Source organism: Melioribacter sulfuriphilus (assembly GCF_051488685.1).
Taxonomy (GTDB): domain Bacteria; phylum Bacteroidota; class Ignavibacteria; order Ignavibacteriales; family Melioribacteraceae; genus Melioribacter.
The window spans coordinates 57,672-115,342 of sequence record NZ_JBPSEH010000007.1 but is presented as its reverse complement, the minus strand read 5'-3'; the positions used below and the strand labels follow the sequence as shown (position 1 = coordinate 115,342).

The window sequence follows — 57,671 nt, the reverse complement described above, 5'->3', positions numbered from 1 at the left end:
TACACGTAAACCATGTGGATGCGAATGTCGGCTCGTTCATTGTATAAACGAAATAAGAATTTTCTAAATGCTCGAAATTGAACGACCCGAAACCTTTTTGAAGAGGTGTCCCTTTGTAATAAACTTCGAGTTTTGATGTGTCCGGTAATGTACTGTTTAATTCGATAATGATTTCGTTATTATTCCTTTCAAATTCTACTTTCTTACCGTTGAGTTTGACAAGATTAATATGCATGTTTTCATAGAAATCAAATTTTAATTCTTTGTTTTCTTTTGATTTTAAAAGAAATAAAACCCCGGCTTCGCCAATGATATATTTATCTTTTGGATGTAAACTAATTTTAATGTTATAATGGAGAACGTCGATGTCAGAAACTGGTGCTGCCTCTAAATCGTCATCAGAAAAAGAAAACGATTTGTAACTACGAACTTCTGGAAAAAAGACAAAAGCGCCAATCAGCAGTGTAAGTGCTAATAAGGCAAGGATAATCAACGGAATCAGAAATTTTTTCATTATGCGGAATAAAAAGTTAGTGTTAACACAAAATTAATTATTTCTGACGTTGCCAATCAAATATTAATTGAATATATTTTAATGCAAATAGTCGAGGATGCTATGGCATACACGGGTTCGGAAATATTAAGAAAAACATTAACCATGATTCTTGCAGGCGGTCAGGGAGAAAGATTATTTCCATTGACAAAAGACCGCACAAAGCCTTCCGTTTCTTTCGGAGGTAAATACAGAATCATTGACTTCACATTATCTAATTGCCTGAATTCAGGTTTTAGAAAAATCTACGTATTGACGCAATATAAATCCGATTCGCTTAATCGGCATTTATATGAAGCGTGGAATATTTTTAACCCTGAATTAGGAGAATTTATTTATTCAATTCCACCACAATTTAAAACAAGCAGCGATTGGTATCTCGGAACGGCAAATGCAATTTATCAAAACTTCAATTTGATTGAGGATCATCTTTACGATTGGGTATTGATTCTATCGGGCGACCATATTTACAAAATGGATTATCTAAAAATGATTCAGTATCACATTGAAAAAAAAGCCGATTTAACTTTATCAGCTATAAATATTCCGAAAGATCAAGCGAATAGATTTGGAGTAATTCAAATTTCGGAAGATTACACAGTCCAGTCGTTCATTGAAAAGCCGAAGTCCCCGCCTACAATTCCTGATAACCCAGACCAAAGTTTTGTCAATATGGGTATTTATGTGTTCAACGTAAAAGCATTAAAAGAAGTAATGTACAAAATGGAAGAAGAAAAAGTACCGAGTCTAGATTTCGGCAAACACGTAATTCCATATATGCTGAAGAAAAACTATAATTTGAAGGCTTATCGTTTCGTCGACGAAAATAAAAAACCAGAACCGTACTGGGTAGATGTTGGGACAATAGAAAGTTACTACGCAGCGAGTATGGATTTAATCAGTGTTAATCCCCATTTTAATCTATATGATACACACTGGCCTTTAAGAACTGAGCAAAGACAGTTTCCCCCTGCCAAAACAGTTTCGCACGAAGGCGAGCGAGTCGGACGTGCGATCAATTCGCTTATAACAGATGGAACAATAATCTCCGGAGGTCTCGTCGAAAGATCGATACTCGGTTTTAATGTCAGGGTTAACAGTTACACATACATTACCGATTCGATTATAATGGACAATTGTAACATCGGTAGATATTCGAGGATACGACGGGCAATTATCGATAAAAATGTACACATCCCCGAAGGCACAGAAATCGGCTTTGATCCAGAAGAAGATAAAAAGCGATTCAAAGTATCCGAAACGGGCATCGTTGTTATACCGAAGAACTACAAATTCTGAGTAACAGGGCAGGGAAACTTCCCTTCCTTGCCTTGTTATCCCCTTTAAATTATTTTTATAATATGAAAGAAAACTTACAAAATAAACTAGATAATCTTCCAAATTTACCGGGCATTTACCAATTTCTGGATAAAAACGGTAAAGTTATTTATGTCGGCAAAGCAAAGAATCTACGCAATAGGGTAAGAAGTTACTTTCATAAAAATATAGACTCACCCAAAACTGCAGCACTCGTTTCCAAAATTGAAGATATCGAATTAATTATTACTGATAATGAAATTGAAGCCCTTGTTCTTGAAAATAATCTGATAAAACAACTCAAACCTCGTTACAACGTTAATCTAAAAGACGATAAGTCTTATCCTTACATAAAAATATCGAATGAGCCGTTTCCGCAAGTTTACCCAACACGAAATGTAATTAACGACGGCTCGAAGTATTTTGGTCCTTATACAGATGTCAAAAGCATGAAGAAATCGCTCCGCCTAATTAACAAAATATTTAAGATCCGGAGCTGCAAATACCATATTACTCAAGAAACAATTGAGAAAAAAAAATACAAAGTATGTCTCGATTATCATATTAAAAAATGCGACGGACCATGTGAAGGGTTAATTTCAGAAAACGAATACGCACAGCTGGTAATGCAAGTGATAAAAGTATTGAAAGGCAAAACCGACGATCTAATTAACGAGTTGCAACAGCAAATGCAAAATGCAGTTGAGAAATTGGAATTTGAAAAAGCTGCTGAACTGCGCGACCGAATCGAACAACTGCAGGTATATTCATCCAAACAAAAGGTAGTATCCACAGAAAAAGAAGATAGAGATATTATTTCGGCTGTGTATGAGGGAAGAGATGTTGCCGCTACGGTATTGAATATCAGGTCAGGCAAATTAGTAGGTAAACGCCAATTGACATTGGCTATTTCTGATGCTATTCCGATGACTGGAGAGGCACATGATATCAAAGCACTTTATGCGTCGATTATTAAATTTTATTACAACGATTTTGTGGAAATTCCCAAAGAAATTATTCTTGAAGAAGAACCCGAAGAGAGTGAAACTTTAATAGAATGGTTAAGTAAAAAAGCAGGTTTTAAATGTCGTTTTATTGTGCCGAAGAAAATGAGCGAGGCAAAATCATTATTGATGATGTGCAAACAAAATTCAATTCTTCAACTCAAAGAGATTCAACTGCAGAGAATGAAAAAAGAAGGGAGTGTTCCATTTGTTATTGCTGCTCTGCAGAAAGAATTGGGACTAAGAAATTTACCTCGTAAAATCGAATGCTTTGACAATTCCAATCTTCAAGGTAGTGACCCTGTCGCAAGCATGGTAGTATTTATAGACGGCAAGCCAAAGAAAAGCTTATACAGAAAATTTATTATACGCAGTGTGGTCGGTCCCGATGATTTTGCCAGTATGCGTGAAGTAATCGAGAGGCGATATTCCAAAGCGATTGATGGTAGTGAGCCGATGCCCGATTTGATAATGGTCGATGGCGGCAAAGGGCAATTGTCCAGCGCTATCGAAGTTCTGAAAAAATTAGGAGCTCAAAATTACGATATCATTGGACTGGCAAAAAGGCTCGAAGAAATCTATTTACCAGGCGAAAAAGAGCCCCATATTATTCCAAAAGCTTCGCCTGTTTTGAAATTACTGCAACAGATAAGAGACGAAGCGCATCGATTCGCCATCACTTTCCATCGTGTACGTAGAAGCAAGCGAACAATAACCACTGAATTACTCAATATAAAAGGAATAGGTCAAAAATTAGCAGAAAAGTTACTGAGCGAAATGACTATTGATGAAATAAAACAGGCAGATATAGAAAAACTTTCTGGTATCATCGGGAAAGCAAAAGCTAAAATCATTTACGAGTATTATCATATAGCAGGTGGAGAAAAACAGTAATAATTATCCGTTCAATACTCTTGTAGATTCTCTAATGATAAGTTCGGTCTCGAGTACGACTTTTTCCGGGGGCAATAAAACATTCGATTCAATATTTCTAATCAGTATTTCAGCAGCTTTTCTTCCTATTTCATGTTGAGGTGCTCTTATTGTAGTCAGCGGAACCGGATAGATGCGAGCATAATAAATATCGTCGTTACCAACAATGGAAATATCTTCTGGCACTTTTATTCGTAGTTCCTTGAGTGCCATCATTACTCCTAAAGCCTGCTGGTCGTTAAAACATACAATTGCGGTGGGATAATTTTCTTTCTTACGGTTTTTAAAATATTCGATTGTTTTTCCAAAGCTTTCTTCGAATTTCGAACCGATCGAAACGATCATATCGTCTCTTAAAATCAAAGGGCTTTCGCTGAATGCCTGTTTGAATCCTTCAATTCGTTCCTGTGTATGTGAAGACTGAGGCGGCCCAGCAAAGTGGACAATTTTTTTATGTCCACAATCAATCAGATATTTAACAGCCTTTTTTATTGCATTCTGGTTATCAATGGCCACTACATTTGCCTGAATACCTCTTACATCTTCCAGGAGGACGAAAGGATAATTAATCATCTTCAATTTAAATAAATGCTCAATTTCTGAACTTCCCTCAACAATCGGAGCAATAATTGCACCCTTAATGTCTTTAGCCGAAAACATATGAGAAAATCTAATTTCGGATTCATGGTTATTTTCGGAACTTGTAACTACAACCGAATAACCTTTTGAATTTGCATATTCTTTAACCCCTGAAGCAATTGCAGTATAGAAAGGATAATTCAAGTCTTTAATTATAATTCCGATAGCCTTATCCTGATTGCCATTTTTTAAATTACGTGCAACTCCTTTGGGTCTATAGTTAAGCTCTTTCATTATCTGGAGGATATGGTCGCGTGTTTCTGGTTTTACAGTATTCTTAGCATTAATAACAGCTGATACGGTTCCTTTAGATACCCCTGCTTTTTTGGCTACATCTACGATGGTTATTTTCTTCATTTAAGATACCTGCTCTGAGCTCCCCAAATTAAAACGGTTTAATACTCTTCTAAAACATCCAAAAATACTTTTATATCCTCATAAAATCAAATCATTTTTTGATTGAAATTCTTAAAGAGGATAAAACTTTAGTCGTTATTAAATCGTATTTTCCTACCAAATTATTCATTTTATGACACTTTTTTTATCTTTGCACGAATAATTAATAAACTAATCCGGAGGTTAACCGTATGAATAATTTTGTATATCAAAATCCTACTAAAATTATCTTTGGGCGGGAAACAATTGGAAAGATAGGGAATGAAATAAAAAATTATAATATTAAATCCGTTCTTCTTTTATATGGTAAAGGCTCTATTTTCAAAAACGGAGTTTACAATAAAGTGATTGAATCGTTAAAAGCAAATAATATCCGATATATCGAAAAAGGAGGAGTTAAACCGAATCCCATATTGAGTTTTGTGCGAGAAACAGCGAGTTATGTTAAAGAAAATAAAATCGAAGCCATTTTAGCATTAGGTGGTGGCAGTGTAATTGATTCGGCAAAAGCAATTGGTGCTGCAGCCATTTATAATGGCGATATATGGGATGCATTCGAAGGAAAAGTTCAGCTAACAAATTCCCTGCCTATATTTTCTATACTTACCCTTTCAGCAACGGGCTCTGAAATGAATGGCTACGCAGTCATAACAAATGAATCGGAGAATAAAAAGTGGGCATTTACAGCCGGATTGGCTTCGTATCCGAAAGTATCGATAATCGATCCGACAGTACAATTTACACTACCAAAAGAACAGACAGTATATGGTGCTATTGACGCGCTTTCTCATATATTTGAATTGTATTTTGATGGCACTCCAGAGACAGATTTACCGGATGAACTTGCAGAAGGCCTAATAAGAATTATTATAAAGAGTACAAAGATACTAATTGAAAAACCGGATGATTATAACGCTCGCGCAAACTTAGCATGGGCTGCCACTCTGGCATTAAATGGAATAGTCGGAGCTGGCAGAAATTATGGTGATTGGGCAACTCATTCAATCGAGCATTCGATCTCAGCGTTCTATGACATTGCTCACGGAGCTGGCCTGGCTGTTATGTTTCCTGCTTGGATGCATTATAACATTAATCTTATAAATGAAAAGCTAATTAAACTCGGTAAAAAAGTATTCAGTGAAGATATAAATGAAGGTACACAGACAATAAAACAAATTGTAGAATATTATAAGTTGATTGGAGCACCGGTAAAACTAACAGATTTCGGTATTAAGGAAACCGATCTTTCAAAACTTGCAGATAATGCTGCATTACAAGCACCACTCGGCACATTGAGGAAATTGGAGCGGAATGACATTTATCAAATTTATGCAATTGCTTTAAAAGGCGAATATTAAAAAATGGGCTGTCCCATTATAATGCGACAGCCCATATAAATTTAGTTACCGTTCAATAAATTATCGACCGCATTAACGAGGAAGATATACTCGGCACAAATATCAACTACATATTCATTCTCGCCCCAGAGGAAAGGCCAGTCCTCTTTGTTTTCGGGAAAGTCCGGTTTCAACATTAATAATCCAGGAACAACACCGCCGGCAATAAAAGTAAAATCAGCCCTATTTCCTCCATAAGCCACTTTTTTTGAGTGAACTCCTACTGCCGAAACAAAGGAAATGTTCGATGAAGGATGAAGGCCGTAAATATAATTCAATCCTCTGAATGTATATTCGGGACTCATAATCTCGGGGAATGCTCTATTGACATGATAATTTGTGATTGCCCAGCTTATTAATTCATGGTTGCCTGCCCAGGGGCGCCTTCCAATTAATACTCCGTATGGATTTTCCTTAAAGAATTCGTCACACTCCGCTTTATATTTTTGTACGTACGGAACGAGCTTTTCTTTATACTGATCGTTGAAAAATGGAATGGCTTTTACAGCAGGTTCGATATAAAGAATACGTGATAAATCGAGAGCATCCCAAATCAGCTGTTCAAATCGTTCTTTATATTTATTATTGCCGGTTGAAATCAACAATTGCAATGCTGCATCGATTTCACTTTTAATTCTGTTCAATGCAAACCTGCCGGAATCTTTTATTTCCCAGCCAGATTCATTATGTTCTTTAATCCATGCATTTTCTGCTATCGACAATGCTTCACTGGCAAGCGAATCATTGAATCCTTTCAGGGCTCTGTATGCAGCAGCCAATGCAGCTATTGAGGAATAATTCAATGCAGTATCTTTACCTGTAAATGCCCACCTGTCGTCATTAACTCCACTGTATTTGCCATCATTTTCATTAACACCCATCTCGGGGTTATAGATCAAATTGTCTGTCATAGTAGATGGATCACCGAGATGGTGATATTGATGAAGATTTGGCACAACAATCCCTCTAAAGGCATGCCCGACAGATTTATGTTGAGCTACAAGTTGTAGCGTGCCGTGTTCAATCTGTTGCAACAAATCGGGTTTCCCGTCGGGATGATGAATATCAGTATATTTAATTTTTTGATCGATATAAGTTTGATCCCTGTCAATTTGAAACTTTTCCCAGCTATCGACAAAGCTCATTATTGCGGTACAATGATGCCCAGTTTGAATGTCAAAGTCACCCGCATCGAACCAACCACCAACATCGAGTCCTGGAATATGTTCGCCGGGTTTGTATTTAGTATCTGTACTGGGTCCCATACGGTAGCCATCAAAATGGACATGATTAACGGGAGCCTGTCGCGCATCGTCCCGGCTGGGTAAGCCATGCCATACTCTGTAAGCTTCGTTGACAAACATATGGTCCATCTGGACAGGGAACCATACATCCAGCGTAGCATGCCAAGCTGATTTATAAACATCCTTGCTTATCGGGAAAGGTTTGGTTGTTAATTCTCCATATTTAATACAGTATAATCCGCTTTCCTTAATGTCACTAAAATCAAAAGTAACATATTTATACCTGAGGAACTCACCCCATTGTTCAACTTTCTTTTCTAAGGCGAGGTTTGTATTTCCACTTTCGTCAATTTTATAAAGAGCAGCTTTTTCAAGTGGTGTATCGTTATTATCCAGTTCGATAACAGCAATTTTATTCTGATCGGGGTGATATCCAACTTGAGAATACGTAATTACTGGTTCACGTATCCAATCCTTGATTGAATTTGCTTTTAAGAACCATTTTAAAACTACTCCACTCTTATTTGCAGGCAATAACGACCTTACAACATACCAGCCATTTTGAGCCAAGTTTCTGCCGTCAAAAAGCATTAGCTTCTCCGTAAGCGATTTAATAGTTACTTGGCGTTCAGGATCTTCAGGAGCGAGAACAATAACCTTACCCTCAGCAATCGGCAATGGTTCGATAAATTCTCTGCGTCCCCTGTCGTCAAAAGTAGAATGGCCTGCAAATTGTGGAATTTTTTCTTCGATTGATTTGACTTTAACCGGACCGGTCGGATACAAAGGAAAAACTCCAGGCTTACCGTCAATTAAATAGGTTTTTTCAAAATAAGCCGAAGGTAAAAATTCCATATTAAAACCGGCGTGCCCTACTAATTTTTCGGGTAAAGGTTCGTCCAAAATTACTTCTATAAGAACACCGTCTTCGTACGCTTCGACCTTTACTCTGGAATTAAAGTCGAACTCATTGTATCTCAGTAAGACTTCTATTGCGTTATTCTCTCTATCTACTTTTCTCTCAACAACCATCGGTATCTGGTCCCACTGTTCTGGTGTGGGCTGAAGACGCACAGCACCTCCTGTAGCAGTTCTGACTCCATGATGGATCAATTCGATACCTGCGGTTTTTTCGTCAAAAAAGTAGCCTGTATATTGATTGCTGAAAACCAATAAATTCACACCACGAGTTTCAAAATATTCTTTTTCATTGATTTTCAATGTCTGAGACCATAGTGTAAATTGACTTAAAAATAACATCGCCATAAGAAGAAATAATTTTTTCATTTTACCTCTCCAGTTATTATTTATTGCAAGTTGCTCTCCATGCACCAAGAGTTATAACTAAATAGAAAAATAAACCTACCATAAAAGACACTGCAAATCCAAACGTCATTGATAAGATTACAGCTAAGACTGAGCCTGTTACGGACATAATACCATTAATACCATACAACCACGGGATGTAGTTTGAAAGACTATTTTGTTTAAGTAACTGAATTCCTGTGGGAAACGGGAAGCCAAGTAGAAAAGCTAAAGGTAGTAATAAAATAAAAATTACTAAAGCCCGATAAAATAGACTTAATTCAACTACTCCACTCAGTATTGAAGAATAAGTTGTGAATAATAATATTCCATATGCGATAATCAGTAAAGAGATAATAATTAAACGATGATAAATTTTTTCTTTGATTATCTTATGACTGTAAAAACTTCCTAATCCCATTCCAATCAACATAGATGAGAGCAAAACAGATAACGATATCGTAGGGACACCCAGATAAAGAATTAATTTTTGAAACAAAGCAATTTCAATAATCATAAAACCTGCTCCTATGCAAACAAAAAGCAGAAGCGCGAAAAGAAGCACTGTCCGATTTATTTTTTCTTTATTATTTCGGATTACTTTAACTAAGGGAATAGTTATAAATAGGAAACCGATAATCAAGATTCCTAAAAAAAGATTCTCAAAATCATCGGGTACACCGCGGTTTATCTTATAAAAGAATGGACTGTCGTCTCGTACAGGAGATATATCATATTTATCATTTTTTATTAAATCATCAACAGAATAGGTATTCTCTTTGATTGCCAGCAAGAATTGATTTTCTGGCGATTTTTCTAACTTATCCCAACTGTATGGAAGATAAGTTACCTGCGGTAAACTACGAGGAATTTTTTGCGCGGTATTTTTGATATCATTTATTTCTTCTTGTGAAAATGCCATTTTTTTTATTACAAGAGTAGGTGCATAATCCTGTCCAATTATAACAAAGTGATTTAACGCAGCCTGATTATCAATACCCATTTCTTCAAACGCATAGAGTGCTGTAACCAATAGTCGGATTAATTCCCATCTGTTATGTAACGTAAAAATCAACTTACCGGATAAGGATAGTTTGTTTAAATAATCTTTTATAGCTTCTACTGTAAGTAAATAGTTTTCGTTTGATGCAAGGTTATCAATATTTTGTAATTGTTCTGTGGAAGGTAGGGCCATTACTATTATGTCGAAATATTCATCAGTGCGCTTAATAAAGTTACGCCCTTCATCTACTTTAATAGTGACATTATCAAAATCGGTATAAATACCACCGTTGTAGTCTTTATAATCTTTGACAATCTGAACAAAATCTGAATTAACTTCAACTCCGTATATATTTTTAACTCCCTCGATTAAACCTATTAAAATTTCCTTTCCTCCCCCAGGTCCTATTACAAGCATCTTATTTTTTTCATTCTCTTTGAGAAATAAAAAAGGAATTGAAGTGGAATGTTGTACCAAGAGTTTGCCAAGTTTACTACCGGGATTTTTAACATCGCCATTAAAGCGGTACATTTGCGAGCCTGCTGAACCGTCCACAAATAATTGTTTAACTATATCTTGATTATTGTACCTAACTAGATCCGAACGACCGTTGATGCTCCATCTGCTTTCTTCAATTTCGGAAATATATTTTGCGTCTGGATAAACAAAATAAAAATCTTTTTCGGGATAATATCCTATCGGAATTTCCCCGAGCAGTTTAGCTTCTCTATTAATAAGAAGCAGCACCACGAACAATAATAAAAAGATGTTACTCAATAGTTTACCCTTCGGAGATAATTTACCGGGTAATATATTTATCGTTGTCAACAGCAATACTACAGAAATGAACAATACACTATTTGGAGCTCCGAGATAATCAAGAAGGATAATTGATATTGCCGCACCAATGGCTGCTCCAGCCAGATCATAGGCATATAATCGAAAACCCTCTAATGAAAATACTTTATAAATTTGTGAATAAATAATACCAGCCAATAGAAATGGTATGGTTTGCAGCAAGAAGTAAAAATATGGATTAGTTATTTTGAAGAGCGTTATCAATAAGATAAACAGTATAAGAAAAAGGCTCAAAGTTACAATCAACTTTTTCAATAATAAAATAATTTCTTCTGCATCGTTTTTCTTAATCTTATAATGTGCATATATACTTCCCAGGCCAATACCTAACATAGCAAGCGATAGGATTAAGAATGCATAGTTGCTGACGAAAATTACTGATGATATACGAGTCGATACTATTTCGAAGCTGATTATCGAGATAGAAAGTGCTAACAAAATGAAGTAAATTCTTTTACCTTTCATTGTGCTCCAGGAAATGAGATACGACTATTTTTATTTTTTTTAATTAGCCTATTTAACTCCACTGCTTCTTTGTTGTGCGGGTTTAGCCTTAAGGATTTATTAATATAAACAGTGGCTGAGTCGAAATTATTTTTTTTATAAAAAGCTAATGCCAGATTATATAAAATAACCGAGTTACCAGGCTCCGATTTATCAGCCAGTTTCAAATATCTGATTGCATTGTCGTAGTTGCCGATATAGAGAGCCATCAATCCGTTTCTACGTGGTGTATAATCGTTTAGATTAATTTTATTTTGTGCATAAAAAAATCTTAGAGCACCGTCGAGATCTTTTAGAATTGGATATTGATAAATAATTACATCCATATATTTAAGGTAGTCTTTAATTTCATCTCTTCTAAGATGATAAGTCGCTGCTATTAAGTGCGCATCGACCCATGATATCTTGTTTTCAATTCTTGCTGCGGCAATTGAATCGATGAAATCTTTTGGATTCAATATTCGCATTAAATCATGCTGATTAAATTTTCCTCTCCTTTTTTGGGTAAAAGGCCAATCCGACTTTAACAGTTTTACATAATAAATACCCAATACAGAATCCAATGGAGTGAAAACAAAATTTGCCAGTGTGATGCTGTCCTGTTTCTCATATGGAAATTGTTCTTTGCCGAGCGAATTCAAGTAACCGTATTTGTACATATAATCATAAAATGATTTTCCTATCAATTGATAACCCTGCAAATTCGGGTGCAGGTGATCAACAAAGAGATTGTCACCAACTATTTTAAAGGGACTCACGCTGTTAAATACTGAATCAAGAGGTACAACAGCAACTTTATATTTATTTCCGAGCTGATCAATAACTTCATTCAATGCCTGAGGAGCCCGAAATCTGAGAGCGTCCAGGTCTTTAGCCAGCACAAATAACGATTCGGCTTTTGAAAAATTATTTTTTTCCAATTCCTTTTTTGCATTTTCATAAATTTCGATGGCAGTTTTATTTCCACGATATTTTATTGACGCAAAAGGTTTTTGGTCCTTCAAATTACATACAAGCTTTCCTAATATTACAGGTGTTCCTTTTTCTTTGGCTAATTGTAAAATTTCATCTAAATTATTTCTGAACTGTTCCACGCCTTTAAAATACTCTTCTGAATCGATCGGGATTAACTTATTTTCTGCAATTTCCGACATAAGAGTGCCACGCGACTTTCTATCATCTGAAGAAAATAAGGATAGTATTGAATTGACTGCATCTCTCAACAATTGTGTTGTTTTGAATTTATTTAGAAATAGCATCAACTTAACCAGATTCCGAGATGTACCGAACGACTCAACGGAACCAACGCCCAGAGCACCGTAGTATTCATTATGTCCAGCATAGATCAATATTAAGTCCGGTTTTTGTTCCAATACTCCTGGTAATAAATCCAGAATCGTATATGAATTGACTGCTGTCATACTGATATTGACAATTTCAATTTTCGCCTGAGGATATACAAGCTCCAATCTTTTGCGAATATAACGTGAAAAAGCTCCCATCGGATTAAAGGGGTAACCCTGGGCACTGCTTCCGCCCAGCACAAACACTCTAAACGCATCTGGCTTTTTATGGAGGTCAAACATATCTTCAATTGTATTCGGAACAAAATTGCCACTCGGGAAATATCTTCTGCCAATTTCTGGATTAATTATAAGCTTGTCGTTGCCGGCATCGACCCATTGTTCCAGATTATATCCGTAATCAAAGGCTCTGAGTGATAATTCTAATAGAACTAAAAATATAATCGGAATAGCTACAAGGATTACGTAAAACCATTTAGGATACTTATGTGATGATGAATTTAATATTTCTTTGATTTCTTTTATGGAAAGATTATACTTTTTAGATAGCTGTTCGGGAGTAAAATTTTTACTATCCGCTAATACCTTCTTTTGAATGTATTTTTTATTGTCCAAATTATTCACAGATTATTATTCTACAATCTAACGGATTTTTTTACAATAAAACAGTTCATCACTTAAATCTGAATAAATTTTTTCAGTAGAAAAAAGATTAAATGAGTTATGAAATGCCGTCGATTAATTTTTTCAATACCTTTTCGTTAACCACAGGATTGTATTTTTTCATTAAATATTTTTCAACCTCTTGTTTAATCTCATTTCTGTGATAATTTTTATAGTCTTCAATGACTGAACCTTTGGCTTCTTCAAAAGTTAATTGCTTTTCTGGTCTGATTTTATAGCACTTAATAAGGGCATACTTTTTTTGATTTTCTTCTGTAAATTCAATTGGTTTTGTAACTTCCAGTTCATTTAATGTGAATGCTACCTTTCCAAATAAAGGTTTTTCTTCTTTTTGTAAAGACCTAATTTCTCCGTTACGTTCTTTAATATACGTCTTTACCAGATAGGCACTTTTAACTTTTTCAAATGGAATTCCGTCATTAATTTTTTTATAAGCCTCTTCAGCTTCTTCTTTTGAAGTAAAGACCATAACTAAAATATTTCTTTTTTCAAGCTGGTAATATAAATCGTTCTGGTGCTTTAAGTAGAAATCGTAAATAGCCCCATCCGTAGCCGGCGGGATTTTCGATTCAATTACTGCCTGATTGTATAGATAAACTATTTGATTCTTTAATACAATATCGTCTGTAAATGCATTGAAAATTTTTTCTTTTAGGTTCAGGCGCTCAGCTTTCTTTACAATCATATCTGTTCTCACAGCTTCAAGCAGAAAATTCTTCAATATTTCAATTGTAATATTTCCATTATTGTTAAGAATCAGAATGTTGTCTAACAGATAAACAAACTTTTTGTAATCAACCGAAAGATCGTCATACTTTAAAATGATTTTGTTATTCCCTTTTTTAATTTCTTCTGAGATTACTTGTGAATATTTGTCTTTATAAAAATCAGGTGTATTTGACCAGGAAGCAATTTGTTCTAAGGCAGTAGTATCCCAGCATACTTTATTTTCATCGATTAATTTCATTTTGTCATTTTCAAATTCCTCGTATGCAGGTGCGTAAGAAATATTTTTCAGGTACGTTGAAATTTCATTTTTAGCAACATCGTAAGGTTCTACAGTCACATGTTTTACTTCCGTAATTTCAACTATTTTAAGAGAACTAGGTGTATTTATTATTCGCACATCTCCTTCATTTAATTTAAATACGACATTTGCTACCGGATCAAGGAGTGCTTGTTTCCAATCGACTTGCTGAGTAATTGGATTGTTATTCGAGGAATATTTTTTAATTAGTTCGTTAAAATCTTTCCCGTTTTCGATTTCCAATTTTATCTGTATGGCTTTCTTCTCTAACGAATCGAGTTGCTGCTGTGCAATGTTCTCACTCTTTATTAGTTCTATTTGTCTATAAACGACTTTTCTACCTATCGTGTTATAAACATTTTTCACTGCTTCTTCAGTAGTGTATTTATTTAGGTACTGAGATTTGAAGTATTCTGTAACCAATCCTTCATTTACTATACGGCTTATACTTTTGATTAAATTAGTATCGTTTCCCAAACCTCTATCAAAAAAGTCCATCCTTTTTAACTGATTAATCAGCATATCATGTAGAGCATTACGATATACATCTTCTCTATTTTTATATTTTTTGTCATATAACCAATCGACTATATATTTATTTAGTTCAGAAATAGTAAAAGTATATTTATCGGCATATGTTACAACAATTGAGTCGTTTGAGGAAAATGTAAATGCTGATATGCTGCCACTGAGTAAAATTGCCCCCACTGCTAAAAGAAATAAGTATCTAAAATAACGCATAAATTTTCTCCTGTTCGGGAATCGATATGACGACTTTCAAAAACGCTGACTAATTATTTGATAATGTGAATTTAATAAAAATAAAACCCCGATAAAAATTATCGGGGTTTTACGATTAGAAAGTTATTATTATTTGATCAACATCATTTTCTTGGACAGTTTATAATTATCAGTCTGTAAGGTGTAGATATACAAGCCGCTGGCAAGATTGGAAGCATCAAATGTAACTTCGTATTTCTGTGCAGTTTTGTAACCTTCAACCAGAGTTGCTACTTCCTGTCCCAGAGCATTATATACCTTAAGAGTAACATTACTCGGCTCTGGTAAAGTAAAGGTAATAACCGTAGTCGGGTTGAATGGATTTGGATAATTTTGAGATAATTCGAATTGAGTCGGCATACCACCTAATTCTTTGACTGAAGTTACAGTATGACCTTCTGCCAATGCAGTAACAAGGTCAGAATAGTATTTGGAATGATTTGCAATGAAATTGGCTTTTGCATCTGGGAACCAGTTCAAATCACCAAGAGGTAATCCATCGGTACCGCCAACTTTTAGATCTGCATCACTGTAAGAAAGGTCGATAGGAATTGGCCAATCGGAATAAATGAAGTTTTCTGTTCCAGTACTGTTTACTCTCCAGAAAGGCATTACTGCTGTGCTTGTAGTATCAATAGTTGCAAGACTGAATTCTTTAAGAACATCTACCTGGTCAGTTAATAGGTCTGCGGGATTTGTAAAGTTTGGTAATTTTTCGTACCACTTACCTTCTGTTAAATATGGATAATTTGTATTATCGTCGAAAAGTGCCTTTGTACGGGCGTTCATTTTCATAGCCTGATTCATCCATGTGGTAAATCCATTAACAGCCATACTATTTGCTTCCGTTGCCAGATTTGCAACTCTAGGATCCCAGTAAACCAGGTTAGCTTCAACCAGCCACTTTCTAGGGACTTGCTCCATACTCTCTGGTAGAACAGCAACGTCGATAATGCCCTGTGGTTGACCGTCATAAGCTTGTTCCGATAGATCTTCTGTCATATTGGGTCTGAAAGGTTGTACGTTACTATTAACAAAAATGTTATTGGCAACGATAGCGTTACTTTGAACACCCTGAGTTTCAAAAATTACGTTCGAACAATTGATGAAAGTATTATGATTTACGTAGATAAATTTAATAGGATAATTTCTGAATTTATAAATATAACCTTGAGCCATAACGTGAGTATTGTTTTCGACGTAGATAGTATCCGTATTATTATCTACGTTATCGTATACACCTCCATTACGACGGCATGCACGCCCACTCATATTGACAAAATAGTTGTCTTTGAAATATAGCCTCGTACCCGAATTAGCATTAGACTGAACAAAAACCCACCAGTTATGCTCCATCATGTTATTTTGAAAAACAACTTTACGGTCTGAAGCACCAGAGTTAAAAAATGCCCAGCCATAGGTTCCATCTGGAGCACCGCAAATAATACTCGTATTTTTTACAGTTAAATCATGACTCCATGTTATACCGCCTGGACTGGAGCCACCCTCGTCGGAATATCCGGATATAATCGGCGGTGCAGCTTGTCTTTGAACCAGAATGTCATCATCTTCTCCAACAATTACCGTTGGCCTGTCAGCAGGAGTTGTAAGAGTAGCAGATAGAGGATACCAGCCAGCCGTCTTGAGCATGTAAACTCTGCCTGCAGGAGCCTCGGTGTCTAAGGTTATAGCATTAGTAAGCGAGTTAGCCTCGTTTAAGTCGTAAAAGTCTTTGATAACAAGAGTATCGCCCCTTACTTCTTCGACATAATCCATAAGGCTTTGAGCAAAAGAAGAAGAATACGAGAGCAGCAATAGAGTTAAGAAATAGAAAAATAATTTCTTCATAGCATGCCTCCTAATAATTAGTTGTATGATTAAATAACTTCCCCATGGTATTCATTTTTTACACCAACATATAAGGCACATTAGAGTGTGTACCTTAAGTTAAGTTCGAATACCCTTGGTGAATATAACGTGGATGCTTCGTTATCAAAAATAGGACCGTCCACTGTCCTTCGGAATTTTCTATAATTTTTTATTGGATTATGGAATATATTAATACCACTCAAAGATATACTTAAGCCTTCGATAGGCAGTTGTTGCTTAATTGTGAAATCCCATTTGTAGATATTCCCCGTGAATTGGTCTTCTTCTGGTCTCTGGCCTACAGAAGTAATTACATTCCCCTGCATATTGAAAGAAATACGTCCGGAAAATCCTTTATAGTCAATACCGAGCGCAATATTCAATATATCGTCACCCTGATTAATCAAACGAGCGGTTCTTATTGTATCCGTAGTCACATAATTTTCTCTGAATTTTTTTCTGCCGGTAATTGGATCAATATATTCTTCGCGGATTACTTGATTAATTAGTTGTTGATAATCCATTTCAGACCATACTCTTGTATAGTTGATATTCAAAACGAGCGAATTAAACGGTTCCGGCAAATACCAGAAGTTTGTTTGCCAGTCAAACTCAAGACCTTTTATTTTTGCTGGATCAGGATTGTTAATATATGTATCAACTCTATCCGATCTTGCAGGAGGAGTAATTCCCTGAGATACCCAGAATAAAGAGTCAGGGAAACTAACACCATAATAAGAAAGATTTTGATAGTAGATATTAGTCTGGAAGAATACATCATGAATTTCTTTATAAAATCCTCCAACTGTAAACAAACCAATTTGGTTGTTATAAAATGACAAATAGAGGTCGTAATTTGTCGATACTGCAGGTTTTAAATAGGGATTTCCTGCACGACTTGTAAGACCGGGTGAGAAGTAAACATTTGGAAGTATTGCCCGGAAATCGGGTCGTGATATTGTTTTTGAATAAGCCAATCTTATATCAGCCCAATTAGTAAACTTGTAACGAATTTGAGCGTTGGGGAAAAAGTTGTTATCATTTCTGTCAACCGTATGGAGAGTATCAATAATTCTACCATTTCCGTCAACGGGATGCGTTACATAAAAATTAGTAGCATTATAGTTCATGTTGTAATACTCGTATCTGCCACCCAATATCATTGATAGTTTCGTTCCAAGATTTAAAGTGCCCATTAAATATCCTGCTGAGAAAATTTCAGCACCACTGAAATCATCCGAAACTGTCCCATCTTTATGAACAGCTTGCCCCCACCCTGAACGTGCTCTTGTATAGAAGTCGTCAAGCATTCCGATGTTAAATGCATAGTTATAGGGGTGATCGCCATTCAAGAAATATTTCCCTCTTGAGTAATCTTTATTCTGAACATCGGTAAAGAGAAGTTGATTTTGGTTACTGAGTGTTTTACCCGGAATGAAATCTCTTACATTAGCATAGAAATCTTCATCGCCTGTTCGTTTGTACCAGCGATTCAGGTCATTTGAACGTGTGGTTCTGTTGAATTTACCGCCGACCTTAAAAGTTGCTGAAAATTCGGATGTAAATGAAACAGGAATAGTAACATCGAGTTGAGTATTGTATATATGTTGTTTGAAAGCCACCTCACGAATTACTGCCCAATCAGATATATCGGCTCCCTGATAGTCAGCAGGGTCAATCTCAATATTTAATATTTCGGCAGGTGTGATAGTATTTCTTAAATTAGAATATGAAATTTTATTACCATTTTCATCATAGCCAAATGGGGCACCAGCAGCATTTGCAAAATTAGTATTATCTCCAGGATCGCCATATCTTATATCGGTGTTGCGATCACTAAATGAATGAGAAAGCGTAAATTCTCCTTTTATATCGCCGAAATTATATTCTAACTGAAGCGCATTGGCTAACAATGTCCTCTTGTATTTGTCTCTGTTAAGTGAATAGATAACTCTATTGTTTTGCAAGTCTAGTTGAGTATTGTGAGTTGCATTGTCGTTCAATCCCCTCGAAATAGTATTTTGAAGCAATATTTTACCGGCGGGCAATTTATAATCGAGTATTATACTTCCACCGTATGTAGATGTTATATTTTGTTGATCTGAATATGTAAAATTATTCAGACGGTAAGGAGATTCTCCGTAAGGTAAAAATTCATATCTTTCATACCCTGAGGAGATCATATCTAAACCGTCGTCAAATCTGTCAGCGTTTCCTTGAATAAAGACCCCAAGTTTATCATCGAAGTATCTGTTGCTTACGCTTGCCCAAAATCTGTAATTACCATATGTCCTATCCTGGTGATTTAAACTTCCCTGAGAAAGCATGTCGAAATGAAAACCGGAAGGAGCTTCGCGTAGTCTTAAATTGACAACGCCACCAATAGCATTTGCGTCCATATCAGGCGTTACTACTTTAACTACTTCAATACCGGCAAGCATATTGGCGGAAATAAATCCAAGATTTGTGGCGCGTGTATTGACGTCGGTTGATGGCAGTTGAATACCATTAATTAATATAAGATTCTGTTTTGCCTGAACTCCTCTTATAACAACCTGGTCGCCATTCATCAACGATAGACCTGGCAGTCTGCTCAGCGCCGTTGCTGCATCAGCGTCGGGTAATTCGTGAATTTTTTCTGCTGAGACTACATTCTTGATTGTATTAGATGTCAATTGTTGGTTGATTGCAGCTTTTTGTCCCTGTGCTTGAGCTGTAATTATAATTTCCTGACCCTCAATTGCCTGCGTTGTAAGAGCAACATCGAGCTGCACTGTTCTGTTTGCCTGAACTTCAACAGTATATACTTTGGACACATATCCAATGTAACGGAACGATACTTTATATGTGCCCGGCTCAATTTGTGCAATTACATACTTACCTTCTAAATCAGTTGCCGACCCCAAACTTGTCCCGACCAATAGAACATTTGCTCCTACTAAAGGCTCGTTCGTAGTTGAGTCGATTACGGTTCCAATAATTCGACCCTTCCCTTGAGCTTGAGTCATATTTATTGAGGTTAATAAGAATAGGATAGTAAAAATAACTTTAGAAATTATCTTCATAACACTCCCCGCTTTATTAATTATTATTTTGAAAAATTACTACTCTATAAGAATTTCTATTTTTGTTATCTAGAATAACATTTCCCTCAATACCCTATTATAAGTGATTAACCGAAATTAAACCGTTTTTTAATTGTTACAATATTCATTGTACCGTTTCAATATTATGGAAATTCGTTCAAGATGTCAAGAAAATTTTATCATTAAAACAAAGAAATTACTTAACTGTTTAAGTAGAGCAAACCTTTTGTAATCGAATAACGGATGCTTTTTACAGATGTTCAAAAATCTTATTACTCAATGCCATGTCCTGTAAGTCATGTTGATTTGAATTTTACAGCTGCAATGATTATCGAAAGAAAAAAATTTTTTTCTGAATATCTGGAAAGGATTGAATTTCAAGTCTTAAGTTTGCTCTTAAATTCTAGACATTTTTCTCGGGTTAGCTTAAGAATTAAGATGGTTAACAGTGCTGTACTGCAATCCATATTGATAGTATTACAATTTTCTACCTTTTTATTGAACAACTAAATTAGTTACAGCATTATATTACAACAGATTGCTAATATACCTGGTTGCGAAAGTAACTTTTATCTATTTTAATTTTGGATTTTGCGTTTTGATTCCGTTTTGCTAAGCTCAACTAAATCAAATGATAAGCTTTCAATATGTTTATTTCGTTTTATGTAACTAATTCTTCACATTACGATATAATAACTTGAATCAACCAATGATTTACTAAACTCCTGCTAAAACAACCTCGCAAATTAAATTTACGAATGATATTCGAGACTAATAAAATAAATAGTATCGAATATCCCTTCATAATTAATTATCTGCTTATTGAAAGCGGTAAAGAATATAAAAAATTACTTTCAAACTGTGAGAAATCAGGCTTCTTAATCTTTACTAAAGGATGTAAGTATTAACCCTTACGTTTTTCAGTTCCGATCGAATTAGAATCCCAAACCTTTTAACCTGCTGTGCTGACGGCCTCTAATTCTGTTCTATCTGAGAAACAATCCCCTTAGATTCAAATTGCCCGCCTTTAATTTTGTTAATAAATTTTCTGGCAGAGTTCCTTTTCCCGAAAACGGTATATAAATTTATGTCTTCATCTATAAATTTTTGACAATAACGCCATACCAGAATAAAAAATCTTTTCACCTTGTATTAGTATTGAGCACTGATGCAAAAATAATTTTATAAATTTACTCTAATTTTGTCTTATTGAATCGGTTTAGCTATATTTGATATCAACTATTTTATTCAAAAATTTATTGAAAATTCACAATTAATTCGGATTACATCTAATGGAATATATAAATACACTTTTTAGTATCGAAGGAAAAGTAATTTTAGTAACTGGAGGCAGCGGTATAATTGCGACTGCAATTACAGAAGGTCTCCTTAAATGCGGCGCAAATGTAATACTTATCAGCAGAAACGAAGAAAAACTAAAACAAATCTGTAATTCATTTAAAGAACTCGGAAAGATCGATTATATTAAATGTGACGTATTGAAAGAAGTTGACGTTGAAAATGCAAAAGAACAAGTACTCAAAAAATACGGTAAGATCGACGTCCTGATAAATGGAGCCGGTGGCAATCTTCCCGAAGCTACATTAAAGCCCGAAGAAAATATTTTCGACCTCAGTTTTGAAAATTTTAAAAAGGCTGTCGACTTAAATTTACACGGCACAGTATTGCCAACGTTAAAATTTGGACTGCCAATGGCAAGGAATGGCAGCGGTTCAATTATTAATATTTCTTCGATGGCAAGTTTAAGAGCAATTACGAGAGTTGCTGGATATTCTGCTGCCAAAGCAGCTGTGGATAATTTTACACGATGGATGGCAATGGAACTTGCTTTGAAATTTGGTGACGGCTTGAGAGTAAATGCAATTGCGCCAGGATTTTTAATTACAAATCAGAATCGTACTTTACTTACAAACATAGATGGTTCCCTCACCGATAGAGGGAAATCAATTATTAAAATGACGCCGTTCAAAAGATTCGGTCACCCTGCAGAATTAGTCGGAACTGTAATCTGGCTGGCTTCCGATGCCTCTAAATTTGTTACAGGCACTGTAATTCCAGTTGACGGCGGATTTAGTATTTTCAGTGGAGTATAAATGATGGACTTTAAAGATAAAATCGGATTTATCTATTCGTGGCGGTGGTTCGGGCCTAACGACCCACTTACTTTTGATGACATTAAAATTGCAGGAGCTACTGGAATTGTTACAGCACTACACCATATTCCCACTGGCGAAGTCTGGCCACAGGAAGAAATATTAAAAAGAAAAAATGAAATTGAAAAACCAGGGCTGAGCTGGGAAGTTGTAGAAAGTCTGCCAGTACACGAAAACATTAAAAAGAAGAAAAAAAATTACAGGCAATTGATTGAGAACTATAAAACTTCCCTGATTAATCTCTCCAGGTGTGGCATTAAAAGAGTTTGTTATAATTTTATGCCTGTACTCGATTGGTCGCGTACAAATCTAAAAATACATACTGAGGACGGAGCAATCGTCTCGGGATTCGAATCTCACGTTTTTGCGGCATTCGATCTTTTCATTTTAAAGAGAAAAGGTGCTGAAAAAGATTACTCTGAAGATATTATCAAAAAAGCTGAAGAGTATTTTGCTAGTATCGATGACAACGAAAAGCAACGACTCGTTGACACAATTTTGCTCGGCTTGCCCGGTTCTCTTGAAGCCTATACACTTGACGAGTTCCAAAAAGCACTAGATGACTACAAAGAAATTAATGACATTACCCTCCTTGAAAATTTAAAAGACTTTTTGAAAGAAATAATACCAGTCGCTGAAGAAAATGGGATACTGATGGCAATTCACCCGGATGATCCTCCGCGTCCTTTGCTGGGATTGCCTCGAGTAGTAAGCACATGCGACCATCTTCTCGAAATAATAAACAGTGTAGATTCCACTTCTAACGGGATCACTCTCTGTACAGGTTCACTCGGATCGGGAGTTCAAAATAACGTAACAGAAATAACAGCTAAATTAGCTCACCGTGTTAATTTTGTTCACCTTAGAAATGTAATTATCGACGCTGATGGAAATTTTCGAGAGAACAATCATCTGGAAGGGTCGGTGGACATGTATAACGTAGTAAAAATTCTTTTGCTTGAACAAAAACGAAGAATGGAAAATGGAATAGAAAATTACCGTATGCCCATGAGACCCGACCATGGAAAAACGACAGATTTTGACAGAGAAATTGAAAAACTTCGGAATAAAAAATTTTATCCAGGTTACTCCTTTATCGGAAGATTAAAAGGTTTGTCTGAATTGCAAGGTTTAGAAATCGGAATAAAATATTCGTTATGAAAAGTTGCTGTCCCTTCTTGCAAGAAGGGACAGCGCAAAAAGTTAATCAGCCATAAGGCAGGCAATTGCAACAGTATTCACAATATCATCCACTTTACATCCTCTCGATAAATCAAAGAATGGTCTTTTTACTCCCTGATTAATTGGACCAACAGCCTCAGCACCTCCTAATCTTTGAGCAATTTTATAGCCAATATTGCCTGCATTTAAATCGGGGAAAACCAGTACATTAGCACGGCCTGCAACTTCACTGCCAGGCGCTTTTTTCTTACCAACTGATTCAACAATTGCTGCATCGAATTGGAGCTCGCCGTCAACTTTCAAATCGGGTCTTTTTTGCCGTACAAGTTGCGTTGCAGTTCTCACTTTATCTACAAGTGGATGTTCAGCGCTGCCTTTTGTTGAAAACGAAAGCATGGCAATATACGGTTCTTCGCCAGTTAATTTTCTATGATTCTCTGCAGTCGAAATGGCAATATCTGCCAGTTGATTTGGGTCGGGATCGGGATTAACTGCGCAATCTGCGAAACTATAAACTTTATCGGGATAAGCCATCAAAAAGAAACTCGATAAAATTGAAATCCCTTCTTTCAAACCGACACAAAAGATTGCAGCACGTGTAACATCTGCAGTTGTAGCAACAGAACCTGCTACACTTCCGTGAGCCATCCCCTCTCTGACCATCATCCCTGCAAAGAAGATATCTCTTTTGACAGTCTCACGAGCTTCTTCAATTGTTATCCCCTTATGTTTTCTCAAATTATAAAATATATTAGCAAAATCACTTAACTTATCTGACCTCTCCGGGTCGATAATTCTTATGCCGGTTAAATCTATTTTTAATTCCAACGCCTGTGTACGTATCTTCTCCTCGTTTCCGAGCGTTATAACTGAGGCAATGCCTTCCTTTGTAATTATCTCAGCCGCTCTTAGTACTCTCTCGTCGTGTGATTCCGGCAATATTATGGTTCGCTTCTTTTGAGAAGCTTTTTCTCTCAGGTTTTTCAATAATGCAATTTCAGACATTTTTTCTCCTAATTTTTTTAAATTTTTATCTGTAAATATAATTAAAATGGACAATTTAGTTTGAATAATTCCTCTTTTTAACGATATTTTGGGAAAGATAATTCGTTTTTGAAATTATAAATGGAAAACAAACATACATACTCTCTAACTACTTTATTTACCTGGATTCTTACCATATCGATTGCAGCATTTATTCTCTATACTTTTGCAGAAATCTGGATTATGCTAATTATCGCACTATTGCTCTCGATGATATTTAAACCGATTGTGGATTTTATCGAAGCTCAAGGAATTAAAAGGACATATTCCGTGTTGATTGTTTTTGTATCGACAGGCGTAATTAGCATATTTGGAATTTCAATAATACTTCCCAAAATTGTTCACCAGATGAAACAAGTAATTAACCTAATGACTCCAGAAAATCTGGATAATACATTAGGACAAGTTGAAAAAGTAATACATAGCACTCTCCCCTTCCTCAGACCGATTAATCTGTCCGAAAAAATAAGTGCCGATTTGCAAGGAATGTTTAATGTATGGATCAGTGATCTTACTAATATCGTCGAAAGTTTATTTGCTGTAATAGCAATTTTAATAATTGTACCGTTTGTTACTTACTTTTTATTGAAGGATAGTACACTGTTACTAAAAGGCATAATAAATATAATGCCGAATAAATATTTCGAAGTATCATACTGGGTAATAAGAAAAATATCGCTTCAGCTCAGCAAATATGTAAGAAGCTGGATATTCGATGCCATGATTGTAGGGATTATGAGTGGTCTGGGCCTGGCAATACTCGGAATCAACAATTCAGCTTCAATTGGGTTTGTAGCAGGCGTAGGACATCTTATACCATATTTCGGTCCGATTATTGGTGGACTGCCGGCAATATTAATATCAGTAGTACAATTTGGAGATTTTTCGATGCTACCTAAAATAATATTAATGTTCCTGGCAGTCTATGCATTGGACAACGGCTTTATTCAGCCAAACTTATTTTCCAAGAGTACGGACATCCATCCGCTGGGAATAATTATATTAATCTTAATAGGCAGCAAGTTGCTCGGAATAATTGGGATGCTGCTTGCGGTGCCCACCGCCACGGTAATCAAAACCGCGGCAAAAGAATTTTATTACGGTTATAAGAATTATAAAGTTATCAGAATGTAACAACCGAAATCTTCTAAGATAAGGAATATCATGAAAATTCAATTTATTGGTGCAGCTCAAACCGTAACCGGTTCAATGCATTATATCGAAGCATGCGGCAAAAGATTTCTAATTGATTGTGGACTTTATCAAGGTAAAAGGAAACTGGCATTTGAACTCAACCGCACTTTTGATTTTTTCAATCCGGCAGAAATCGATTTTGTAATACTAACTCACGCTCATATCGACCATTCAGGCAATTTACCTACACTGGTAAAAAAAGGATTTAACGGCAAAATCTTTTCCACATTTGCCACTCGTGATCTGGCGTCAATCATGCTTTTGGACAGCGCTCATATACAAGAGAAAGATGTCGAATACGTAAATAAAAAAAGAAAGAAACGGGGACAAAATTTATTCGAACCTTTATATACTCAAACCGACGCCCGACAAACGCTCGAATTGTTCGTCGGAATAAATTATCATCGTGAATTTGAGATTGTGCCAGGAATCAAGTTGACTTTTTTCGACGCAGGACATATTCTCGGCTCAGCATCGCTTTTCCTTACAATTAATGAAAACGGGACATTAAAACAGATTGGCTTTTCGGGTGATCTCGGCCGTCCAAATTTACCTATATTAAGAGACCCGGAAAAAATTCCCGATGTTGACTATTACATTTGTGAATCGACTTATGGTAACAAAACGCACGACAATCCAGAACATACTGAAGAAAAATTAGCTGAAGTTATTAAATTAGCCTGGGAAAGGAAATCAAAAATAATAGTACCGGCCTTTAGTGTCGGCAGAACCCAAGAACTTGTTTATGCTATTCATCGAATATTCGAGAATAAAATGGCACCTGAAATACGAATATATGTAGACAGTCCATTGTCGGTTAACGCGACAGAAATTTTCAGGCTTCATCCCGAATGTTTCGATTTTGAGATCAGCCAATTTTTAATCGATCACAAAGACCCTTTCGGATTCGATAAATTGACTTATATTAAGGATGTTGAGGATTCAAAAAAGCTCAATACGACTTCTGGTCCATGCATGATAATCTCGAGCTCCGGTATGTGCGAATCCGGAAGAATCTTGCACCACTTAGCAAATAACATCGAGAACCCGGACAATATAATTTTAATCGTCGGTTATACTGCAGAAAATACACTTGGCCGAAAAATTGCCGAAAAACAATCGCCCGTTAATATTTTCGGCGATGAATACCAGCTCAACGCCGAAGTAATAGTCATGGATTCATTTAGCGCCCACGCCGATACAAACGAACTGTTTAATTACGTATCGCGTTTTGATAAAAGTCGACTTCGAAATATATTTCTGGTACACGGTGAACTGGAACAACAAATACCGTTTAAATCAAAGCTGCTTAATGCAGGATTCAAATCCGTAATTGTTCCCGAAAGGGGATATAGTGAGGAGTTGTAAAAACATATTATTTTCAATTACAATTTTGTTGACTGTAGCTTGCCGAGAGAACGAACCTACACAGCCTGGCGGAGAATCTATACCACCTCTTCCTCCGATAAAGTTTGGAGTCTATTCAGCTTTCGATGGTCTGGTTGGTTTATCCTGGAGTAAAAATAATGAGCCCGATATTGATGGCTACCTGGTATTCCGCAGCATTAACGATACATCTAACTTTATCAATATAGCTTTTACTTCAAACAATTATTATATCGATAGGAATCTCGATTACGACTCAACATATTTTTATCGTATTGCTGCAAAGGATATTTACGGCAACATTAGCAACTTCAGCAATACAGTGTCAGCTCGCCCCTTGAATATATTCCCTCCTTACAATCCAGTTTACTTATTTGTTTATGGCTACAACCGCGCTGGGAAACCAGAAATCGAAGTTTCGTGGTCACCTGCTTACGACAGCGACATCAGTCATTACGAGATCTTTAGAGACACCGTGGACAATTTTTCAATTAACAATCATTCACCCATTAAAGCTTCTTCAAATAATTATTTTCTTGATACTAATAGCATTGAACTTTTGAAAAAATATTATTACAAAATTGTAAGCGTTGACAAAGGAGGACTCAAAAGCAACGGTACCGACGCTGTTTCAGATTACGTACTCAATGCTCCTATTCTTCTTTATCCCGAAGATAATTCAACTGTTATTTGGCTGGATAAATTTGTATTTAAAGCTGCTTCTGCCCCAGCTTCATACGATTTGATTATACAGACGAGCGAGAACGGGGGAATGATAAATAGCATTTCTCTTTTCGATGTCAAACCCGATACAATTTATACTGTAAAAGCTGATAAAATATATCTTAAACCTTATATTAAGTACTACTGGAAAATAATTAGTTACACGAAAGATAAAAGACCAAATTCAATCAGTAAAACATTTTCATTTTTTTATAATCCCGTGCAAAATTGACTTGTTAACAAAACTCAAAATATTATCCGTAATCATTTATATATCATTGATAATGTGGACGACCCATACTTTAGCCGATGCCCAAGTTTTGAAGGACAGTTCTTTTTATTCCATAAATTCTTTATCCGAAAAATTGCTTAGAAACTCAGTCGACAAACAGCTAAACACACACATATTCAACACACGGCTAAGTTACAATTATATCCTTTCCGACCTTTTTGTTGGGCTCGAAGAAAATTTTAATTCGACAGTTGTTAAGTCTGCCGATAAGAACATAAAAGACGAGCAATACTTTAGACTTTTGTTGCGATACAAATTTAATAATTACTTCAGAACTGGAATACTTTTTTATAATAATCTTTACAAAGACAATCGCCCGCTATCTATCAACAAAACATACGTTACGCAAGCTACTTTTTTTGCGGGGTTTCAGCCTTGGGAAAAATTTGAAATGACGGCTTTCGGAGGTAAATCGTCAAACAATCAAATAGATGAAACAGACAACGGATTAGTCTATGGCGCCGAAATTAACCTAGCTCCAACTAATATCGATGAATTTATCTTCTCGTCGTTTATGAAATTTCAGAACGAAGATATTTCGCCGAGGAAAAATTCCTTTCGGTATGTAAAATTCGAATTGAATAACGAACTTGAAAATTTGAGAAATTTTATTTCATTCAATTATTCCGTACAAAAACGCGATTTTTATTTTAAAGCCGACAGTATTACTTCTTACGAATTCGGAATTAACAACAACATACAATCACGAGATGAAGCTAACTATCAAATTATCGACAGGCTTACATTTGGTCAATCAAATTCACCTCTGAAAATGGGATTGCTTGGAAAGCTTTACTGGAAACAGGTGAAAAGAGTTACCAGGTATGTTAGTATCATTAACACAACAAGCAGCTCATTCGATTCTGAAATTCAGGAAATGAATCTGGAACTTGGTTCAAATGTAGACTATACAACTGACAAACTGAAAGTACTATTTAAATTTACTTATTCAGAGCGAGACGAGAATCACAAGCCCCGTGAAATTGAAGGATTAAGTCAGATTATTTTCAATCAAAGAGCCAATACAGAAGCACTAAAAAATAACTTTTCGAAAATTGCTCACATTTCACTTTCTTCATTATACAAAATCACGAGTAATGATTTATTAACTTTTAATTTATACCACAGGAAACTGCAGTACGACACACCGAGTGCCGAAAACTATGACGATAGAGACGAGCTTCTAAGCACCGCCACATTAACCTATCTGAAAAAACTCAGTCGGATTTTTGCGGCATTCATTAATCTGGAAGGTACGTTCAATAAAACTGTCTATATTTTTTCCCAGAGAAGTTCAAATAATAATGTACAGAGAATACTCAAATTAGGCACAGGTGGGATAATTGAATCGAACAAATTTCGTTCTGTAAATACCGCCGAAGTTTCTGCCAACTATACCGTATTCGATTATGAAAAACTAAATCCGAACTACAAAAGTTTTTCATATCGCCATCTTTTGCTCAAAGACTCTACATTAGCAGCTGTTTTCAACAATATAAATTTTTTTGTAACAACCTATATTAAATTTTCGGAACAAGGGGATTTCAACTGGGATAATTTTTCAGCAAGTCCTATAAGATTTTTATCCGAATTTTATGCGGAGCCCAAATTAATTTTTGACATCGAAGGTTTGAAAGTTGGGTTCGGCATACGATATTTTTTGCTGGATGCATATAATTATGCTAGTGGTCTTGAAAAGAAACTTGCATCCACATATAAAAGTATTGGTCCCATTGCCTCGGCGCGTTATATAATCAACAACAAGATAGATTTCACATTCGACGGAATCTATGAATTCATATCATCATCAAACAATAACAGAAATGTGATTAATTTCAGTATGAATTTAAATTATCGATTATAATTTGCACCAGTAAAGATTGTGTTTTATTTTTATAGAGTCTTTTATGGAGCATCTAATTTGACAGAGAAAATATGTTATAAAGAAATTCCGAGCGACAGAAGTTTGCTGCCTGCATTGGACGAATTTATTATCGGCGTAGCGAAAGACGCTGGACTGTCAGAAGACAAATTTAACAATCTGTCGTTATCTTTTTCAGAAGCTGTTTCAAACAGTATTATCCATGGTAATAAAAACGATCCCGATAAAAGGATTAGGATTACAGTCAAGGTAGACGATTCAAAGATGATTATAATTATTAAAGATCAGGGGAAAGGGTTTAACCTCGATTCAATTCCGGATCCAACGAAGCCGGAGAATCTACTTAAAGAAAGCGGGCGAGGAATTCATATCATCAAATCTTTCGTAGACGAATTGAGATATAATTTTACCAGCGAAGGAACTGAAACCATTCTTGTGCTGAACTTAAAATAAATATTTTACTTATAAGGCATATTTCCTATATTGTATCCACAAATCCAATTAAAATAAGGAGCAGCCATGCCTAGAAAAAAAATTGCACTTATTGGAGGGGGACAAATTGGCGGCGTTCTCACTCAATTAATAGCATTAAAAGAATTAGGGGATGTTGTTTTATATGATATTGTCGAAGACCTTCCGCAGGGGAAAACACTGGACATAGCAGAAGCCTCGCGAGTTGACCAGTTCGATCTATCAATCAAAGGCACGAATGATTATAAAGATATTTCTGGCTCAGACCTCGTTATTATTACGGCTGGACTACCAAGGAAACCCGGCATGAGCCGTGACGACCTGTTAACTACCAATGCTAAAATAATGAAAACAGTCGCCGAGAATGTTAAAAATTACGCACCTGATTCAGTTGTTATAGTCATTTCTAACCCTCTCGATGCAATGGTAACGTTATTCCAAAAAGTTAGCGGTTTCCCAACCCACAGAGTTATGGGACAAGCAGGAGTACTCGATTCTTCCCGATTTGCATCATTCATAGCCTGGGAATTGGGAGTATCGGTTAAGGACGTAAATGCTATGGTTCTAGGCGGACATGGGGATACAATGGTTCCGCTGGTACGATACGCAAATGTAAATGGTATTCCAGTTATGGAAATGCTGGAACGAAAGTACAATGATGCCAACAAGGCAAAAGAAGTTATGGATGCAATAGTTCAGAGAACACGTATGGCAGGTGGCGAAGTTGTAAAACTGCTTAAAACAGGTTCTGCATTCTACTCTCCTGCAGCTTCGGCAACTGCAATGGCAAAAGCTATTTTGCATGATGAAAAAAGATTGCTACCTACCTGCGCATATCTCAATGGCGAATTCGGTGTTAAAGGATTTTATGTGGGCGTTCCCGCAATTTTAGGCGAAAAAGGCGTTGAAAAGGTTGTTGAACTCACACTGAATGATGAAGAACAAGCAATGTTTAATAATTCTGTCGACGCTGTTAAAAAATTAGTAGATGATATGATCATACTTGGCTTTTAACAAAAAACCCTCCTTTAAGGAGGGTTTTTTTATGAAAGAGTTTCGTAGACGCTTACGTACTTTCTGTTGTTTTTCTTGCGTTCAAACTTAACATAACCGTCAATTGTAGCAAAAAGAGAATGATCGCCAGCTAACTTAACATTTTTCCCCGGATGAAAATTTGTACCCTTCTGACGAACTAAAATTGAACCAGCTGTTACTCTTTCGCCGCCAAAAGCTTTCACTCCTAAATATTGCGGATTACTGTCGCGACCGTTTCTCGATGATCCCTGTCCTTTTTTATGAGCCATTTATTCCTCCTTCTATGCTATCTTTGTAATTTCAATTCTTGTTAATTGCTGACGATGCCCGTTTTTCTTTTCGTACGATTTTCTTCTTTTCTTTTTGAAGACTATCACTTTCTCATCCTTTACGTGCTCTAATACTTTAGCATGCACCTTAACGCCTTCCACTTTTGGAGCGCCGACTTTAATATTTTTATCGTCGTTATACAAAAGAACCGTATCGAAAACAACTTCGGATTCTGGCTCTTTATCTAATTTCGGAACATAAATTTTTTTGTTCTCCGTTACGATAAACTGTTGCCCAGCGATCTCTACAACAGCAAACATTATTCCTCCAAATTATCATTTTTTTGAAACGCTAATATACTTAAAACTTTTTATAGTTGTCAACTCTTAACACAACAGGAAATTTTATTTTCTAAAATTAAAATAAGGAAAAAATCTTTGTATAGCTCAAAATACTTTCGGGGCGGTATATTATTTACAATCGAGTATGCAATTTTATTACATAAATTTTCACAAATCGAATAATAAAAAAATTCAAATTTGCGAGGCAGAATACACTAATAAAAACAATAAGAATCGATGAAATAATTCTACTTTTGTATCTTCAAGGTAAAGCATGATGTATTTCTTTAATTCAATACTGTAAATTGGAAATGCAATTAAATATCTGACGCAGTTTTCCGCAAAATTGAATATTTACTTTTATCGTTTTATATTTGTTGCACTTTTTTTAATTTTTGTATGAAATTGCGTTACTTTTTAATGTGTCGGCATGTTCTTTAGACATGTAATCTTGTGATTATCTCATTATTTAAATGAGCAGCACAGACTATAGACTAAAATAAGAATCTGGTAAAATAAATTCTTAGAAATCATGTTTTTTGTTAATTATTTGCACCCGTAGCTTAATTGGATAGAGCATCTGACTACGGATCAGAAGGTTGGAGGTTCGAGTCCTCCCGGGTGTACGAAAAAAGCAGACTTACACTTAAGGTCTGTTTTTTTATTTTAAGAGAAAGATTTTAGGTCATTGAACTGATACTTTTCGGAATTAATTACATCTTATCGATATTTCGTTTGAGTAAATATGAACAACGATAGACATATTTATACAATATTCGGTGCATCGGGCGATCTCACAAAACGCAAATTAATACCTGCGCTCTACTCGCTTTATTTACAGAACCTCTTGCCAGATAAATATATAATACTCGGTGCAGCTCGTAGTCGTCTTACTGACGACGATTTCAGAAATATTATGAGGGAATCGATCCAGAACTCAGAAGAAATAGAGGACAAATCATTAATCGATGATTTCCTAGTACATTTATTTTATATTAATTTAGATTACAATAACTATCAGGATTATATACGACTAAAAAGATACATAGAAGAACTACGTACAAGATACGAGATACCGGGGAATTCTATTTTCTATTTATCAACTCCACCATCGTTATACAGAATTATTCCAGTCAATTTGGCTGCCGCAGGACTAAATACTACAGATGACGGCTGGAAAAGATTGATCATAGAAAAACCATTTGGTTTCGACCTGGCATCTTCAATAGAATTAAAAGATATCTTGCTTAAGGATTGGAAAGAAGAACAAATATTCCGCATTGATCACTACCTTGGGAAAGAAACCGTTCAAAATGTACTTGTTACTCGCTTTTCTAATGGAATATTCGAACCTCTCTGGAACAGAAACTACATCCACCATATTGAAGTTACTGCTGCAGAAAATATCGGAATTGAAAATAGAGGCGGTTATTACGATACAATTGGTGCATTGAGAGACATGATTCAAAATCATTTACTACAGTTAGTCGGTTTAATTGCTATGGAACCCCCCTCCTCACTTGAACCGCTTTCTATAAGAAATGAAATCCTGAAAGTGTTCCAATCTTTGCGGCCAATAAGGAAAGAAGATATAACAAAATTTACTGTTAGAGGACAATATGTAACTTCCGTTATTAATAATGAGGTTGTTAAAGGTTACAGGGAAGAAAATAATATAAAACCTGATTCAAAAACAGAGACATTTGCAGCAATAAAGTTTTTTATTGATAACTGGCGCTGGGGTGGCGTTCCTTTTTATATCAGAACAGGGAAAAGGCTTCCTACGCGCGTAACAGAGGTGGTAATTCATTTCAAGCCGACACCACATTTTCTGTTCAAACGAAATAATATCCAGGAAGCTTGCAATAAATTAATATTGAGAATCCAGCCGGATGAAGGTATGCTACTCGAAATTGGGATCAAAACTTCCGGGGCCGGTTTCGAAGTACAAAATATCGATCTCGACTTCAGGTACTCTGAGCTGGCGCATCAGCGAATTCCGACTGCCTACGAAAGACTACTTTATGATACGATCAGAGGTGATAATACACTCTTTGCACGTACTGAAGAAGTAATTGAAGCGTGGAAATTTCTCACTCCTATACTGGAAGAATGGTCAAATAATCCAGACGTACCGCTCTACGGTTACCCCGCCGGTACATGGGGACCAAAGGAAGCTGATAATCTATTCGAAGACGAAAATCAAACGTGGCATTTCCCGTGCCGCAATTTAACAAACAGCAATCTCTATTGTGAATTATAATGAAAAATGAAAAACTGATCATTTTCACTGACATTGATGAAATAGCCCGATTGGCCGTTGATTATATTAATAGTCAAACAAAGAATTTTCAGCCTCAAGCTTATTTTACCATTGCACTTGCGGGTGGAAATACTCCAAAAAGGTTGTTCAAAAAAATTGCTGAAGACTATAGTAAAAATATTGCATGGGAAAGGATAAAATTATTCTGGGGTGACGAAAGATGCGTACCGCCTGATAACGACGAAAGCAATTTTAAAATGACTTACGATAATTTATTAAAATATATCGATATCCCTCATGAAAATATTTTTAGAATAAAAGGCGAAAATGATCCAGCCAAAGAAGCTGCAAATTATTCACAATTATTAAAACAAAACTTACGCTTTAATAACGGACTTCCCTCTTTCGATTTAATGATGTTAGGTCTGGGCGAAGACGGACATACAGCTTCAATTTTTCCCGATCAGTTAAATTTGCTTAATGCCGAAGATTTCTGTGCTGTAGCCGTTCATCCTGTAAGCGGTCAAAAAAGAATTACGGTCACAGGTAAAATTATAAATAATGCATCAAAAATTATTATTCTCGCAACCGGCATAAAAAAGGCAAAAGTGCTTGGTGAACTACTTCATCATAAACCTGGAGCTGAAAAATATCCTGCATACTTTATAAATCCCACAAACGGAAAATTAAGATGGATTGTGGACAAAGAAGCTGCTAGTGAATTATAATCAACTAATCCTACGATTTAAATCACTAGTAATATAAAATTGCTCCTGAATTTATATTCATTCTGTTGAATTAGATTTTAATGCAGATATTTGTGTTGTAGATATATTTAACTGCCACACACTATAAAATTTCATTCATTTATAAATTGAGTAATAACCTGAAATAATGTTTCCTGCATTATTATATTTGTAAGAAATAATATTTGAGAAAATGATATTTCCGGAATTTGTATATAAGAATATGTTTTCTGCGCTACAGGAAGCAGAAAAAGCATTTGAGGAAAATGAAGTACCTATTGGGGCGGTTGTTGTTTATCAAAACAAAATTATTGGGCGGGGCTACAATCAGACCGAGCGTCTCAAAGATCCTACCGCCCATGCAGAAATGATTGCAATTACTTCTGCCGCCAACTATTTAGGCGATTGGCGTTTGAATGAATGCGACATTTATATCACTGCCGAACCGTGTATAATGTGTACAGGGGCTTTACTCCTCTCGAGAATTAAAACAATCTATTTTGGTACATACGAACCTAAATTTGGTGCTTGCGGTTCCCTCCACAATTTAATCGAAACAGGAAATTATAACCACAAACCGAAAGTTTACTCAGGAATTTACGAGAATGAATCGAGGGCACTTCTGGAAGAATTTTTTAGAAGGAAACGAAGTCTGAAAAACTGAGATGTAATTTGTTAATTAGGACATTTATAACTAATTTTCGCAATCAAATTTTTTTATTCACAAATAAATATAGTTGCCATGCAGATAATAATATTCGGAGCCCCTGGCGTGGGGAAAGGAACTCAAGCTAAAATACTCGCTTCAAAACTCAACTTGGCTCATATTTCTACGGGCGACATCTTACGAGATGCAATCAAAAATGAAACCGAACTCGGCCTTAAAGCCAAGGAAATTGTTCAAAGCGGCGGACTGGTTCCCGACGAAATTGTAGGTGGTATTGTAAAAGAAACCCTTCAACAGGAAAAATGCAAAAACGGTTTTATTCTTGATGGATTTCCAAGAACACTCCCTCAGGCTGAGATACTCACCCGCATTCTATCTGAATTAAATAACGAAAAATTGTATCTCATCAAACTCGAAGCCGACGATAATGTAATTATCAGTCGACTATCGAATAGACTCGTTTGCAACAAGTGCGGCTTTATAATCAATAAGGACGCACTGAATGAAAACACTAAATGTCCTTCTTGTGGTGCCGAAGACAGCTTTGTTAAAAGAAAAGACGACGAAGAAGAGGTAATAAAAAACCGGCTTAAAGTCTACCACGAAACTACAGAACCTGTTTTCAAATACTACCATGACAAAGCGGAAATTATTGAAGTTGATGGAACAAAATCGATTGAAGAGGTAAGTAAGGCAATTCTCGAAAAATTAGGCCGCAACTAACATACCTGGCAGTCTCGTCTATAGATAAAATATTTAGTAAACAGGATTGAGACTGCCTTTTTAATTTTCTTTTTTCTTTAAAACAACTTTAACAGCTTTACCATTATCCAATTTCAATATTTTTGCATTGTAAGCGCGAATCAACTCGTAGTTATGTGTAGCAAAAATAACGGAAGTGCCGCGTGAATTGATTTTTTTTAATATGGAGAGTATTTCATCGGCAGTTTCAGGGTCGAGATTTCCGGTCGGCTCATCAGCCAATATTAAGAAAGGATCGTTTATAATGGCTCGAGCAATTGCAACTCTTTGTTTTTCACCTCCTGACAATTCATCAGGCATATTCTTCTGCTTATGAGTTAAGCCAACCTCAGAAAGAGCGTTCATTATTCGCCTTTTTATTTCCTTCCTATGAGTACCTGTAACCTCAAGCACAAAAGCAAGGTTATCGTAAACGTTCCGGTCGCTTAATAACTGAAAATCCTGAAAAATTACTCCAATTTTTCTTCGAAGATATGGAATATCCTTTGTTTTAATTGAATCGGACGAGTATTCACCAACCTGCACATAACCGGAATCCGGAAAACAATCCATATAAATTAATTTCAAAAGGGTTGATTTACCTATTCCGCTTTTTCCAATTAAAAAGACGAATTCGCCTTGTTCAACCTGTAAGTTTAGATCCTGAAATACAGGCTGATTCGAATATGAAAAATCTACATGGTTAAATATCAACATGACTTTTTCTTTAATATAAATTGTGCTCTTTCTGAATCCTTCTTTACATCGTTGAAGGTAAACGCATCAAAACAATTTACAACATATAGTCCGGTAGAGTCGATCAGTTCCAGATATTCTTCAATACTGTAAATCCTCTGCCGATGCTCTTCATAATATTTAGTTCCATCTTCCATTATTATTTCAAAATTGTTGTAATGAATTCTCTCTTTTTTATCGTAATAACTTTTTTGAGTATACTTTATCTTTCCGTATTTACCACTCCTGTTAAGATATTTTGCATTCTTAATACTGTTGAACTCCAAACTAACATCAAAAGTAAAAATGCCAGTGGTTTCCAGACACCTCTCAACTTCGGCAAAGAGCATTTTAAGCTTTTCTTTTTCTGTAAGATAATTAATGCTATCAAATGTTGAAAAAATAAGATTGAATTTATTTTTAAATGGTAATAATGTCATATCACAACAAACTAATTTAACCTGAGCATTGGCAATACTAAGCATGTCGTATGAACTATCGATTGCTACATAATCAGTGAATTTATTAGATAAAAGACGTGCTAGTTCACCTGTACCGGCAGCCAATTCGAGAACTTTACAATTTTGTGTATCGAGCCCTGCAGCAATATCCAATAAATATTTGGCCCAATCATTATAATCGATTGAACGCATCAGATGCCCATAAATTTTTGCCAGTGCAGAATATTGAGGCACCTTTCTACTCTTCATTCTTTTTTCTGTTTCGAATAATTTTTTCGGCCCATAAAATAGCTTCAACCATGCTCCTTTCCATTGCCACTCCTTTCCCGGCTATATCAAAAGCTGTACCGTGGTCGGGCGACGTTCTTACAATCGGTAAATTTGCCGTATAATTCACTCCAGTATTGAAGTATAGCATTTTGAATGGAATCAATACCTGGTCGTGATACATCCCAACTATTCCGTCATATTTCTTATATAACGCAGCACCAAAAAAAGCATCTGCGGGGAATGGACCATCAACAAAATTAAATAAATCCACCACGGGTTTAATAATCAATTTTTCTTCTTTACCAATGAGTGCATTTTCACCTGCATGAGGATTTAAACCAAGCACTGCAATCCTTGGATTTTTTAGACCAATATCATTTGAAAGAACTCGATAGAGTATTTCGATATTTTTTTTCAATACTCTTTTATTAATCATCTTCGGTACATTTTTAACGGGGACATGGATAGTCAACAAAGAGCAAATCATTTTTTCAGACAGGAAGACCATCGAATAATCTTTGGTAGCGGTTAGATGCGCTAACAGCTCCGTATGGCCGGGGAAATTGATTCCCGCCATCGAAAGTGCTTCTTTGGAAATGGGAGCAGTTACAATTCCGTCGCACAAATTATCTTCGACTGCCTTAACAGCTCTGAGAATCGCGTAGTATGAAATTTCACCGGATTCTTTAGAAGGCTTGCCTGCAGTCAAACGAGCTTTACCTAAATTACAAATATGAATATTAAATTTTCCATTCGCGTGTTCTTCGTTTTCTATTACGTCATACGCAATGTCGACATTCAATTTTTTTCTGTAATGCTCAAAAATATTGTGAGGAATGTAAATAAAAAAATTACGACGACGGGATGCTAATCGAAAAATCGCTTTCAATATTATTTCAGGACCAACTCCGTTAACATCGCCACATGTTATTGCAAATTTTGGCATTTATTTCTCTAATCTGTAATTACCCAATCCTTTTTCGTCGACAAATATAAATTGCTTGTCAATATTTTCATAATACCAGTATTCTTTCACTATGCTGTCGGAATAATCCCTTTCGATCCGATCAGGTTTACCAAATTTTATATAGACTATTCCACGGTCGGAAAGCGCTCCTTTCTTTTCTGTCATTGTGGAAAAGTTATTCTCGGCATAATCCGCTCGTCGGTAAAACTCATTCATCAGACCGTTATAAACTGATTCTCCTGAAGGATAATGTTTATTCCAATATTCGACAAGACTGTTGAACAGCGTTCCTAAAGAATTCTTCTTTATTTCAACTGCTGCATCTTTACCAAATACAGCTTCCATAATATCGACAGCGTAGCGGACGTCGTGCAATACAGTAGGTTTATCGATCCAGCATATTTCAAGAAATGTTTTGTACAACAACGAATCATTTTTATATATGCTTAATTTTGCTTTGCCTTCATAGAGGTGACTGCTTTTACTATTGATCAATACATAAGAACCGTTGCCACTTTTAGTCAGCAAATATAGATCGTTATTACATTTATTGATCGATAGAAATCCGTTATGAATTTTATCGATTAGAGTATCAGAAATGACTTTTTGATTTTGCTCAATTTTAATCCTTAAATTTTCTGAAGCAATATCATTACTCAAGGGTATTATCAAGCCGTAATTCCTTGATGAAAAAGGAATTTGATTTCCGTAATTAGCAATTAAATAACCCTCGCGTCCATCACAATCATACTCCCTTAAATCAATTATTACGGGATCAAAATATTTTTCATCAGTACGTATAAATATCGTATCAAGAATCTCGGTTTTATTACTGTTCAGATACGATACTGTAGGTATTAAATAATAGTCACCATTTTTTATCAAGAAATGTGTAAAAGCCTGCGAATAATCTGTATTGCTTTCCGTTTGTTCGTAAGATTTTGCAATTACTTCTTCGGTTATCGTTTTCCTCTCAACGAAGGGGTCTTTTTGAAACAGTTCGAGTGATAACGAATAACCTGACACATAGTTATTTTGCTTTTTTATAAAGACGAGTCTTTCGTAAGGAATTCTGATGGATATGTAAAGATAATTTGAGTCAGCAACACGCAGCAAATTTTTCTCGATAAATAGACCTGCGTGACACTGAGCTGAGGATTCACTCTTAATTAAAAACAAGAATATAATCGACAGTAGAAGTGTTAACCTGGTCATCTGGTTAACTATTCATGCTGGCTAAGAATTCTTTATTATTTCGTGTGCCTTTCATTTTATCCAGCAGAAATTCCATAGCTTCTGTAGGATCTAAGTCGGATAGAAGTTTACGAAGGATCCAGACTTTATTTAGTTCTTCTTCTGTCATGAGCAATTCCTCTTTACGCGTACCGGATTTATTAATATCGATAGCCGGGAATATTCTTTTATCGGATAATGTTCTGTCGAGAACTAATTCCATATTACCTGTGCCTTTGAATTCCTCAAAAATTACTTCGTCCATTCTGCTGCCGGTATCGATTAATGCAGTTGCAATAATTGTAAGGCTACCGCCGTCTTCTGTATTTCGAGCCGAGCCGAAAAATCTTTTTGGTTTATGGAGTGCATTTGCGTCGACGCCACCGGATAGGATTCTACCGCTATGTGGAATTACTGTATTGTGAGCGCGTGCCAGTCGCGTAATACTATCGAGCAAAATAACCACATCGTCTCCGGCTTCGACCATTCTTTTAGCTTTTTCGATTACCATATTGGCAACCTGAACGTGTCTTTCAGCTGGTTCGTCGAAAGTGGAACTTATAACTTCAGCCTGCACCGAACGTTGCATATCAGTAACTTCTTCGGGGCGTTCGTCAATTAAAAGCATTATTATCTTTACGTCAGGATGATTTCTGGTAATAGAATTTGCAATTTTTTGCAGCAGGATAGTTTTGCCAGCTTTGGGTGGCGACACAATCAATCCCCTCTGCCCTTTGCCAATAGGTGCAATCAGGTCGACAATTCTCATCGAGTATTCGCCTGGAGCAGATTCGAGTTTCAATCTCTTTGTTGGATAAATTGGAGTAAGATTATCGAACAGTGTGCGCTCTCTAATAGCTTCAGGATTCTTACCGTTTACAGCTTCAACCCTCAAAAGGGCAAAGAAACGTTCACCTTCTTTGGGTGGCCTTACCTGACCACTTACAAAATCTCCTGTTCTTAAACTAAATCTTTTTATTTGGGAAGGTGATACATAAATATCGTCGGGCGAGGGCAAATAATTGTAATCCGCAGAACGCAAGAAACCGTAACCGTCGGGCAACACTTCGAGTACACCCTTTGAAAAAGTTAATCCGTCCTTTTGAGATTGTGCTTCGAGAATTTTGAAAATTAATTCCTGTTTTCTCAAATCGCTGTATCCAGTAAGACCGAATTCTTTTGCTATTTTATAAAGGTCAACGATTTTTTTTGATTGCAATTCTGATATGTCCATTGGCATTTCTATTTTCCTGCAGATTGTGATTAATTTAAATGGTATTTTTTATGGGGTTTTCAGAGTCAATTCTTATATGGTTTAGTTGTAAATAACGCTGAAGTCGTCTGAGGTTCATTGGAAAATTAACTTAGTATTATTTCATAGTCAAGTAAATAGATTAATTTCCGATTTTAATTTGCCAAGTAAATAGATGCTTCCAAGAACCGCCAGACACTCGTTTTTTTTATTTAATATAAAATTTCTTACCAGTTCGGCTGGTTCATAAAGAGGAATAGCATTTATTCCTGCTTCTTCAGCAGCATTCCTTAAATCATCAATTGTTGCTGATCTATCAAGTCCAACTGTAGTTACATATAAAGTATCGAATTTCTTTCCTAATTTTTTAATCATTCCCTTTATTTCTTTATCCTTCATGGCTGCAAAGACAACGCTTCTTTTTTCATAGTTGTCAGATTCTTTTTCGAACTCTTGTAAAAACGTTTCTATCCCTTCGGGATTATGAGCTGCATCGAAGATAACCTTCGGATTTTTGTTGATAATTTCGTAGCGTCCCTGAATGTTTGTATTTTCAATAACTCTTTCAATACCGGAATCGATTACCAGACCATCATTAATATTGAGAGTTTCGTTCAAGGTTTTTAATGCAAGAGCACAATTAATTAGTTGATGGTAGCCGATTAACGGTGTTTTGTAAATATGAAATTGTTGGTTTTTCAATGACAAATTTACAAAATCTTTTTCTTTTTCTGCAAAATTATTTAATGAAAATAGTGGGGAATTTTTTTCCTGGGCAATTCTGCTCAATACTCCTGCTGCAGCTTCACTAACATTCCCTATAAAAACTGGTTTCCCCATTTTAATAATGCCCCCTTTTTCGAAAGCAATTTTTTCAATTGTTTCACCAAGTATGTGTGTATGCTCAAGACTGATCGATGTGATAACAGATGCTATCGGATCGACTAAATTTGTGGCATCGAGTCGCCCGCCCAGTCCGGTTTCAATTACCGCATAGTCCACATTCATCTTTGCAAAGTAATCGAACGCCATTGCAGTGGTAACTTCAAAAAAAGTAATCTCATTTTCCTTAATATAATTTTCGTGCTTGTGATAAAAATCTGCAATAGATTCATCATCTATAAAATTCCCGTTTATCTGAATACGTTCGTTAAAACGCACTAAGTGAGGAGAAGTATAGAGACCCGTTTTAAAACCCGCAGCCATTAAAATACTTGCAATGAACGAAGCAGTACTTCCTTTACCGTTACTGCCTGCGATGTGAAAGACTTTCAGTTTTTTGTGAGGGTTACCGAGAGCTTCAAGAAATTTTTCGATGCGTTCCAATCCCAGTTTAATATGAAATTGGCGCATTGAGTAGAGTTTTGTCAGTATTGAATCGATATCGTTTTCAGATTTCATACGAAGCAGTTAAATCGGATACTCGATTAATCGACATTTTTTTACAATATTCAATTAAACCATCTATAATTTCTTCGCCTGCTTTCGGATTGATAAAATTAACAGTCCCTATTTGAAATGCAGAAGCGCCTACAATCATGAATTCAACGGCATCTTTCCAATTCATAATTCCTCCAATTCCGATTATCGGAATTTCCACATTGCGACTGATCTCGAGTACTTTGGCTAATGCTACAGGCTTTATTGCTGGCCCTGATAATCCACCTGTTACGTTCTTAATCTTTGGTTTCCTCGTCCAGATGTCGAATGCGGTTCCGACTAATGTATTTATTGCCGATACGGCATCACCACCGTTATCCTTAACAATTTTTGCAAATTCAGAAATTCTCGAGACGTTTGGCGATAATTTAATTATTACTGGTTTATCGGTAACAGCTTTCACCTTTTCTGTAATTTTTGCTACTGCTTGCAGGTTGTTTCCAAATTCGAGTCCGCCTTCTTTAACATTGGGGCACGAAACGTTAATTTCAAAAGCTGCAATTGCGTCTTCTTCAGTTAATATCCGAGTGCATTCTACATATTCTTCGATTGAACTGGCAGCGATATTACAAATTATCGTTGTGTTTAATTTTTTAAGAAATGGAATCTTTTCTTTTATAAATACTTCAACGCCAACATTTGCAAGTCCAATAGCGTTCAACATACCAGAGGCAGTTTCACATATTCTCTGCGGGGGATTTCCAATTCTTGGTTTTAACGATAAGGATTTTGTTACAATCCCTCCTAATTTACTCAGGTCAGTAAACTCAGCAATTTCATTTCCATAACCAACAGTTCCTGAAGCCAGCAATACCGGATTTTTTAATTTGAGTCTGCCTATTTGTACGGATAAATCAATCATATTATTCAATAACTATTTGATCGGAATTAAACACAGGGCCGTCTTTACAGACAAGGTAATATCCTTCGCCTTCAGATTTTTTAACTGGGCATCCCTGACAAATGCCAAATCCGCACGCCATTGCAGATTCGATCGAAAGCTGACAATCGTATTTTTTTTCGGCAACTTTTTGTAATGCTCTTAGCATTGGGTTGGGTCCACATCCGAAAATTCTGATTTTTTTATTTTCTAATTTTTTTACTTCCGATTGAAAACAAGCAATTACATTTCCGTTGAAGCCTTCGGAACCGTCATCTGTTGCAACCAGAAGATTTCTCATTCCCCATTTTATCAATTGTTCAGAATTTCTCGCTCCTACAAAAGTTAGAATTTCTTTGTCTTCAAGATGTTTTATCAATAACGGGAAAGGAGCAACACCAATACCTCCACCAATTAATACTGCAACTTCGTAATCACCTGCGGTATTAAATCCATTGCCCAATGGCCCAAGAATATCAAGTTGATCGCCTGATTTTTTTTCAGCGAGCATTCTTGTACCTTCGCCGTGAATATCGAACATAAAATAAACTATATCCCCATCGGTATAGCAAACACTGAAAGGTCTGCGGAGTAAGGGATAATCTGTGTCTGAAACTTTGATATTACAAAATTGACCTGGCTTTATTGCAGTTGCTAGCTGTGGAGCTTTTACTTTTAACAGAAAGGTATTTTTATTTAATCTTTCCAGCGATTCTACAGTTGATAATACGGTAAACAAATTGAGGCTCTTTTTTTAGTGAGCAAATTTAACTATGTTAATTCGAAAAACAAAGAGCATTTACTTTTTCAGAATCGAATTTTCAATGGCGGTAATTTTATCCAGTCGCCTTTGATGCCGTTCTCCTAAGAATTCAGTTTCAAGCCAAACATTAATAATCGATTTTATTGTTTCTTCGCCGAGCGAGCTGGCACCTACTGCAATTATATTGGCGTTGTTATGTTCTCTGGAACTGCGCGCTGAAAATTCATTGTAACAAGTTGCAGCTCTTATGCCGGGAATTTTATTTGCAGTAATTGCAGAAGGGATACCAGTTGCATCAATTAAAATTCCGCAATCGGCTTCGCCAGATTTAACCTTATTGGCAACTTTCAAAGCTATATCAGGGTAATCGACAGCCTCATCACTAAATGTACCGACATCTTCAATTGAGTATTTATTTTTCAAATACTCCACAAGTAGCTTTTTTACCTTTACTCCCGTATGATCAGAACCGATGGCAATTTTTTCGAAGGATTTTTTGTCGGATGTAGTGTGATTTTGTGATGAGATAATTTCTATTTTTTTCTGCAGTATCAAATCTCTGGCTGCCGGAGTAATAAGAGAACTTTCGTGAACATATAAACTGTTTTTACCAGATTTTATTAAATCCAGAATTACTTTTTCGGTAATCAGTTGTTTCATAAAAGTTCTAACCTTTTATTCATTTTAAGGTAATCGACTACATCCCGTACATTCTGGGCTTTGTCCCTGCTGCATACGAGCAAAGCATCTTGTGTATTGATGACAATTAGATTTTCTGCGCCGATTATGGCGGTAAATTTTTTTGGAGAGAAAACATAAGAGTTGTAAGAAAATTCTGAAAAAACATCACCTATCAGAACATTGCCGTAATCATCTTTATCCGAAATTTCATAAACTGCTTCCCAGCTTCCAACGTCGTTCCAGTAAAATTCAGCTCTGGTAAGATAAACATTCCTCGATTTTTCCATTACGCCATAATCGATGGAAATGCTCTTCAGTTGACCATAGACATGGGTTAATTGTTTCTCGAAGTCGTCTGATCCGATTGCTTTTTCAATTTCGAGTAGACCCTCGTATAGATCCGGCAAATATAATTTTATTTCTTCGAGGATAGTATCAACGCGCCAGACAAATATTCCTGCATTCCATAAAAAGTCGCCACTCTCGATAAACCGTCTGGCAGTAGATAAATTGGGCTTTTCTGCGAAAGTCAATACCTTATAAATATTAGTACTTATTTCTTTTTCATCGAATTGAATATAACCGTAGCCGGTTTCCGGGCGTGTTGGTTTGATACCGATGGTTACAAGTCCTTTATTTTTGTATGCAAAATCTGCAGCATTCGAAAGGCAATTTCTGAAGGCCTGATCATCTTTAATAATATGGTCGGAGGGAAGAATTAATGTTACAGCCTCGGGATCTCTATGTTTAATCAGGATAGATGCCAGCCCGATACAGGCAGCGGTGTTTTTGCCGAATGGTTCATCGATAATATTTTCTTGAGGAATTTGCGGGAGTTGTTCAACAACTCTCATCTTCTGAATTTTGTTAGTAATGACATAGATATTTTCGTTTTGCACCAATCCATTTAGTCGACTTACGGTATCTTGAATCATTGTGTTATCACCAAAAATTCTCAACAATTGTTTTGGTTTTCTTTCTTTACTACGCGGCCAGAAACGTGAACCGACCCCGCCGGCCATAATAACAGCATATAAATTCATCAGAGCACCCTTTTTGTTTGTGAAATCAATTTACCAAAATTTTCTGCACGATTTAAATAATTTGTTATATCAACCTCCTTGCCTCTTACAACGGCAACAATAACTATAAGACAAGCTCTCAAAGCTTCGATTGCAGAACTACTTGGTGCAATTTTTTTATTATGGATTGCTTCGAGTCCCTGTACAAATATTGAATGCATATTGGAGATTATTTCAAATCCAATTTCTTGCGACAAGTTTCCATTTTCTTTCATTATACGAATATAACTATTGATTTCGTTTTCTGTATAATCATATCGAGAAACACGATTCAAAAAAGCATCAATCTCTTTAATCGGTCTTAATATCCTGGCTTCATATTTTTCAAAATTAAATTCCGCCTCGGCGTCGAGATCGTCGAATATAATTTCTTTCTTCAGATCATCGGTAGACGTACGCACTGGCATTTCCGATTCAATTTTAATCTTGGGTAATTCGGCTTGGCCGACAGATTTCCTTTTTGTTAAGTCGATCTCGAGGTTCTTATCGTTATCGCTACTTGCTTTTTGCAAAATTTCTTTCATTTGTTGGGGTGTAACGATATCGAGTAGATTACTTACATCGCCAATTAGATTGCTGCTCTGTTCTTTGAATCGATCCGATAATTTAAGAAAATCGATCTTCCCATTTATCGTAAAATTATAAATTTCCGTAAGTTTAATTCCAAGTTTAGACAACTGTGTAATCTTTTTAAATCGCTCGATTTCATCAGATATACTTTCGACTTTCGACAGATGCTCGCGGAGAATTGCAAGTGCTTCAATCTTTTCTGAACTTAGTCTGAGCTGATTGGCTGCCGTCATTATGCACTGGATAATATAATTTCTTGTAAAATCGAATTTCATCCTGCCCTACAACTCAATTTCCTGCATTAATATATGACAAATGTAATCAATTTTAATAATTCAGACACATAAATAATCGAATGAAGTTAGCAGTTGTTCTGTTAAATGATTATATTTATTCGTCAGTTAAGGAGTGAAAAAATGTTAATAACAACCACAAATACTATCGAAGGGAAAAAAATAGTTAAATACCTCGGCATAGTAAGCGGCGAAGCAATAATGGGTGCTAATATAATCAAAGATATTTTTGCAGGAATACGAGATATTGTGGGAGGTAGGTCTGCTACTTACGAAAAAGAATTGAGAAATGCGAAGGAACTCGCGCTAAATGAGATGACACAGGAAGCCGCAATGAGAGGTGCAAATGCGGTAATTGCAGTTGATCTCGACTATGAAACAGTAGGACAGGCTGGTAGCATGTTGATGGTTTCTGCGAGTGGCACAGCTGTTGTCATAGAAGACTAAAATATTAATGTAAACCAGATAATTCCAATTGCTACCGTTATAGTTGTTACTATAACTCCTGATTTCAAATACTCAAAGAAAGTAATTGTTATATTGTCTTTCTTTGCAGTCTCAGCGACAATGAGATTGGCCACAGAACCAATCAAAGTTAAATTACCCGCAAATGTTGATGCCATACCGAGTATTAGCCAGGACTGTTCCGCATTTGGCATAACCGAGATTACGGGTTTTAACAACAGCACAGCCGGTACATTTGAAATAAGATTGCTCAGGATTACAGTAGCAATCGAAAACGAAAAAACACTCCCTGTCAGGTATGGATTTACAGTCCTCGACAAATAATGGCTTAAGCCGGAAGTTTCTATTGATTTGGTTACAACAAAAAGCGCGGAGAAAAATACAAGTAATGACCAGTCAATTTCATTAAATACTCTTGCAGGCTTCAAACGCCTTGTAACCAGCAGAAGGGATGCGCAAGCAAAAGCCGCAATTGGTATTTCCATTCCCGTAAAAAGGAGTAAAATCATTAATAATGTAGCAATTGTACTTTTTATTAACAATGGTTTGTACGGCTTAACTTCTTCTGTCTTTATTCCTTCGAAAGAAGTTTTGTGAAATTCTTTTTTATATATCAATCTCATTAAAATCAGCGTGACAAATAAACCCGAAATTGAGGGGAAAATTTGATAAACTAAATAATCGACAAAAGAAATACCCGAAGCAATCCCAATTATCATATTTTGTGGATTTCCTATTATAGTCATAGCCGAGCCAATATTTGCAGATAATGCTACAGCTATTAAATATGGGACAGGATTTCTGTTAAGCGATTTTACAACTTCAATTATCAAAGGTGTATATACAATTACAACAGTGTCATTCAAGAAAAAAGCCGACAGTATCCCGGAGGAAAAAATAATTAAAGTTAGAAGCTGAAAAGGTGTTCGTGCAAAATTAACTATCTTCGAAGATAATACTTTAAAAAAACCGCTAAGTCTCAGATTCCCGTTAATAATCATCATTGAAAAGAGCAAGACAATCGTATCCATGTCGATTGCTCGATAAGCATCGGCGGAATCGATTGCACCTGAAAGAAGCAATGTAGCTGCTCCAACAAGCGCAATCGATGCTCTGTTCATTCTGAATTTAGGAATCCTCCCTACTGCAATTCCGTATAGTGTAATCAGAATTATAATTAGACTGAGGGTCTGAACACTACTCAAATTAGTCTATCCTTCATGCTTAACTTTAAAACCTTTCATCATCCATTTTTTAGCCAGAAAAAGTCCCAGAGGACTTATAATTGCAATCAGGCCATATATCAACCACATTGTTTCGGTGTTCATTTGAGAAGGTGGAGTATCGGCCGGACAATACTTCATAAGAAACCAGCCTGAATAGAGACTCGTTATAATCTTTGTAAGAAACCATGGGAATTGACCAATTCCCATATAGATGCCTGTCATATTCTTTGGGGCTATTTCTGCTACCCATTGTAGAAATCGAGGCTGCCACATAGCTTCGCCTATTGTCATAATAATTAAATAAGCCATCAGAGTGTTGATATTTGGACCTAGCGAAAGAATAAAAGTAGGTGTGGCCATTACAAAAGTACCAATAATCATCATGTTATAAGTATTCCTTTTTGTAGTCAACGCGGCAACCATCGGTGTAAGGATGAATATCAATATCGGATTTAGATTTACAAAAAATTCAAAATTGTCCTGTACGAATCCTTCGAATGCTCTGCTCGTATAAAGAGGTAATGTAAGCCAGTTATGTGCAAATAAGGTTTGAACGGGAATCAAAATGAAAATAAAATAGAGGAAGCGAAAATCTCGTAACGGAAAATTTTTAATATAAAATTGTACTTTTTCTTTGAAAGTCATGTTCTTCAATTCATCGTCGTCTTCTGCAACTTCGTTTTTATTTTTTGAAGCTTCTGCTACAGCTTTTTCGTACGCACTTTTCGTTATTATGAAATAAACAACAAATATTCCAACAACTGTAAGAAACACATAAACCCAGAACACACCGAGGATTCCGTAAGCTTTTCGAACTGGCGGCGAAATTAAACCGGGCAGGAAACCTCCCAGATTCATCAGGGCATAGAGCATTGCATAACCCATAGCAGCAGTTTTTTCATCAGTCAACTTTTTTACACCGGCATAACAAGCAGGTTGGTAAATTCCATAACCAATAATAATTCCAAGTATTCCAATCATAGACAAAATATGTGCGGAACCCCATAAGCCAGGCACCCCAACTGTAGGAGCTATAGTTAAAACTACTCTGCCAATTAACATTGCAGAAAGAGCAATCAATAGGGATTTTCTCAAACCGATCCAATCGACAGTTGCACCAAGAAATAACATACTCAGTGTAATGCCAGCAGTTAAAAATCCGACCATGTTCCCAGCTCTAATATCATCTAAATGGATATACTCATTAAAATAGATTGCCAGCAATCCTACTATTCCGAAATAAGTCAGTCCTTCTAACATATAAGACAAGTTCAAACCAAACAAAGCTCTTGATGTATGCAGAAGGTCTTTGAAAGGCTGAGTTATTTCTTTCAATATTCCGTTCAGTAAATTATTTTTCTGAGACATAGTTACCTCTTGATTTGTCTATATAATATTGACTTCGTATTCTAATTGAATTCCGAATTTTTCATTTACCCTGTTCCTTACCATTTCAGCAAAATCGATTATCTCTTTACCCGTAGCACCCCCATAATTTACGATTACAAGAGCTTGATTTTTATGTACGCCCACCTTACCGATGCGTTTTCCCTTAAGACCGGCTTTTTCGATAAGCCATGCCGCCGGCACTTTATAAATTGCTTCGCCTATTTTATGATACGGAATGTCTCTGTATAAGGATTGAAAAGAGAAGAGTGCATCTTCATCAATAACAGGATTTTTAAAGAAACTACCTGCGTTACCCAATTCTGACGGATTAGGGAGCTTCGACTGCCTGATTTCTATTATACCCTTGCGGACGTCGTTGATATCAACCTCTTCGATATTTCTACTCTGGAAATATTCTCTTAAGGCACGATAATCGAGATTTAATTTCTTCGCTTTGCTCAGTTTAATTACTATAGCTGTTATTAAAAATTGGTTTTTCAGCTTTTCCTTAAATATGCTTGTACGATAACCAAATTTACATTTTACAGCCGGAAGGATCTCTTTTTTTAGATCTAATAAACTCACACCTTCTACTTCAATTAAACAATCCTTTATCTCTACCCCATAAGCGCCAATATTTTGAACCGGAGCGGCGCCCACGGTACCTGGAATAAGAGATAAATTTTCAATTCCGTACCAATTATTTTGCACCGTAAATTCTACCAGCGCATCCCAATCTTCACCTGCATGAGCACGGAGAATTATTTCATGATTGTCTTCCGACAGTACTTCGATTCCCTTTCTATTGTAATGTATTATAGTTCCCTCAAAATCTTTTGTAAAGAGGATATTGCTGCCCCCACCTAATATTAATTTGTTTTCTGGAATGTTATTTCGAAAAAAATTTAACAATTCTTCTTCTTCATCGAACTCAATTAATTCTCGGGCTGCTGATTCTACTCCGAAGGTATTGTAATTCTTGAGCGAGAAATTAAAATGGCGTTTCATCCAATGATGTTTCCGTATTTAGAGGTTAACAAAATACTGTAATTTACATTCAAAATATAAGCCCACTTTCCAGTTTTTTCCAATCGATAACTTCAATATTTTCTCCATCACTCCTTATAAGGACGGCTCCTCGCAAATCCGTTCTAAGCACCTCTACATTCATTTTTTTTAATAGAGCAATCACCTGAGGTGAGGGGTGATTAAAATAATTACCTATTCCCGCTGAAATGAGCGCATAGGAGGGATTGACGAGTTTTAGAAATTTTTCGGATGTGCTCGTATTACTGCCATGATGTGCAACTTTTAAAACATCCGATTGGAGAAATTTACCATAACTTTTGATAAGATCGCTTTCGATTTTTTGGGATGCATCTCCTGTAAAAAGAAACGAAGTGTTTCCATAAACAATCTTTATTATTCCACTTCTATCGTTTGAATCCAAGATTGTATCATCGTTATTTTCATTCAAAATGTATAGGCGTACATTTGAAAACTTTATTATTTTCTTTTTATAATACTCAAAAGGAATCCCCTTTTGCCTCAATAGTTTTTCTAATTCGACATCCAATCTGTCACTTGAATCGACTGCAGGTTTGAAAATATAATTCACCCTTCCCACTTTAATGAGAGAAATAAATCCGCCGTAGTGGTCGTTGTCGATATGTGAAATCAAACCGTATTTTATTGAGTCAATACCCAGAAAATCCATTAGTGGGATGATGATTCGTTTTCCATTATCGAAATAATTAGTTGAGCTACCTGCGTCAATCAGCATATAATCGCCGTCAGGTAATCTAATGAGGAAGGCATCGCCCTGTCCCACGTCGATCGCCATTATGCTCAGTTTATTATCCGTAAAATACTTGTAGTTATCTAATTTCATAAATAATATCATTGTCGCAATAGAAAGAATTACAACTGCAGCACGGAAATATTTATTTTTATAATAGTTGAATAAGACGCCGACAAATATCATAGTAACATAAAACAAGGATAGATCATACCAGGAGAACTGGTTAATTCTCAAATAAGCAATTTCTATTGACCCGAAAAAGTTCGTTACATAAAACATCAGATGGGAAAATAAAATTGTAGCCGAAGCGTAGAACATACCAAGCGAAGGAAGGATAACAGAAAAAATTAATGTAACTATTCCTAAAGAAACCACAATACCCAGAAGTGGAATCACAATTAGATTAGCGAACAATGCAATAAGCGATATTTTGTGAAAATAAATAATCGTAAACGGTAGAGTACCAATTTGTGCAGTTAGGGATACAATCATAAACAACAATAGATTTCCCAGCCATTTTCTCTTTTTGAAAAATTCATGCTTAGCTATTGCGTTACTAATTGGTGGGGTTAACACTACGATTGAAAGCACAGCTGCAAAAGATAATTGAAAACCAGGTTCGAATAATTCAGCGGGTTTGAATACCAAAATAATAAAAGCAGCAATTGCGAGTGTATTTAATGGCGAAGTATCTCTGCCAAAATATTTAGCCATTATATATACAGACGCCATAATAACTGCCCGGGTAACTGACGGTGGCGCATAGGTAATTATAAGGTAAGCGATCAATCCGAAAATTGTCAGGATATACTTTAACGTAATATGAAATCTTTGAAACAATACAAAAAATATAAACGCAATAAATCCAACATGTAAACCTGATACAGCCAATATGTGAATAACTCCCGCATTTATAAATTTTTCTTTGATTTCATAGTCTATCATATTCCTATCGGCAAGAAGCAAGCCCCGCAGTAAAGATGCCGTAGTAAAATCGTGCCCCTTAAAGAGCAGATCGTCAATTGAACGGCGAATCTTAAATACCATATCCGGGAATAGGATTCTTTCTTCATTAGTCAAAATAATATTATCTGACTTATAAACATAAAACAGGGCGCTGATTCCCCTTCTAAAAAGATATGCCTGATAATCAAATTCACCGGGGTTTCTTTTGTCCCTGGCTTTCATTAAAGTACCTTTCAAACATACTCCATTACCAACTGCGATTTTATCATAAATATTACGCAAGTCGTTCATCGTCAAAAGTATAGCACAACTTACCTTTATATTCTTTTTCGAAACATTTTCGTTCCATCTAATGCTATCGACTTGCACTGTAAAATTCAATCTATCATTTTTAATCAAATCAATGCCGCAGATTTTACCGTACAATATTGCATTCCTGTATTTAGGTAGAGCAAAGGGGTAATCAACTTTTTCAGATGAAGAGAAAGCAAAATGCAGAGCGCCAACAAAAATGATTAATAGCACAACAAAAAAATTGCCGTAAATTGACCTCCGTTTAATATTCTGAATTAACACAACGATAAAAAGAAGTGAAATTGGTGGTATGATTATATTGATTGGAAGATTAATGATGGATTCGAGTATAATTCCGCAAATAAAAAATAGGGTAAATTTTATTAGCGGATATTTATTCACTCATATAACTCCATGATAGAATCTTTTATATCATACAACGATTTTATACGCGAAGCAAGCCTTTCTGCATATTTACCGAATGTTAATCCCAGAGCGGGATTAAGAGTGTGATTACGAGTTGTAAGGTCTTCAAAGTTTCCGTGGTCTGAACAGATAAGAAGTGTAATTTCATCAGGAAGTATCTTAACAACAAAGTGCAAGAATCTATCGAGCGTTTTAACAGTATGGTCGAACAATTCAAGGTTTCTACCGTGTCCGAGGTGGTCTGTATGAAAATATTCAAATAATGTAAAATGGTTGCGGGAAGCTACACGGATCAGTCTACGGGCGGCTAATTCTGGAGATATAACTTTTAATTTGTAATTCATTTTATGCACAAATCTGTAATTATCGATATCGGCACTCAATGCTCTCCCTTCGTGCAGATCTTTTATTTTATTCAATCTTACATCACTCAACAGGCAGGATAGTGTAGTGACACTCAGCATTCGTCTACCCTTCCTTACGTAATCAAAAAACTGTTTCGGATAGGCATTGACAAAAGCAACTTTTTTCTTTTTCCGTTTCAGTTCAATAAAAATGTTTTTTTCTTTTATAATCGGCACCAGAGTAGAATAAGGATATGGTCCGAAATGTTTTCCAATAATTTCAGGTGCATTGACCCCGCAAAAAATAGACGTTTGACCTGTGCCACTAAGTGGAATATCAGGTACACCCATAGTTGCATCAATTGGAAAAACAAAAGAGTTTTTCCCTTCCAGAAATGGATTATCGAGATGAGGGATTGTGCCGAAAAGCTCTCTGAAAATTTTAAAGTCGTATTTGAAGAAAGGATTATTTACGTAGTCTTTTTTGCCTATACCCACCCCATCGATAAATATCATCAGTAGAGATTTCACATAGTGCCTTTTTCTTTTGATTCTACAATCAGAGTAACAGGGCCGTCATTATAAATTTTAACGAGCATCATGGCTGCAAAAATACCGCTTTTAACTTTTGATTCGCCAAGATTGAATTTCATCCTTTCGATAAACTTTTTGTATAGATCATTTGCCGTTTCCGGTTTAGCAGCATCCGTAAAGCTTGGACGATTGCCCCGCCTGGTATCGCCGTATAATGTAAATTGAGAAATTATCAGTACTTCACCATCGATATCTTTGAGGGACAAATTCATTTTGCCATGTTCGTCTTCGAATATACGCAAATTGGAACATTTGTCGGCAACAAAATTTACATCTTCAATCGTGTCGCCTTCTTTAACACCGAGCAGAATAACCATCCCTTTACCAATTGAAGCATAATGCTCTGGCTCTTTAATTGTCACCGAACCTTCCGAAACTCTTTGTACCAAAGCTCTCATGATTTTTGCCCGAATATAATTCTATCGATTTTTTGGTAATCCTGGATTATCTCGATATTGATAAAGTCGTAATTCTTCATAATTGAAGCAACCTCAGCTGCATGTCCCTGTCCTAATTCAAAAAATAATCTGCCGCCAGTCGACAAATATTGGGTTGCCATCTCTGTAATTCTTCTATAAAAACTTAATCCATCTTTGAAATCTGTAACTGCCATATCGGGTTCATAGCGTGCAACTTCTTCCTGAAGTTTATTATATTCATTATAACTTACATACGGAGGATTGGAAACAATAATGTCAAATTGAAGTTCGTGGAAAAGGTATTCATCAAAAATATCTTTCCTTATAAATTCGATAGAACCGATAATGCCGTGCATCTCGGCATTATGCCGTGCCAGTTGAAGAGCTTCGTTCGATTTATCGATGGCTACAATTCTAACATCATTTAGATTCAAACCAAGAGTAACTGCAATGTTCCCGCTTCCAGTACCGACATCTAATATTTTAAGTGATTTCGAATCCTTATATAAATCGATGATTTTTTCCACGAGCAACTCGGTTTCTGGTCGGGGAATAAGCACGTATTGATTAATGTCGAATTTCAGACCATAAAATTCTGTATATCCTAATATGTACTGTAATGGTTCTCTTGCGCCTCTTCGTCGGATTAATTCTCGATACCGTTCGATTTCAACTTCTTTGAGAGGCTGGTCGAATTGCAAATAAAGGTCCATTCTTTTGCATTTAAGAACATCAGCCAGCAGCAATTCTGCATTCAAGCGTGGCGATTCGACGCCTTTTTTTTCGAGATATTCTGCGGATAATGTAATAGCTTTGAGAATGTTCAACATAGTATTATTCAACTTCTATAAAGTCGCGTATGTCGACGATCATCATGCCGGCTTTTTTAGCAGCTTCCACTCCAAAATCGCCATCTTCATATACAACGCAATATTCTGGTTCTGTTTTTAATTTCTCCGCTGCATAGAGGAACATATCCGGTGCGGGCTTGTGTTTGAGATTGTCGTCTGCAGTTACTATCAAATCGAAATATTTATCGAGTCCTGTAACTGCCAAAGATTGCATTACATTTTCTTTCGATCCGCCGGAAACGACTGCCATCGGAAGTTTATTGTAATATTCATACACAATCGATGCAACCGGTGCTATTGGTTTTATTGAGTCGGCATACCGTTTAAAGAATTCATTCTTCACGTTAACAATTTTTTCTGGATCGATGTCCGTTCCAAAATAATTGTTATATAACTTAATGATTTCCTCAGAAGGCATACCTCTTTTAGAGAAGAAAAAATTGTAGTCGAATTCATAGCCGAATAAATTTATTGCGTACTCCCACGCTTTCAAATGCAAAGGCATTGAATCCACCAGAGTCCCGTCGCAATCGAACAACAACGCTTTAGCTTTAGGATCGGGGTGCATATCTGTACTCCTTCCAGAAATTTTAAAATTTGGAAGTACAAATATACTTATTTCCCCGAATAATAGATTTCATTCCACTTCAATTGATTTTTGAATTGAATGATATCAGTGTTGTTGTCAATGAGCAAAAATTCAATACCAGCTATTTCAGCAAAGTCGTATAAATACTCTGATGTTATTGATTGACTGAAACAGGTGTGATGAGCACCACCTGCATAGATCCATGCTGTAGCCGCTGTATGGAGATTGGGTTCGGGTTTCCAAAGTGCTCTTGCAACAGGAAGTTTTGGAAGCGCATGTTCCGTTTTTACGACGTTGACATTATTGACAATTAATCTAAAGCGATTACCCATGTCGATCAGCGAAGCATTGAGAGCATTGCCTGGAGCAACATCGAAAACCAGACGTGGCGGATCGTCTTTCCCTCCAATAGATAAAGGATGTATTTCGAGTGTCGGTTTATCGGCAGCTATCGATTCACAGACTTCGAGCATATGAGCACCAAGCACCATCGGATTAAGCGGATCGAAATGATAAGTATAATCTTCCATAAACGACGTGCCTCCTTTCAATCCGACCGACATCACTTTAACCGCTCTTACCAAAGCTGCAGTTTTCCAATCGCCTTCTGCCCCGAAGCCGTATCCTTCTGCCATTAAACGTTGAACTGCAATTCCCGGAAGCTGGCTCAATCCGTGCAAGTCCTCAAATGTTGTAGTAAATCCGACAAAGTTTACTTCTTCTAAAAAACTTCTCAAACCAATTTCTATTTTTGCTGCTTCAAAGAGCCTTCGATAGTTATTATCACCTTCGCTTAGAGGTGCATTTATATTGTATGACCTTTTATAAACTTCGATTAATTCTTTAACAGCTTTTTCGTTAGTTTTATTGACATATTCAACCAGATCGCCGACACCAAAGCCGTAGACAGAATATCCAAGTTTTATTTGAGCTTCGACTTTATCGCCTTCGGTAACAGCCACATCTCTCATATTGTCACCAAAACGAGCAATTCGTGCTCCTTGAGAATCTGCCCATGCAATTGCAGCCCTTATCCAGATGGAAATTTTATCAATGACATTAGGATCCTGCCAGTGTCCCGTTACAACTTTTCTGTTCAATCCCATTCTCGTACAGATGAATCCAAACTCGCGGTCGCCGTGAGCAGCCTGATTAAGATTCATAAAATCCATGTCGATACTGTCCCACGGAATATCACGATTAAATTGCGTATGAAGGTGTAAAAATGGTTTATTCAGTAAATTCAAACCTCTAATCCACATCTTCGCCGGCGAGAATGTGTGCATCCAGAAAATAAGTCCAGCGCATCTGACGTTGCTATTCGCTTCAATTGTTAGGTTAGCAATTGCATCGGGAGTAGTTAAAA

47 protein-coding genes and 1 tRNA gene (2 of these 48 cut by a window edge) are annotated in these 57,671 nt (G+C 36.1%); 17 read left to right on the top strand and 31 right to left on the bottom strand.

What is annotated here, in order from left to right:
* On the bottom strand, positions 1-514 hold the start of the coding sequence (locus ACSSV9_RS10570; protein WP_437347225.1) for a M1 family metallopeptidase. 1,154 nt of this gene lie to the left of the window's left edge; the window shows 514 of its 1,668 coding nt (coding positions 1-514); it begins with the start codon at positions 512-514; its stop codon lies beyond the left edge, outside the window.
* 81 nt (positions 515-595) lie between these two features.
* Between ACSSV9_RS10570 and glgC the strand changes: the two genes are divergently transcribed.
* Together glgC and uvrC are read left to right on the top strand one after the other, a co-directional pair.
* Complete coding sequence (gene glgC / locus ACSSV9_RS10565; RefSeq protein WP_437347224.1) at positions 596-1,852, top strand: glucose-1-phosphate adenylyltransferase; 1,257 nt, start codon at positions 596-598, stop codon at positions 1,850-1,852.
* 62 nt (positions 1,853-1,914) lie between these two features.
* A complete protein-coding gene (gene uvrC, locus ACSSV9_RS10560) occupies positions 1,915-3,768 on the top strand; it encodes an excinuclease ABC subunit UvrC (protein ID WP_437347223.1) in 1,854 nt (617 codons plus the stop codon).
* A gap of 3 nt (positions 3,769-3,771) precedes the next feature.
* On the opposite strand, the gene ACSSV9_RS10555 is transcribed toward uvrC, so the two are convergent.
* Positions 3,772-4,803, bottom strand: a complete 1,032-nt coding sequence (locus ACSSV9_RS10555; RefSeq protein ID WP_437347222.1) for a LacI family DNA-binding transcriptional regulator — start codon at positions 4,801-4,803, stop codon at positions 3,772-3,774.
* A 230-nt stretch (positions 4,804-5,033) separates the two neighbouring features.
* Here ACSSV9_RS10555 and ACSSV9_RS10550 point away from each other — a divergent pair, with 230 nt between their 5' ends.
* A complete protein-coding gene (locus ACSSV9_RS10550; RefSeq protein WP_437347221.1) occupies positions 5,034-6,200 on the top strand; it encodes an iron-containing alcohol dehydrogenase in 1,167 nt (388 codons plus the stop codon).
* Positions 6,201-6,241: 41 nt separating this feature from the next.
* On the opposite strand, the gene ACSSV9_RS10545 is transcribed toward ACSSV9_RS10550, so the two are convergent.
* The 6 genes from ACSSV9_RS10545 to ACSSV9_RS10520 all read right to left on the bottom strand — a co-directional run bounded on the left by ACSSV9_RS10545 (position 6,242) and on the right by ACSSV9_RS10520 (position 19,882).
* Entirely contained in the window at positions 6,242-8,770 is a 2,529-nt protein-coding gene (locus ACSSV9_RS10545) for a glycoside hydrolase family 9 protein (protein ID WP_437347220.1), read from the bottom strand.
* Between the two features lie 16 nt (positions 8,771-8,786).
* A complete protein-coding gene (locus ACSSV9_RS10540) occupies positions 8,787-11,114 on the bottom strand; it encodes a spermidine synthase family protein (RefSeq protein WP_437347219.1) in 2,328 nt (775 codons plus the stop codon).
* Positions 11,111-13,072, bottom strand: a complete 1,962-nt coding sequence (locus ACSSV9_RS10535; RefSeq protein ID WP_437347218.1) for a GDSL-type esterase/lipase family protein — start codon at positions 13,070-13,072, stop codon at positions 11,111-11,113. The genes ACSSV9_RS10540 and ACSSV9_RS10535 overlap by 4 nt, the downstream gene beginning before the upstream one ends.
* 106 nt (positions 13,073-13,178) lie before the next feature.
* Positions 13,179-14,909 carry a peptidylprolyl isomerase gene (locus ACSSV9_RS10530; protein WP_437347217.1) on the bottom strand — a complete coding sequence of 577 codons (1,731 nt, stop codon included), beginning with the start codon at positions 14,907-14,909 and terminating at the stop codon, positions 13,179-13,181.
* Between the two features lie 129 nt (positions 14,910-15,038).
* Positions 15,039-16,796: a T9SS type A sorting domain-containing protein gene (locus ACSSV9_RS10525; protein WP_437347216.1), complete on the bottom strand. Its 1,758-nt coding sequence runs from the start codon at positions 16,794-16,796 to the stop codon at positions 15,039-15,041.
* A gap of 80 nt (positions 16,797-16,876) precedes the next feature.
* Positions 16,877-19,882 carry a TonB-dependent receptor gene (locus ACSSV9_RS10520; RefSeq protein ID WP_437347215.1) on the bottom strand — a complete coding sequence of 1,002 codons (3,006 nt, stop codon included), beginning with the start codon at positions 19,880-19,882 and terminating at the stop codon, positions 16,877-16,879.
* A gap of 1,313 nt (positions 19,883-21,195) precedes the next feature.
* On the opposite strand from ACSSV9_RS10520, the gene ACSSV9_RS10515 reads away from it, so the two are divergent.
* Both ACSSV9_RS10515 and uxuA read left to right on the top strand, forming a co-directional pair.
* Positions 21,196-22,017 (top strand): SDR family oxidoreductase, encoded by an 822-nt coding sequence (locus tag ACSSV9_RS10515; RefSeq protein WP_437347214.1) that lies wholly within the window; start codon positions 21,196-21,198, stop codon positions 22,015-22,017.
* Positions 22,018-22,020: 3 nt separating this feature from the next.
* The gene (gene uxuA / locus ACSSV9_RS10510) at positions 22,021-23,238 is read left to right on the top strand and encodes a mannonate dehydratase (RefSeq protein ID WP_437347354.1); all 1,218 of its coding nucleotides are present in this window, start codon (positions 22,021-22,023) and stop codon (positions 23,236-23,238) included.
* A 42-nt stretch (positions 23,239-23,280) separates the two neighbouring features.
* Here the strand turns inward: uxuA and pta are convergent, their stop codons facing one another.
* Positions 23,281-24,264, bottom strand: a complete 984-nt coding sequence (pta, locus tag ACSSV9_RS10505) for a phosphate acetyltransferase (protein WP_437347213.1) — start codon at positions 24,262-24,264, stop codon at positions 23,281-23,283.
* 120 nt (positions 24,265-24,384) lie between these two features.
* On the opposite strand from pta, the gene ACSSV9_RS10500 reads away from it, so the two are divergent.
* From ACSSV9_RS10500 to mdh, 6 genes are all read left to right on the top strand, one after another.
* A complete protein-coding gene (locus tag ACSSV9_RS10500) occupies positions 24,385-25,437 on the top strand; it encodes an AI-2E family transporter (protein ID WP_437347212.1) in 1,053 nt (350 codons plus the stop codon).
* 30 nt (positions 25,438-25,467) lie between these two features.
* Entirely contained in the window at positions 25,468-26,865 is a 1,398-nt protein-coding gene (locus ACSSV9_RS10495) for an MBL fold metallo-hydrolase RNA specificity domain-containing protein (protein ID WP_437347211.1), read from the top strand.
* Complete coding sequence (locus ACSSV9_RS10490; RefSeq protein WP_437347210.1) at positions 26,852-27,838, top strand: fibronectin type III domain-containing protein; 987 nt, start codon at positions 26,852-26,854, stop codon at positions 27,836-27,838. The genes ACSSV9_RS10495 and ACSSV9_RS10490 overlap by 14 nt, the downstream gene beginning before the upstream one ends.
* Before the next feature lies 1 nt (position 27,839).
* Positions 27,840-29,762, top strand: coding sequence for a hypothetical protein (locus ACSSV9_RS10485; RefSeq protein ID WP_437347209.1), 1,923 nt, complete (start codon positions 27,840-27,842; stop codon positions 29,760-29,762).
* Between the two features lie 57 nt (positions 29,763-29,819).
* Entirely contained in the window at positions 29,820-30,233 is a 414-nt protein-coding gene (locus ACSSV9_RS10480) for an ATP-binding protein (protein WP_437347208.1), read from the top strand.
* Positions 30,234-30,299: 66 nt separating this feature from the next.
* Positions 30,300-31,265: a malate dehydrogenase gene (mdh, locus tag ACSSV9_RS10475; protein ID WP_437347207.1), complete on the top strand. Its 966-nt coding sequence runs from the start codon at positions 30,300-30,302 to the stop codon at positions 31,263-31,265.
* Positions 31,266-31,294: 29 nt separating this feature from the next.
* Here mdh and rpmA read toward each other — a convergent pair whose 3' ends face one another.
* Positions 31,295-31,555 (bottom strand): 50S ribosomal protein L27, encoded by a 261-nt coding sequence (rpmA, locus tag ACSSV9_RS10470; protein WP_437347206.1) that lies wholly within the window; start codon positions 31,553-31,555, stop codon positions 31,295-31,297.
* Between the two features lie 12 nt (positions 31,556-31,567).
* A complete protein-coding gene (gene rplU, locus ACSSV9_RS10465) occupies positions 31,568-31,876 on the bottom strand; it encodes a 50S ribosomal protein L21 (RefSeq protein ID WP_437347205.1) in 309 nt (102 codons plus the stop codon).
* Positions 31,877-32,449: 573 nt separating this feature from the next.
* On the opposite strand from rplU, the gene ACSSV9_RS10460 reads away from it, so the two are divergent.
* The 5 genes from ACSSV9_RS10460 (at position 32,450) to ACSSV9_RS10440 (ending at position 36,296) form a co-directional block, all read left to right on the top strand.
* Positions 32,450-32,523 (top strand) — tRNA-Arg (locus ACSSV9_RS10460).
* Between the two features lie 119 nt (positions 32,524-32,642).
* Positions 32,643-34,160, top strand: coding sequence for a glucose-6-phosphate dehydrogenase (gene zwf / locus ACSSV9_RS10455; protein WP_437347204.1), 1,518 nt, complete (start codon positions 32,643-32,645; stop codon positions 34,158-34,160).
* A complete protein-coding gene (pgl, locus tag ACSSV9_RS10450; RefSeq protein ID WP_437347203.1) occupies positions 34,160-34,888 on the top strand; it encodes a 6-phosphogluconolactonase in 729 nt (242 codons plus the stop codon). The genes zwf and pgl overlap by 1 nt, the downstream gene beginning before the upstream one ends.
* A 241-nt stretch (positions 34,889-35,129) precedes the next feature.
* A complete protein-coding gene (locus tag ACSSV9_RS10445) occupies positions 35,130-35,570 on the top strand; it encodes a nucleoside deaminase (protein ID WP_437347202.1) in 441 nt (146 codons plus the stop codon).
* Positions 35,571-35,648: 78 nt separating this feature from the next.
* Complete coding sequence (locus tag ACSSV9_RS10440; RefSeq protein ID WP_437347201.1) at positions 35,649-36,296, top strand: adenylate kinase; 648 nt, start codon at positions 35,649-35,651, stop codon at positions 36,294-36,296.
* A 60-nt stretch (positions 36,297-36,356) separates the two neighbouring features.
* Here the strand turns inward: ACSSV9_RS10440 and ftsE are convergent, their stop codons facing one another.
* The 11 genes from ftsE to ACSSV9_RS10385 form a co-directional block, all read right to left on the bottom strand.
* The gene (gene ftsE, locus ACSSV9_RS10435; protein ID WP_437347200.1) at positions 36,357-37,031 is read right to left on the bottom strand and encodes a cell division ATP-binding protein FtsE; all 675 of its coding nucleotides are present in this window, start codon (positions 37,029-37,031) and stop codon (positions 36,357-36,359) included.
* A complete protein-coding gene (locus tag ACSSV9_RS10430) occupies positions 37,025-37,759 on the bottom strand; it encodes a class I SAM-dependent DNA methyltransferase (protein WP_437347199.1) in 735 nt (244 codons plus the stop codon). The genes ftsE and ACSSV9_RS10430 overlap by 7 nt, the downstream gene beginning before the upstream one ends.
* On the bottom strand, positions 37,749-38,726 hold the full coding sequence (pdxA, locus tag ACSSV9_RS10425) for a 4-hydroxythreonine-4-phosphate dehydrogenase PdxA (protein ID WP_437347198.1): 978 nt from the start codon (positions 38,724-38,726) through the stop codon (positions 37,749-37,751). Before pdxA ends, ACSSV9_RS10430 begins: the two co-directional genes overlap by 11 nt.
* Positions 38,727-39,962: a GWxTD domain-containing protein gene (locus tag ACSSV9_RS10420; protein WP_437347197.1), complete on the bottom strand. Its 1,236-nt coding sequence runs from the start codon at positions 39,960-39,962 to the stop codon at positions 38,727-38,729.
* A 4-nt stretch (positions 39,963-39,966) separates the two neighbouring features.
* A complete protein-coding gene (gene rho / locus ACSSV9_RS10415) occupies positions 39,967-41,214 on the bottom strand; it encodes a transcription termination factor Rho (protein WP_437347196.1) in 1,248 nt (415 codons plus the stop codon).
* A 147-nt stretch (positions 41,215-41,361) separates the two neighbouring features.
* Entirely contained in the window at positions 41,362-42,633 is a 1,272-nt protein-coding gene (locus tag ACSSV9_RS10410) for a bifunctional folylpolyglutamate synthase/dihydrofolate synthase (protein WP_437347195.1), read from the bottom strand.
* Entirely contained in the window at positions 42,623-43,534 is a 912-nt protein-coding gene (locus tag ACSSV9_RS10405) for a dihydroorotate dehydrogenase (protein ID WP_437347194.1), read from the bottom strand. Before ACSSV9_RS10405 ends, ACSSV9_RS10410 begins: the two co-directional genes overlap by 11 nt.
* Position 43,535: 1 nt before the next feature.
* On the bottom strand, positions 43,536-44,291 hold the full coding sequence (locus ACSSV9_RS10400; protein ID WP_437347193.1) for a dihydroorotate dehydrogenase electron transfer subunit: 756 nt from the start codon (positions 44,289-44,291) through the stop codon (positions 43,536-43,538).
* A gap of 60 nt (positions 44,292-44,351) precedes the next feature.
* Positions 44,352-44,975 carry a ribose 5-phosphate isomerase B gene (rpiB, locus tag ACSSV9_RS10395; RefSeq protein WP_437347192.1) on the bottom strand — a complete coding sequence of 208 codons (624 nt, stop codon included), beginning with the start codon at positions 44,973-44,975 and terminating at the stop codon, positions 44,352-44,354.
* Positions 44,972-46,039 carry a mannose-1-phosphate guanylyltransferase gene (locus ACSSV9_RS10390; protein ID WP_437347191.1) on the bottom strand — a complete coding sequence of 356 codons (1,068 nt, stop codon included), beginning with the start codon at positions 46,037-46,039 and terminating at the stop codon, positions 44,972-44,974. Before ACSSV9_RS10390 ends, rpiB begins: the two co-directional genes overlap by 4 nt.
* Positions 46,039-46,923: a hypothetical protein gene (locus ACSSV9_RS10385; protein ID WP_437347190.1), complete on the bottom strand. Its 885-nt coding sequence runs from the start codon at positions 46,921-46,923 to the stop codon at positions 46,039-46,041. The genes ACSSV9_RS10390 and ACSSV9_RS10385 overlap by 1 nt, the downstream gene beginning before the upstream one ends.
* A 141-nt stretch (positions 46,924-47,064) precedes the next feature.
* On the opposite strand from ACSSV9_RS10385, the gene ACSSV9_RS10380 reads away from it, so the two are divergent.
* Positions 47,065-47,388: a heavy metal-binding domain-containing protein gene (locus tag ACSSV9_RS10380; RefSeq protein WP_437347189.1), complete on the top strand. Its 324-nt coding sequence runs from the start codon at positions 47,065-47,067 to the stop codon at positions 47,386-47,388.
* Here ACSSV9_RS10380 and ACSSV9_RS10375 read toward each other — a convergent pair.
* The 9 genes in view from ACSSV9_RS10375 to araA are tightly spaced (at most 49 nt apart) and all read right to left on the bottom strand, a layout consistent with a single transcriptional unit that may run on beyond the window.
* Positions 47,385-48,611 (bottom strand): anion transporter, encoded by a 1,227-nt coding sequence (locus ACSSV9_RS10375; RefSeq protein WP_437347188.1) that lies wholly within the window; start codon positions 48,609-48,611, stop codon positions 47,385-47,387. The genes ACSSV9_RS10380 and ACSSV9_RS10375 overlap by 4 nt on opposite strands.
* Positions 48,612-48,617: 6 nt before the next feature.
* Positions 48,618-50,000 (bottom strand): MFS transporter, encoded by a 1,383-nt coding sequence (locus tag ACSSV9_RS10370; protein WP_437347187.1) that lies wholly within the window; start codon positions 49,998-50,000, stop codon positions 48,618-48,620.
* A gap of 18 nt (positions 50,001-50,018) precedes the next feature.
* Positions 50,019-51,029 (bottom strand): UDP-N-acetylmuramate dehydrogenase, encoded by a 1,011-nt coding sequence (gene murB / locus ACSSV9_RS10365; protein WP_437347186.1) that lies wholly within the window; start codon positions 51,027-51,029, stop codon positions 50,019-50,021.
* A gap of 49 nt (positions 51,030-51,078) precedes the next feature.
* Entirely contained in the window at positions 51,079-53,484 is a 2,406-nt protein-coding gene (locus tag ACSSV9_RS10360; RefSeq protein WP_437347185.1) for a DNA internalization-related competence protein ComEC/Rec2, read from the bottom strand.
* On the bottom strand, positions 53,481-54,383 hold the full coding sequence (locus ACSSV9_RS10355; protein WP_437347184.1) for an alkaline phosphatase family protein: 903 nt from the start codon (positions 54,381-54,383) through the stop codon (positions 53,481-53,483). The genes ACSSV9_RS10360 and ACSSV9_RS10355 overlap by 4 nt, the downstream gene beginning before the upstream one ends.
* Positions 54,380-54,844 carry a D-aminoacyl-tRNA deacylase gene (gene dtd / locus ACSSV9_RS10350; protein ID WP_437347183.1) on the bottom strand — a complete coding sequence of 155 codons (465 nt, stop codon included), beginning with the start codon at positions 54,842-54,844 and terminating at the stop codon, positions 54,380-54,382. Before dtd ends, ACSSV9_RS10355 begins: the two co-directional genes overlap by 4 nt.
* Complete coding sequence (gene prmC, locus ACSSV9_RS10345) at positions 54,841-55,695, bottom strand: peptide chain release factor N(5)-glutamine methyltransferase (protein ID WP_437347182.1); 855 nt, start codon at positions 55,693-55,695, stop codon at positions 54,841-54,843. The genes dtd and prmC overlap by 4 nt, the downstream gene beginning before the upstream one ends.
* A 4-nt stretch (positions 55,696-55,699) precedes the next feature.
* A complete protein-coding gene (locus ACSSV9_RS10340) occupies positions 55,700-56,284 on the bottom strand; it encodes an HAD family hydrolase (RefSeq protein WP_437347181.1) in 585 nt (194 codons plus the stop codon).
* Between the two features lie 47 nt (positions 56,285-56,331).
* Positions 56,332-57,671, bottom strand: the 3' portion of a protein-coding gene (araA, locus tag ACSSV9_RS10335; RefSeq protein WP_437347180.1) for an L-arabinose isomerase. Its footprint extends 157 nt past the window's final position; 1,340 of the gene's 1,497 nt are visible here — the last part of the coding sequence; the start codon falls outside the window, past its right edge — the gene reads right to left on this strand; its stop codon occupies positions 56,332-56,334.

Excerpts from the sequence above, each read along its gene's own strand:
- glgC (WP_437347224.1), top strand. The coding sequence starts at position 596 with ATGCAAATAGTCGAGGATGCTATGGCATACACGGGTTCGGAAATATTA.
- uvrC (WP_437347223.1), top strand. The coding sequence starts at position 1,915 with ATGAAAGAAAACTTACAAAATAAACTAGATAATCTTCCAAATTTACCG.
- ACSSV9_RS10555 (WP_437347222.1), bottom strand. The coding sequence starts at position 4,803 with ATGAAGAAAATAACCATCGTAGATGTAGCCAAAAAAGCAGGGGTATCT.
- ACSSV9_RS10550 (WP_437347221.1), top strand. The coding sequence starts at position 5,034 with ATGAATAATTTTGTATATCAAAATCCTACTAAAATTATCTTTGGGCGG.
- ACSSV9_RS10545 (WP_437347220.1), bottom strand. The coding sequence starts at position 8,770 with ATGAAAAAATTATTTCTTCTTATGGCGATGTTATTTTTAAGTCAATTT.
- ACSSV9_RS10540 (WP_437347219.1), bottom strand. The coding sequence starts at position 11,114 with ATGAAAGGTAAAAGAATTTACTTCATTTTGTTAGCACTTTCTATCTCG.
- ACSSV9_RS10530 (WP_437347217.1), bottom strand. The coding sequence starts at position 14,909 with ATGCGTTATTTTAGATACTTATTTCTTTTAGCAGTGGGGGCAATTTTA.
- ACSSV9_RS10525 (WP_437347216.1), bottom strand. The coding sequence starts at position 16,796 with ATGAAGAAATTATTTTTCTATTTCTTAACTCTATTGCTGCTCTCGTAT.
- ACSSV9_RS10520 (WP_437347215.1), bottom strand. The coding sequence starts at position 19,882 with ATGAAGATAATTTCTAAAGTTATTTTTACTATCCTATTCTTATTAACC.
- ACSSV9_RS10515 (WP_437347214.1), top strand. The coding sequence starts at position 21,196 with ATGGAATATATAAATACACTTTTTAGTATCGAAGGAAAAGTAATTTTA.
- uxuA (WP_437347354.1), top strand. The coding sequence starts at position 22,021 with ATGGACTTTAAAGATAAAATCGGATTTATCTATTCGTGGCGGTGGTTC.
- pta (WP_437347213.1), bottom strand. The coding sequence starts at position 24,264 with ATGTCTGAAATTGCATTATTGAAAAACCTGAGAGAAAAAGCTTCTCAA.
- ACSSV9_RS10500 (WP_437347212.1), top strand. The coding sequence starts at position 24,385 with ATGGAAAACAAACATACATACTCTCTAACTACTTTATTTACCTGGATT.
- ACSSV9_RS10495 (WP_437347211.1), top strand. The coding sequence starts at position 25,468 with ATGAAAATTCAATTTATTGGTGCAGCTCAAACCGTAACCGGTTCAATG.
- mdh (WP_437347207.1), top strand. The coding sequence starts at position 30,300 with ATGCCTAGAAAAAAAATTGCACTTATTGGAGGGGGACAAATTGGCGGC.
- rpmA (WP_437347206.1), bottom strand. The coding sequence starts at position 31,555 with ATGGCTCATAAAAAAGGACAGGGATCATCGAGAAACGGTCGCGACAGT.
- rplU (WP_437347205.1), bottom strand. The coding sequence starts at position 31,876 with ATGTTTGCTGTTGTAGAGATCGCTGGGCAACAGTTTATCGTAACGGAG.
- zwf (WP_437347204.1), top strand. The coding sequence starts at position 32,643 with ATGAACAACGATAGACATATTTATACAATATTCGGTGCATCGGGCGAT.
- pgl (WP_437347203.1), top strand. The coding sequence starts at position 34,160 with ATGAAAAATGAAAAACTGATCATTTTCACTGACATTGATGAAATAGCC.
- ACSSV9_RS10445 (WP_437347202.1), top strand. The coding sequence starts at position 35,130 with ATGTTTTCTGCGCTACAGGAAGCAGAAAAAGCATTTGAGGAAAATGAA.
- ACSSV9_RS10440 (WP_437347201.1), top strand. The coding sequence starts at position 35,649 with ATGCAGATAATAATATTCGGAGCCCCTGGCGTGGGGAAAGGAACTCAA.
- ftsE (WP_437347200.1), bottom strand. The coding sequence starts at position 37,031 with ATGTTGATATTTAACCATGTAGATTTTTCATATTCGAATCAGCCTGTA.
- ACSSV9_RS10430 (WP_437347199.1), bottom strand. The coding sequence starts at position 37,759 with ATGAAGAGTAGAAAGGTGCCTCAATATTCTGCACTGGCAAAAATTTAT.
- pdxA (WP_437347198.1), bottom strand. The coding sequence starts at position 38,726 with ATGCCAAAATTTGCAATAACATGTGGCGATGTTAACGGAGTTGGTCCT.
- ACSSV9_RS10420 (WP_437347197.1), bottom strand. The coding sequence starts at position 39,962 with ATGACCAGGTTAACACTTCTACTGTCGATTATATTCTTGTTTTTAATT.
- rho (WP_437347196.1), bottom strand. The coding sequence starts at position 41,214 with ATGGACATATCAGAATTGCAATCAAAAAAAATCGTTGACCTTTATAAA.
- ACSSV9_RS10410 (WP_437347195.1), bottom strand. The coding sequence starts at position 42,633 with ATGAAATCTGAAAACGATATCGATTCAATACTGACAAAACTCTACTCA.
- ACSSV9_RS10405 (WP_437347194.1), bottom strand. The coding sequence starts at position 43,534 with ATGATTGATTTATCCGTACAAATAGGCAGACTCAAATTAAAAAATCCG.
- rpiB (WP_437347192.1), bottom strand. The coding sequence starts at position 44,975 with ATGAAACAACTGATTACCGAAAAAGTAATTCTGGATTTAATAAAATCT.
- ACSSV9_RS10390 (WP_437347191.1), bottom strand. The coding sequence starts at position 46,039 with ATGAATTTATATGCTGTTATTATGGCCGGCGGGGTCGGTTCACGTTTC.
- ACSSV9_RS10385 (WP_437347190.1), bottom strand. The coding sequence starts at position 46,923 with ATGAAATTCGATTTTACAAGAAATTATATTATCCAGTGCATAATGACG.
- ACSSV9_RS10380 (WP_437347189.1), top strand. The coding sequence starts at position 47,065 with ATGTTAATAACAACCACAAATACTATCGAAGGGAAAAAAATAGTTAAA.
- ACSSV9_RS10370 (WP_437347187.1), bottom strand. The coding sequence starts at position 50,000 with ATGTCTCAGAAAAATAATTTACTGAACGGAATATTGAAAGAAATAACT.
- murB (WP_437347186.1), bottom strand. The coding sequence starts at position 51,029 with ATGAAACGCCATTTTAATTTCTCGCTCAAGAATTACAATACCTTCGGA.
- dtd (WP_437347183.1), bottom strand. The coding sequence starts at position 54,844 with ATGAGAGCTTTGGTACAAAGAGTTTCGGAAGGTTCGGTGACAATTAAA.
- prmC (WP_437347182.1), bottom strand. The coding sequence starts at position 55,695 with ATGTTGAACATTCTCAAAGCTATTACATTATCCGCAGAATATCTCGAA.
- ACSSV9_RS10340 (WP_437347181.1), bottom strand. The coding sequence starts at position 56,284 with ATGCACCCCGATCCTAAAGCTAAAGCGTTGTTGTTCGATTGCGACGGG.